Below are 55,777 nucleotides of genomic sequence, written 5' to 3'. Positions count from 1 at the left end.
GGCGGGCGCCTGCGGCGTGCGCGCGGCCCACTGCTGCACCTGTCGATCCAGCGGTTCAGGGCTGGCACCCAGCGCGGGGCCCTGCAGTTCGCTGCCCGGCGAGGCCAGGCGCAGTGCCGACAAGCGCTGCCCGGGATTGACTGATGCCTCCTGCAGGATGGCCTGCAGATCGTCGAGCAGTTGCTCGATGGTGGCCGCCTCGAACAGCTCATCGCTGTATTCCAGCTCGCAGCGCAGGCGCTGGTCGGCGCAACGCAGCAGACGCAGGGTGAGATCGAAACGGGCATGGCGCTGCGGCGGGTCAAGCACCTCGACGGTCACCCCCGGCAGGCTCAGGGTGCGGCTTTCCGGCAATTCGACCTGCACGAACATGGCCTGGAACAGCGGGCTGGAACGCGGGCGGTCGAGGGCTTCGAGGATCTTTTCATACGGCAGGGTCTGCTGGTCGAACGCCGCCGCCACGCCGTCGCGGGTGCGCAACAGGGCGCTGCGAAAGTCCGGGTCGTCCTCCAGGCGCTGGCGAATCACCAGGGTGTTGAGCAGCGGCCCGATCAGCGGCGCCAGCTCGGGGCGATCGCGTTGCGCCACCGATGTACCCAGGCACAGGTCACGCTCGCCGCTGTAGCGCGCCAGCAGGCAAGCAAAGGCGGTCAGGCCAAAGATGTACAGGGTCACGCCCTGCTCGCGGATGGCCCTGTCCACCTGCGCCGACAAGTCAGCCGGCAATTCGCGCACCCGTACCGCGCCGCTATGGCGACGCTGGTTGGCGGGCGGACGCGGATGATCGCAGGGCAAGGCCAGCGCACCGGGCGCATCGGCCAACTGGTTGCACCAGTAATCGAGTTGCTGGCGGCAGGCGTCGCTGGTCAGCCACTCGTGCTCCCAGGCGGCATAGTCGGCGTACTGGATGTCGAGCGGCGGCAACCGGGCTGGCACGCCCAGGCTCGAGGCACGGTAGCCCTCGGCCAGCTCGCGGGTCAGTTGCTGGGCCGACCACGCGTCGTAGGCGACGTGGTGGATGGTGAAGAACAGCCAGGTGCTGTCCTCGGCACCGCTGAACGCGCGCCAGCGCCATGGCACTTCGCGGCTCAGGTCGAAGGGCTCGGCCAGTTGCCTGGCGTACTCGTCGGCGCACCATTGCTGCGGGTCGGCAAGCGCCTCGCGGGGCAGCGGCTCGACCGCCGGCAGGCCCGCCGTCCAGGGCTCGCAGTGCGCCTGCAAGTGGCCTCCGGCATCGGCCACGTAGCGGGTGCGCAGGATCGTGTGCCGCTCCACCAGTTGCTGCATGGCCTGCTGCAGGCACGCCAGGTCCAGACGGCCATCGAAGCGCAGCACCGAGCAGAGGTTGTACAGCGCACGGCTGCTCAGGGCCTCGGCCGAGAGAAAACGCAGTTGCGCATGGGCCAGCGGCACCGCTGCACCCTCCCCGCCAGCGGCCGGGACGATGGGCAGGCGCCAGCTATCGATGCCCTTCTCGGCCAGGCGTTGGCGGAACTGTTGCTTCTTGTCCGCCGGCAGTGACGCCAGGCGCTGGGCGATCTCGATAAAGGCCTGTTGGTTGGTCACATTCATCTTCAGTCTTCCATCTCTGCCAGCAAACGCTGCATCTCATCCAGTGCCTGGTCGGTCGAAGGCCGCTGCGGGTTTTCGATCTGTTCGGCCAGGCCGGAAATGGTCGGATTATGGAACAGGCTGCGCAACTCGACCTTCACGCCGAAGCGGCTCTCCACCCGGGTCATCAGGCGCATCGCCAGCAGCGAATGGCCACCGAGTTCGAAGAAGCTGGTGAGCACGCCGACCTGCGGCAGATCGAGTAGCTCCTGCCACAGCTCGGCCAGTTCGCGCTCCAGCGCCGTACGCGGCGCCACGCCTTGCTCGGCCTGCGCTTGCGGCGCCGGCAGGGCCTTGCGGTCGATCTTGCCGTTGGCATTAAGGGCGAAACGCTGCACCTGGATGAAGCCGGCCGGCACCATGTAGGCGGGCAGCAGGCTTTCCAGATGACGGCGCAGCGCCACCTCGTCGACCGGGCTCGCGGCCTGCAGCCAGGCGAACAGGCTGTGGCTGCGCGCATCGAGCATGACCACCGCCTCTTCCACACCGGGGTAACGGCGCAGCAGCGATTCGATCTCCCCCGGCTCGATGCGAAAACCACGCACCTTGACCTGGAAATCGGCGCGGCCGACATAGGCCAGGTGCCCATCGCTGCGTCGACGCACCAGGTCGCCGGTGCGGTACATGCGGCTGCCAGGCTCGCTGGCGAACGGATCGGGCAGGTACGCCGCTGCGGTGATCGCCGGCGCTCGCTGGTAACCACGGGTCACCCCGCTGCCGGCGATATACAGCTCGCCGGTGCTGCCCAGCGGCACTGGCCGCAGGCATTCGTCGAGCACGTAGCAACGGGTGTTGAGCAGCGGCATGCCGATATCGGCGACGCCGGCCGGTACTTCCCGCAGCGCCTGGGTGGTCGACCAGACGGTGGTTTCCGTCGGGCCATAGGCGTTGATCAGCTTCACCCCCTTGGCCTGCAGCACACTCACCAGTTCGGCCGGCACCGCTTCGCCGCCGATCAGGCCGCGCAGGGCCGGCCAGTCGTCACGCCCGGTTTCCAGCAGAATCTGCCAGCCGGCTGGGGTGGCCTGGAATACCGTGGCACGGCGCAGCAGATCGAACAGGCGGTGGCCATCGACCACCTGCTCGCGACGCGCCAGGAGGATGGCCGCGCCCTTGAGCAGCGGCAGGAACAGCTCCGGCTTGCACATATCGAAGGCGTAGGTGGTGCTGGCCAGCCAGACATCCTCGGCCGTCAGCGGCAACTGGCGGTCAAGGCCGGCAAGCAGGTTGCTCAGGTTGCCACGGGTCACCTGTACGCCCTTCGGCGTGCCGGTGGAGCCCGAGGTGTAGATCACGTAGGCCCGCTGCAGCGGCGACACCGGTAATGCCAGGTCGTGTGCCGGCTGTTCGTCCAGCGGCAGGTGGTCGACGGCCAGGCTGTCGACACTGCCGAGTACGTCGGCGCAGGCGTGCTCGCTGAGCACCAGCTGCGGCCGCGCATGCTCGATGATGAAGCGCAGCCGTTCGCCCGGTTGCTGCGGATCCAGCGGCAAGTAGGCCGCGCCCGCCTTGTGGATCGCCAGGATGCTGGGCAGCAGCCACGGGCCACGGGTCAGGCACAGCGCGACCAGATCGTCGCAGCCGACACCCTGGGCGCGCAGCCAGTGGGCCAGGCGGTTGCTCAAGGCATTGAGCTGGGCATAGCTGTAGCGTTGCTCCTGGCAATCCACGGCCAGCGCATCCGGGGTGCGCAGGACCTGGCGCTCGAAGCGCGCGATCAGATCCTGCGTCTCGCTCAGCGCATGCGCCGGCAGGTTCCACGTGCGGCGTGTCAGGGCATGATCGGCATTTGCCAGGTCGATATCCCACAGCCGCGCCTCGGGCCGCGCCAGCATGCCGTCGAGCAGGTGACAGTACTCGTCGGCATAGCGTTGCATGGTGCTGGCGACGAACAGCTCGGTGTTGTACTCCAGCACGCAGTGCCAGGCGCTGCCGTGCTGCTCGATATGCAGGCCGATGTCCACCAGGGCGCTGTCGCTCTCGACATTCAGGCGCTGCGCCGGCAGGCCGGCAAAACTCTGGCCGACCGCCGCTACGTCATCGCGCTGGATCAGGTTGAACAGCGCCTGGAACAGCGGCGTATGGCTGAGATCGCGGCGTACCTGCAAAGCCTCCACCAGCCGCTCGAAGGGCACGTCGCCGTGCTGCTGCGCGGTCAGGTGGGTGGCTTGCAACGCCTGCCAGAACGATGCCACGGATTGCAGTGGGTCGATCTGGCTACGCAGCACCTGGGTGCTGGCGAAATAGCCGATGAGGTTGTCGGTGTGCGCCTGCTGACGCTGCGCCACCGGCAGGCCGATCCACAGCTCGCGCTGCCCCGAATGCCTGGCCAGCAGCACTTTCCATGCTGCCAGCAGGGGCGCGAAGGCGGTCAGGCCATGACGCTGCGCGGTGCTGCGCAGGCGTTCGACCAACTCGATGGGCAGCTCGAAACGCAGGCGCCGCCCGTGGTAGCCCTGCTCGGCAGGACGTGGCAGGTCGGTGGGCAGGTCCAGCACCGGCGGTTCGCCGGCCAGGGCCTGCCGCCAGTAGTCCAGCTGCGCTTCAATGCGTGCCTGCCCGGCAGGCGTCTGCCAACTGGCGGCGACATCGCTGAACTGCAGCGGCAGCGGCGCCAACGCCGCCTGGGTTGCGCTCAGCTCGGCCTGGTAAAGACGTTGCAGCTCATCGAAGAAGATCTCCAGCGAGCGGGCGTCGGCGATGATGTGGTGCAAGGTGGCCTGCAGCACGCTCTGCCCTTCGCCCTGATACAACCGCACCCGCCACAGCGGCGTTGCACTCAGGTCGAAGGCGCGCTGCGCTTCCTCGCTCAAGGTGCGGGCGAAGGCCGGCGACTGCACATCCTGCTGCAAGGGTTCGACGCTGAGCAGCCTGCCGTGCAACTGCACGACCTGCTGCTGCGCGCCCGCTTGCGTCTCGCTGAACACGCAACGCAGGCTGTGCTGGCGCTCCACCAATTGTGCCAAGGCGCGTTCCAGGACTTCGGCTTGCAGCGTACCGCGCAGGTGCATGGCCAGTGACAGGTGGTAGGCCTGGGTGTCGCCCTGCAAGCGGTCGAGGAACCACAGCCGCTGCTGGGTGAAGTGCAGCGGCGCCGGCGCCTCGCCGAATGGCCGCAGGATGCTCTCGCCTGCGCCCTCGGCAGTGGCCAGGCTGGCCGCCAGTTCACCCAGGGTCGGGCACTCGAACACGCTGCGCAGCGGCAGTTGCCGCTCGTAGCGCTCGGCGATGCGCGCCACCAGCCGTGCCGCCAGCAGCGAATGGCCGCCGAGGGCGAAGAAATTGTCGCCGGCGCCAACCGCGTTGCAACCGAGCAGCTCGCACCACAGTTCGGCCAGTGGCGCCTCCCAGGGTTTGCTCAGCTCGCCGTCGCGCTGACCTTCATGTTGGGTTGGCGCCGGCAGCGCCTTGCGCTCGACCTTGCCACTGGGGCTCAACGGCAAGCTGTCCAGGCGCACGAACTGGCTCGGAAGCATGTAATCCGGCAGGTGCTGCGCCAGTTGCACGCGTAGCGCGGCGTCGCCCAAGTCAGCATCCGCCGCCTGCGTGACCGAGTAGTAAGCCACCAGGCGCGCGCTGTCGCCGCTGCCGAGCAGCACCACGGCCGCTTCCCGCACCCCGGTGAGCCGCGCCAGCAAGGCCTCGATCTCGCCCAGCTCGATACGGAAGCCACGCAGCTTGACCTGGAAATCCAGGCGCCCCTGGTAGTCCAGGCTGCCTTTGGCGTTGCGTCGCACACGGTCGCCGGTGCGGTACATGCGTGCCCCCGGCACGAAAGGATCGGGCAGGAAGCTCGCCGCGCTCAGGGCAGGCGCGGCAAAATAGCCACGCCCCAGGTTGGCACCCGCCAGGAACAGCTCGCCGGAAACGCCCGGCGCCACGGGTTGCAAGTCGGCGTCCAGCACATAGGCGGCGGTATTGACCAGCGGCCGGCCGATCGGCACCTCCGCCCCGCCGCTCTCGCCCTGACGCGGCTCGAAGGTGCTGTAGACGGTGGCCTCGGTCGGCCCATAACCGTTGATCACCTGGGCACCACGCTGCTCCATGGCCTCGGCCAGCGCGCACGGCAGGGCCTCGCCACCGGAAATGGCGCGCACGCCCTGCCAACTGCGCCCGGTGTGCGCCACCAACATGCGCCAGGTGGCGGGGGTGGCCTGCATTACCGTCGGCTGGCCGGCCTCGATCAGGCGGTCGAGGACGTGCGGGTCGCGTGCCTGCTCACGGTCGGCGAGCAGGATGCTGGCCCCGCGACTCAGCGGCAGCAGCAGCTCGACGATGGCGATATCGAAGGTCGCTGTGGTCAGCGCCAGCACCCTGTCCTGCGCCGTCAATGGCAGCACCTGCTGCACGCCGAGCATGAGGTTCATCACGTTGCCACGGGCGATGGCCACGCCCTTGGGCTGGCCGGTGGAACCGGAGGTATAGAGCACGTAGGCGAGTTGGGCAGGATGCACGCTCGGCGAGCGGTAGGGCTCGGGGGTGGTCAGCGCATCGATATCCAGCAGTTCGACGGCACTGCCCCACTCTGCCAGCTCCGCCAGGGCCTCGGCATTGGTCAGGCACAACCGCGGCTGCGCATGGGCAAGGATGTAACGGCCACGCTCGGCCGGGGTGTCCTCGGCCAGCGGCACGTAGGCGGCGCCAGCCTTGAGAATGGCCAGCATGGCCATGGGCAGCCGCGCATCGCGCGGCAGGCGCAGGGCCACACGATCCTCGGCGCCGACGCCACGGGCCTGCAAGGCAGCGGCCAGGCGTTCGGCCGCATGGTTCAGGTCGGCATAGCTCAGGCGCTGTTCGCCGGCCTGCACGGCGATGGCTTCGGGCTGCCCGGCGACCTGCCGTGCAAAGGCCTGCAGGATGTCTTCCCGACCCTCCACGGCCTCACCGTGCAAGCGCGCCAGCGCGCGCTGCTCGGGCTGCCAGGCGAGTTCGCCCAGTACCTGCTGCGGTTGTTCGAGCACGGCATCGAGCAGCGCCAGATACTGCTCGAGCATCGCCTGCGCGGTCTGCTCGCCGAACAGCTCGCTGCTGTACTGCAGGCTCAGGGCGATGCCGTGTTCGCTGTCGCGCACGTCCAGATGCAGGTCGCACAGGGCGCTGTCCGGGCGATTGTCGAGCGGCTCGGCGATCAGCTCGGTCAGCTCGAAACGCTCCAGGGCATGGCCCGGGAAGTAGTTGAACATGGCCTGGAACAACGGGTTGTAGCTGACCTGGCGGGCCACGCCGAGCTGTTCGATCAGGTAATCGAAGGGCAGGTCCTGATGTGACTGCGCCGCCACGGACAACGCCTGCAATTCGCGCATCAGTTGCAGCAGGCTGGCCGTGCCGGAGAGCTTCTGGCGATAGACCAGGGTATTGACGAAGCAGCCCACCAACGGCTGCAACGCCGCGTGATGGCGGTTGGCGGCCGGCACCCCGACGAGGATGTCGTGCTCGCCGCTGCGGCTGCGCAGCAGCAGCTGGAAGGCGCAGAGCATGGGGATGAAGTTGCTCCAGCCGTGGCTCGCGCTGAATGCCCGCAGGCGCGCCGCCAGCGCATCCGGCAGGCGTTGCTCGACGCGCCCGCCGGCCTGGCTGGCATGGGCCGGCCGGGGGAAGTCGGCGGCCAGCTCGAGCACCGGCAATTCGCCGGACAACTGCTCGCGCCAGTAGGCCAGCTCGTCCTGGCAGGCGGCGCTGTCCATCCACTGGCGTTGCCACAGGGCGTAGTCGGCGTACTGCATCGGCGCCTCGGCCAACGCCGGTTTACGCCCCTGGCGCAGCTCGCGGTAATGGCTGCAAAGCCCGTCGATGATCAGTTGCAGCGACCAGCCATCGGCGGCGATATGGTGGCAATTGAGCGCCAGCACGTGCGCCTGCGGCCCGAGGCGATACAGGCAGGCACGCAGCAGCGGCGCGCTGTCCAGGGCAAACGGAGTCATCGCGTCCTGGCGCAGCAGGTCGTGCAACTGCGCCTCGCTGGCCACCTCGATCAGCGGCAAGGCCAGCTCGGCCTTGGCGAGTATGACCTGCGACGGTTCACCGCCGTCGCTGACGAAACGGGTACGCAGGACTTCGTGCTGATCGACCAGGGCCTGCAAAGCTGCCTGCAGGTCAGCGACATGCAGGTCGCCGCTCAGGCGCACCGCACCGGCCAGGTTGTAGGCCGGGCTTTGCGGCTGCAGTTGCTGGAGGAACCACAAGCGCTGCTGGGCGAACGACAACGGTAGGGTCTGCGGACGCGGCAGGCGCATCGGCGTGGTTTTCTCGCCGGCCTGCTGTTGTTCCAGCCACTCGGCCATGGCGGCGATGGTCGGGCGCTCAAAGACCACACGCAGGGGCAGGTCCTTGCCGCTGAGCTTGCCGATCTGGCCGATCAGTTGCGTGGCCAGCAGCGAATGCCCGCCCAGCTCGAAGAAATGATCCTCAATGCCGACCCGCGCGAGCCCCAGCACGCCCTGCCAGGCTTCGGCCAACTGCGCGTGCAGCTCACTGCGTGGCGCCACGTAGCGCGCCTCGCTCTGCGCGGCGAAGTCGGGCGCCGGCAGGGCCTTGCGGTCGATCTTGCCGTTGGCGTTGAGCGGCATGCGCTCGAGCAGCATGAAAGCGCTGGGCAGCATGTAGGGCGGCAGGTTGGCGGCAACGAACTCACGCAGCGCCTCGATGGAGGGCTGCGGCTCGGCCACCAGGTAGGCGACCAGCACCTTGGCGCGCTGCTGGTCGTCACGGGCCAGCAGCACCGCTTCACGCACGCCGGGGTAACGGGTCAGGCAGGCTTCGATCTCGTCCAGCTCGATACGGTGGCCGCGAATCTTCACCTGGTGGTCGGTACGACCGACGTACTCCAGCTCGCCATTGGCCAGGAAACGCGCCAGATCGCCGGTGCGATACAGACGGCTGCCGTCGTTGGCGATGGGATCGGGCAAAAACACCGCCGCCGTGCGTGCGGGGTCGGCCATATAGCCACGGCCAACCCCCACGCCGGCGACGAAGATTTCACCCACCGCACCGCGCGGCACCGGTTGCAATTCGGTATCGAGCAGGTACAGACGGTTGTTCAGGGTGGCGCGACCAATCGGCACACTGCTGCGCGCCTGGGCCAGGCGCTCGGTGAGCGGATGGAAGGCCACGTCGTCGGAGCATTCGGCCGGCCCGTAGGCGTTCATCAGCGGGATGCCGGGGTAGCGCTCGAACCAGCGCCGTGCCAGCGCCGGTGGCAGCGCCTCGCCAGTGGCCAATACCCAGCGCAGTGCCGTGCGCTCCAGGCCCGCCTCGAGCAGGCTCTGCATCAGCGACGGCACCGCTTCGAGAATGCTCACGCCATGGCGAGCGATGGCCTCGGCCAGGGCCTCGGGGTTCTGCATCACGCAGTCGCCGAGAATCACCGTGCGCGCCCCCAGCACCAGGCCGGCGAGGGTCTGCCAGACGGAGATGTCGAAGCACTGCGGCGCGCTCTGGGCGATCACGTCATCTTCATTCAGGCCCAGGCCGGGCACCTTGCCGAGCATGTTGTTGAGCATGCCTGCGTGGGCCACCATCGCCCCCTTGGGCGTGCCGGTGGAGCCCGAGGTAAAGATGCAGTAGGCCAGCGACAGGCCATGCACGGGGATGTCCAGGTCGGCATCGCTGTAGCCGCCCAGCGCCGCTGGCTCGTAGCGGATCGCCGCCGGCGGCTGCGCCATCGGCTGCAGCGCCTGCTGTGCCAGCTCACCCTGCTCCGCGCCATGCAACAGCAGCGGCGAACGGCTCTGGGTAAGCACTTGGGCCAGGCGTTGCGGCGGATTGCGCGGGTCCAGGGGCAGCCAGCCGGCGCCAGCCTTGAGTGTGGCGAGGATCATCACCACCAGGTCGAGGCCACGCTCATCGAGCAACGCCAGCAGGTCACCGTCCTGCACGCCATTGGCGCGCAGATGACGGGCCAGTCGGTTGGCCGCCCGGTTCAACTGATCGAAGCTCAGGCTGCGCTCGCCATGCACCACGGCGATTCGCTCGGGGGTGCGACGCACTTGCTGTTGCAGGCGCTCGACGTACAACGGCTGCAGTTGCGCCGCGTCCGCCGCCAGGTCACCGCTGGCCCAGGCGCGCTGTTGGGCGATCTCCGCCGCATCGAGCATGGCGATGCGTTGCAGCGGGATATCCGCCTCGCTGGCCAGGCTGTCGCCCATGTTCAGCAGCAGCGTGCGGAAATGGCGCAGCATCTGCTCGACTTCCTCGCGCAGGAACCAGTCGGTCTGGTAGGTCAACTGCAGGTGCAGGCGCTCGCCGGGCACGATCACCACGGTCACCGGATAGTTGGTGTGGGTGCGGTTGGCCATGTCGCTTATCAGGTAGTCCAACTGGCCCTGGCGCAGGCTGGCGGAGATCGGCGCGTTCTCGAACACGAACAGGCTCTGGAACAGATCCTGGCGCTGTACCTCGCTCCAGCTCTGGATCTGCGCCAGTGACACGTTTTCATGTTCGCGCAGGCTCAGGTTCTCGGCCTGCAAGGCCTTGAGCCAGGCACCGAGGGGCTGCTGCGGTTGCCAGCTCCAGCGCAGCGGCAGGCTGTTGATGAACAGCCCTACGATGCTCTCCATGCCCTGCATGTGCACCGGGCGCCCGGCCACGGTGACGCCGAACAGCAGGTCACGATTGCCGCTGTAGCGCGCCAGTACCAAGGCCCAGGCACCCTGCACCAGGGTGTTGAGGGTGATGCCCAGACCGCTGGCGGCCTGCTGCAGGCCCTGGGTCTGCTCGACGCTGAGGTGCTCGACGCAATCCTCCACCGGCTCCGGTGCATCGATCACGCGGCCAGGGTGGCCGAAACCGAACGAGGTGGGGGTGTCGAAGCCGGCCAGGCGCTGCTGCCAGAATGACTGATGATCCTCGGGCTTGTGCTGCTCCAGCCAGCGGATGAAGTCGCGGTAAGGGCGTGGCTTGGGCAGCTCCAGACGCCGCCCCTCACGCGCGGCGCGGTAACCGTCGAGAAAGTCCATCATGATGATGGAGAAGCACCAGGCATCCATGAGGATGTGGTGATAGCTGCGCACGAACTGGTAGGTGTCCGGGGCCAGCTTGAACAGGCGCACGCGCATCAGCGGTGCCTGGGTGAAATCCAGCCCCTCGCGACGCTCCTCGGCCAGCAGATGTTCCAGACGCGCCTGCTGCTCGGCTTCGTCGATAGCCGACCAGTCCTCATAGCTGATCGGCAGTTCGACCTGCTTGTGCACCACCTGCATCGGCCGCTTCTGCTGTTTCCAGACGAAGGAGGTGCGCAGCAGCTCGTGGCGCTCCACCACCTGTGCCCAGGCCTGGCGGAACGCCTGCAGATCGAGTTGCGGCAGCACCATCACATGGCGGTACTGCAGCAGGTACATGCCCTTGCCCGGATGCATCAGGCTGTGAAACAGCAACCCCTGCTGCATGGGCGCCAGGGGATAGATGGCCTCGATATTGCGGGAAAGTGCTTTGACCTTGTCGTTCATGTCGAGGGTCTCCTTGCCATGGGCTGGGGATGTGGGGGCGCCGGGGGTGCTCATTGCAGTTGCTCGAGCAGGCCGAGGAATTCGTCGTCGGAAAGCCCCGAGTCGGCGAAGTCGGCAGCGGTGGCGCGACCAACCTCGGGGGCCAGGCAATGTTCGAGCAGGGCTTCGATACCCTGCTGGAACTGCTGCGCCAGTGCGCCGATCAGGGCTTCGTCATGCACGTGCGGGGCGTAGCGCCATTCGATGTGCAACTGGCCCTGGTCGACCAGGGCGGTCACGTCGAGCAGATGGGTACGGCGGGTGTCGGGGGCGCGCATGGCCGGGCACAGCGGCTGCGCCAGGCGCCACAGGCGCGAACCCCCCAGCCACTGGTCGACCCGTCCCAGGTAGTTGAAGGTAAGCAGCGAAGCGGCACCCAGCCCGTGCTGTGGGTCGAGGCGCAGCAGGCCGTAGCCGATGCCCTGCTCCGGTACGCGGCGCAATGCCTCCTTGGCGGCGATGATCGCCTCCTCCGGCTGTTCGGCGGCACGCACGGCCAATGGGTAACGGCTGGTGTGCCAACCCACCGAGCGCGACAGATCCGGGCCCTGCTCCCAGCCACTGCGACCGTGGCTTTCCATCTCCAGGGTGACCTGCTCACGCCCCTGCCATTGGCCGATCACGCCAGCCAGTGCCGCGACCAGCAGATCCTGCACCTGGGTGCTGTAGGCCCCATGGCAGTCGCCCAGCAACCATTCGGTTTTCTCCAGGGACAGTTTCGTTTCCAGCGTGCGGCTTTCGCCATACACGCTGACATCACGGGCGACGTCGCCCTCCTCGGCCAACTGCGCTTGCCAGTAGCCACGCTGGGCCAGCACCTCGGGGGCCTGGCGATGACGCTGCAAGGCCTCGCTCCAGCGATCGAAGCGGGTGGAAACCGCCGGCAACGAAGCCTGCGGGTCGTGGTACAGGCTTTCCAGCTCGTCGAGCAGCACCTGCCAGGACACCGCATCGACCAGCAGGTGATGCGCCGTACACAGCAGGTGCCCGCTGCCGATGAAATACACCCAGCGGATCAACGGGGCTCGATCCAGTTGCCAACCCTGCTGCCACTGCTGCAGCAGCGCGTCGTCCAGCGGCTGTTCGACCACCTGCAGCAGCGTGTCGGCCATCGCCGCCGACAGCGGCTGATAGCGTTGCTGCCAGCCCTGCCCGCTCTGCTCGAAGGTCAGCCGCAGGCTGCTGTGACGCCGCAACAAGCTCGCCAGCGCCGGGGCCAGGCGCGCCGGTTCCAGCGGCTGGTGAACGGCCAGCAACAGGGACTGGTTCCAGTACTGTGGCGTGGCCTGCTGCTGGTCGAAGAACCAGGCCTGGATCGGCGTCAGGGCAAAAGCGGCGCTTGGCTCGGCGCTATCGACCTTGGCTTGCTCGACCACACTGGCGAGGTCCACGGCCTGCTCGGCCCAGCCGCTGACCGAAGGGAACTCGAAGATCTGCTTGGGCTTGAGCTGCAGGCCCTGCTGCTTGGCACGGGCGATGATCTGCAGGCTGAGGATCGAATCGCCACCGACCGCGAAGAAGTTGTCGTCGGCTTGCAGATCGGGCTTTTCGAGAATCTCCCGGGCAATCACCAGCAGCCGCTCGACCCTGGCGCGCTGTGGCGTCTGCGCCACCCGCGCCAGCGCCCGCACGCTGGGCTCGGCGAACAGTTGCTTGGGGGTGAGGGTGATCTGTTGCTGGCGTGCACGGGCAATGATCTGCAGGCCGAGAATCGAATCGCCGCCATGGGCGAAGAAGTTGTCGTCCGGGCCGATGTTCGGGTGACCCAGCAGTTCACGCCAGATCGCCAGCAAGGCGCTTTCCAGTGCACTCAACGGCTGTTCGGTACGCCCCTCGAGATTGCGCGGTGCTTGCTCGGCCAGGTTCAACAACGCCTGACGATCGACCTTGCCATTGGCCAGCAGTGGCAGCGCCCCCAGGCAATGCCACTGCGCCGGTTGCATGTAGTCCGGCAGGCGTGCCTGCAACGCGGCCTGAATGTCCGCCAGTGCGCTCGGCCCGGCGACCAGGAAGGCCACCAGGCGGTTGCCGGTCAAGGGCGTCGGTGCGTTGAGCACGCGCACGTCATCGACCTGTGGCAGCGCACGCAATTGCGCCGCCACTTCCGAAGGCTCGACGCGGTAGCCGCGAATCTTCACCTGCTCGTCCAGGCGCCCGAGGAACAGCACCCGCCCCAGATGATCGAGGCGTGCCCGGTCACCCGTGCGGTAACCCCATGCACCGAAGCGCGCCCGATCGGCCTCGCCGGCACTCAGGTAGCCACGCGCCACGGTCGCGCCCTCGATATACAACTCGCCGCTGACGCCAGCCGGCAGCACTGCGCCATCCGGCCCGCGCACGCTGACTTGCACGTTGCCCAGGGGGCGTCCGAGCGGTGCGTCACCCTCACCTTCGACGTCGTGCGTCAGCACGCCCACCGTGGTTTCGCTGGGCCCGTAGTGGTTGACGATGCGCAGCTGCGGGCTTAGGGCGCGCACCCGCGCCAGCAGATCGGCGCCGAGGGCTTCGCCACCGAGTACCAGGCACTGGCGCGGCAACAGGCGCTGCGGCTCGCTGGCCACCAGCAGGGCGTTGAGGTGCGAGGGCACGATCTTCAGCATGTCCACCGGCTGCTGCCCGAGCAGCGCCGCCAGCTCCTCGGCATCGAAGGCCAGCGCTTCGTCCAGCAGGCGCAAGCGCCGGCCGCTGAGCAGCGCGCCGAACAAGGCGGTGTGGCCCAGGTCCGTGGCGCAACTGGCCAGGCTCGTCAGGCTGGCGTCGGCACTCAAGCGCAGCCGCGCCAGGCAGGCGCTGACATAGTGCACAAGGTTGCCCTGGGTCACCTCCACGCCCTTGGGCCGCCCGCTGGAGCCGGAGGTGTAGACCACGTAGGCCGGCACGTCCGCCGGCACGCGGGTGCGCAGCGGCGCATCGCTGAACAGCGCCTCGACCGGCACGGCCAGCCACTGCACCTGCGTCGGTAACCAGTTTGGCCGTTCGCCCTCACCCACGTAGACAGTGGGCGTTGCATCCAGGCAAATATCCTGCAGACGCGACGCGGGCCACTGCGGGTCGAGGGCCAGATAGGTCGCGCCGCACTGCCAGGCGGCGAGCATGTGCATCACCAGTTCGCGGCTGCGCGGCAGGCAAAGGGCAACCCGATCACCGCTCGCACTCAACGAACCGTGCAGGCGCTCGCCACGGGCGACCACGGCGCTGGCCAGTTCGGCATAGCTCAGTTGCCCCTGTTGATCCTCCAGGGCGATGGCCTGGGGTTTCTCAATGCAGTGTTTGGCAAAAGCGTTCCAGGCGCTCTCTTCCGCTACCGGCAGGCATTCGCCGGACAATTGCGAACGCTGCTCGAGAGGCAGCCAGTCCAATTCGGCAAACGGCACGTCCGGCTGCTCCAGGGCCGCCATGACCAGGGCAATGAACTGCGCCTGAAAACGCTCGACGCTCTCGCGCCGATACAGCGCCTTGCTGTAACGCCAGCGCCCGACGAACTCGGGCAGGTCATCGATGATCACCAGGTTCAATTCGTGGGCCGCACCACGCTGCTCGCCAATCATGCGCTCGATGTAGCGCTCGAACGGCACGTCACGCTCCTTGTTCAGCGTGAACATGTGCTGGAACACCGGTGCCCGGCCCATCTGCCGCGGCAGATCCAGGTGCTTGGCCAGGCGCGCGAAGGGATAGTGACGATGGTGCAAGGTCTGCCGGACAGTGCCCGCCACCTGCTTGGCCCACTCAGCGCTGGACAGGTCACGACGCAAACGGCAGCGCACCGGCAACGGGTTGACCAGATAGCCCGGCAGTTCAGCCTGCTCGCGCTTCAGGCGCCAGCCACTGGGCGTACCGAGAACGAAATCATCCTGCCCGGACAGCACCCCGAGAAATTGCTGGAACAGTGAGAACCAATAGACGTAGGGCGTCACGCCCAGGCCTTTGGCGACCGCACGCAGCCGCTCGCTGTTGTCCGCGCCAAAATGGAACGACAGCTCTGCGCCCTCGAAGCCCTGGGTGCTGCCACGGGCGAAGTCGATGGGCAGGTCCAGCGCCGGCGCTTCGGCCAGTTGCGCCTGCCACCAGGTCAGTTCCTCGGCCTCGATCGCCTCGCTGCGCAGGTACAACGCGCTGCCCCAGTTGCGATAGGCCTCGGGGTCGACATCAGCAAGCACGTCGCCGTCGACCAGGGCGAACAGCTCACCGAACAGCACGTCGAACGTGGTCAGGTCGGAAGCGATATGGTGGATGCCCAGCAGCAGCGTATGCTCGACACGGTCGCCCGACTGGTTGCTCAACAGCACCAGCCGGCTGACCTCACCGGCAGCCAGATCGAAGGGTTTGTCGGCCAGCTCAATGACACGTCGCTGCACACTGGCGGCATCCGCGTCCTGCCGGATTTCGCATTGCAATGAGGTGGGCTGCGGGCGGCTGTCCCACTGCAGCAACTCGTCATCACGTTCGACATAGGCACTGCACAGGTGCGGATAACGCTGCTGCACCGTCTGCCAGGCCCGCTCCAGACGATGGGGCAGATCTGCCCAGAGGTACTGCGGCCTGATACGCCCGGCCAGGGCGATGTTGTAGGCGCAACTGCCGGGTTCCATACGCTGCAGGAACCACAGGGCCCGCTCGTTATCGTTGAGCGGGCGCGCCTGGAAGTAGTCAGGGTGACGCGCCAACCAGGGCAGAATTTCCGCACTGCGCACGTGCAGCTCACGCTCCAACTCGGTACTCAGAGCCTCAGGCAAGCCCGTGAAAATCATCAGGCGGCCTTCGCTCGCGGACAGGCGGATACCGCGCAGCCAGCAGTCATGCATCAAGCGATCGAGCATGTGTCGTCCTTCATCGTGCGGATTCGAGGTCAGCCACCCTGGCAGTGGCTTCGAGGATTATTCAGCGTCAGACGGCCGAAGCGGGCTCAGCCATGGCCACCACCACCTTGCGTGCCCCCTGAAAGGTGGAGCGGCCATGGGCGACCAGCATGTTGTCGAGCATCAGCACATCGCCCGCCTGCCAGGGGAAGCTGATCTGGGTGCGCTGCAGGACATCGCGCACATGCTCCAGCGCCTCCAGCTCGATGGGCGAGCCATCACCGTAGAAGACGTTACGCGGCACGCCCTCCTCGCCGACGATCGACACCAGCGTTTCGCGCAGCGCTTCGGGGAGGTTGGAGATGTGGAACAGATGCGCCTGGTTGAACCAGACCCACTCCCCGGTGACCGGGTGCTGCGCGATGGCCTGGCAGACCTGGCGCGTACGCAGCTCGCCGTCGTCCTTCCACTCGAAGTCGATGTGGTTGAGCCGACAGAAGCGCTCGACCTCGCTGCGATCCTCGGTGCTGAACGCCTGCTGCCAGGGGAGATCCAGACCATTGCCATAGTTGCGCACGTACATCAGGCGCTTGTCGGCGAAACGCTGGCGGATGGCGGGATCGATGCGCTGATAGACCAGGCGACTGTCGGCGATGGGCGTCTCACCGCCGACCGGCGCGGTCTGGATGCAGTGAAACCAGATTTTCATCGGCCAGTTCAACGAGTAGGACTGCTCGTTGTGCAGCGGAATGACCTGGTGAGCGGGGTATTCGGTCGACGTATACACGCGGCTGTTGAGCTTGGTGCGTGGCGTGGAGGCGTAGTCGTAGGTCAGCAGTTCGTGACCGAAACAGCGGGCGAAATCCTCGAAGTCGTTAGCGTCGCGGAAGGCGAAATCGCGAAAGAGGATGCCACCGGTGGTCTGCAGGTTGCTGTCGGCGGCACGCCGGATCAGCTCTGCGTGATCACGCCAGGAGTCGCCTGGCACAGGGGCACGCAACACAAAGGGCAGCGGTACCTCGACACCCGCCTGAACCTCATCGAGTGAATGGTTTGCGCGGTTGAGCAAATCGGTAAGCATCTGCGTTCCTTTGTGCTACTGACGAGGGGCACAAAATTATCGCAAAACCGACTCATTATCAAACACGAACTAATATTATTTAAACCTAAGGTCCTGGGCACTATTTAACCATCACCCGCGCGGCCGCAGCCGCTTACCCAGGCTGGATGGATCACTTTTCCTGCAGGTTGTAATCGCGCTCGCCAATATGCGACAGCAGCAGGTAGGCCGAGCCGATCATGCCCTGCATGGTGTCGGCAAAACGACTGCGGTTGAAATACAGGAACTGATGGTTCTTCACCGCGAACAGGTTCTGCCACTGCGGCGAACGGCGGAAGGCCTCGGTGCTTGCCTGCGAACCGAGCATTTCCTCATAGGTATCGATGATGAAATCACTGTCGAAGTCGCCAATGCGCTCCAGGCTGTAAGGCACGTTCTGACGCGCCTCCTTGAAGGCCGACACGCGCCCCAGGCCGAAGTCGGCGATTACGTCATCCATGCCGGAACGGCCGATCAGCTGGAAACCGTCCGGATACACCTCCAGGGTGGTTACCGTGATACGCCCCGGTTCCTTCACCCGCTTGGCGAATTCGCCGACGATCCATTCGTATTCGTTCAGCAGCTTCTGGTAGCGCTGCTGCTTGCCTACCAGTTCGGCCAGCTCCTTGGCGTAAGTCTTGATGTCGGTCTCGCGCGCTGGCAACAGCACCACCGGGGCAATGCGGCTGAGGCGCTCTTTCAGGTCCTGGTGATAGGACAGTCCGATGATCAGGTCAGGCTTGAGCGCCGCGATGGCCTCGAGATCGGGCGACTGGTGCGAACCCACATAGCGAATACCGGAGACATCGAAGCGCTGCTGAGCGCCACGGAACAACGCGTCCGAGAACATCTTCTTGCGCCCCGTGGACCCGCACGGGGTTATGCCCAGTTCGAGCAGTTGGGTGGTCAGGCTCAGGTCATGCAGGGAGACCACGCAACGCGGTGCGACGGGCACTTCGACACGGCCGAAACGGTTCTCGAAGACACGGGTTTCGGCGGCGACAGCGCGCATCGAACTCAGGCCCAACAGTACACAGGCTATCAGGGAAAGGGCTTTGAACTTCACCAACATCTTCGTCATATCCTTAAGTGACCACGCGTCAACGGTTGCGTTGCCGCGCCAGCAAAACCAACAGATAAGGCGCACCGATAATCGCCACCACCAGACCGGCCGGCAGTTGCAACGGCGGCAGCAAGCCGCGCCCCAAAGTGTCACCCAGCAGAACCAGTACGGCCCCGAACAGGGCCGACAGCGGCAACAATGCGCCATGCCGGTCACCGCACAACTGCCGCGCCAGGTGCGGCGCGACCAGACCAACGAAGGTCATCACGCCGATATTGGCCACCGTTGCCGCCGTCAACGTGACGCTGCACAGCAACAGCAAGAGCATTATCACCGGTGCATTCAGGCCGCGACTGAGCGCCACGCTCTCTCCCAGCTGCAGGAGATTGAGCTGGCGATGACAGAACAACAGGGGCAGGCCCGCCACCAGCAGCCAGATCAGCAGGCTCTGCACCTGCGGCCAGCCACTGCGATGCAGGCTGCCGCCAAGCCACATCAGCGCCGATTCGACGCGATCAATATTGCCGTAGGTGATCAGCAGATCGGCGACGGCACCGAGCATGGCGGTCAGCCCCACACCAACCAGAATCAGGCGCAGCGGGGCAATGCCACCGCGCCAGGATAGCGCGACGATAAACAGCGCCACCGCCAGACCGCCAAGCAACGCTGCCAGAGGATAGAGCGACAGCGGCAAAGCCTGCGGCCACAGCACCAGGATCAGCAACATGGTGACGCTGGCGCCCGCCTCCACCCCGACCAATCCCGGCGCAGCCAGTGGGTTACGCGTCAGTGACTGCATCAACACGCCAGCCAGAGCCATCGCCGCGCCCCCGAGTATCGCCAGCAGGATGCGCGGCAGACGCAACTCCCACAGCACGCTGGCCGCCAGCGCCGTCTCATCATCGGCGAACAGGCTCTGCCAGAGCTGAGCCACGCCCGTCGTGTAGCTGCCTACGCTCGCCGCGTACAGCGTCAAGCCCATCAGCAACAAGAGCAGCACCAACGCCGCCAGCACATCGATGGGTCGGCCGACCCAGGGCAAGCCGGGGCATCGCCTTGGCGTAGTCAGCCAGCGACTCACTTGAGCTTCCTCAGTACCAGCGCGACGAATACCGGGCCGCCAATCAGCGCGGTGACGATGCCGGTGTTGAGTTCGTACGGGCTCACGAGGGTGCGCGCCACTATATCGGCCAGCACCAGCAGCAAGCCGCCCAGCAGCGGCGCGGCCAGCATTAGCTGCCGCAGGTCGTGGCCAACCAGCAGCCGCGCCGCATGGGGTACTACCAGCCCGACAAAACCGATGGGGCCAGCCAACGCCACCGCGCAACCGGACAGCAGCACCACGGCCGCCAAACTCAACAGCCGCATCCGCAACAGGTTGACGCCCATGCTGGAGGCCACCTGCGCGCCCAGCCGATAGGCATTCAACGCCCGCACATTGAGCAGGCAAAGCAACATGCCGGTGATCAGGTAGGGCCAGAGCCAGCTCGGCAGGTTTGCCCCACTGATACCCAGCGAGCCGGTCAGCCAGCGACGCAGGCTGTCCAGCCCCTGCTGATCGAGCAGCAGCAGAATCGCGGTGATGGCGCCGAACAGCGCGGCCATCATCGCTCCCGAAAGCGTCAGGCGCACCGGATTGGGCGTGCGCCCGGCCAGCAGCATGACGCCGATGGCGGCCACCAGAGCGCCGCTGAAGGCAAACAGGGGAATCATGGTCATGTCATTGCCGGGTAGCACCAGCAAGCCAATCACCACGAACAAGGCCGCACCACTGTTGATGCCGAGGATGCCCGGGTCGGCCAACGGATTGTCGCCCACCGCCTGCATCACCGTGCCGGCCAGCCCCAGGCAGGCGCCCACAACCATCGCCACCCACAGGCGCGGCAGGCGCGAACCGCGGATGACACTGTGATCAGAATTACTCGGGTCATACGCCAACAGCGCCTGCCAGACATCGCTCCAGGGGATCGACTTGGCCCCCACGGCCAGGTGCAGCGTCGACGCCAGGCCGATGCCGATCAAGATCGATAACCAGATCGACCAGCGCCACCCACCCGTCATCGGGCTACCTGGCTGTGGAGTGCGCGAATGCGCGCAGGCGAAGCCGGCACGCACAGAGGATCACCGGAATGTGGATCGATGAGAATATGCGCATCCAGATCGAACACCGCCTTGAGGTTGGCCGCAGTGAAGACCTCGGCAGGCGTGCCCTGGGCGTGCACCTTGCCCTGGCGCAACATCACCAGTTGATCGGCGTAGCGCGCGGCCTGGTTGAGGTCATGCAGAACCGCGACGACAGTGCGTCCCTGGTCACGCAGATCGGCGAGCAATTCGAGCAAGGCGATCTGATGAGCGATGTCGAGAAAGGTGGTGGGCTCGTCGAGCAGGATGACCGGGGTCTCCTGCGCCAGAGTCATGGCAATCCAGCAGCGCTGTAACTGCCCTCCGGACAGGCTGGTCAGGGTGCGGTCCAGCAGCATGCCGACGTCGGCCAGTGCCACGGCGCGGTCGATCGCCTGCTGATCGGCGTCACTCCACTGCTGCCACCAGCTTTGCCAGGGGTAGCGCCCCTGCATGACCAGCTCGCGCACGGTTATGCCGGCAGGCGAAGCGGTGCGTTGCGGCAACAGCGCTATTTGCCTCGCCAGATCACGTCGCGAGAGCTGAACGTGGGGCTTACCCTGCAGCAGGACGTCGCCGCTGGCCGGGCGTAGCATGCGCGCCAGCACGTTCAGCAACGTGGTCTTGCCACAACCATTGGCCCCGATCAATGCGGTAAAGCAGCCTTCGTGAATGGTCAGACTGATGTCATCGAGCACCTTCAATTCGTCGAATTGGAGATGAAGCCCCATCGCTTTCAACATGCATACACACTCGAATTCGAACCACCGCGCCAGCGCCCTCTTGGCTCAGAGCCAGCGCAGATTGCCGGGCATGCGGGTTCACCGCGAATCTCGTCCAGCTCAGGGCGGACATTGCCTTTCGGGCAGCGTCCAGGCCTTGAACATTTATGCGCATTAGCTTGCAGTAATATCTTGGTGATGACAATAACGCGTGAGCTAGTACAAATATTTCTCATTTAGATGTAGAGTTCGCGCGCTATTGCTGACTGCCACGGCGCACTGGCGTGAAGGATCACAGAAAGTCCTCCGCATTGCGCACACATAACAGAAGACCAGAGGATGTACCTTCGCCATGCGCCAGGTTACGCACCTAAGCCCCGAACGTTTCGCCCGACGCCCAGCCTTCAGCATTACCGCGCTAGCACTGGCCATGGCCAGCCTGGGCTCGGGCAGCCTGCATGCCGCTGAGACCAACCCGGCAGCCACGGCTGCGCCGTTGGAGATTGATGCCATCAACGTTACCGGGCAAAGCGTTGAACAGCCCACCGAGCATGTGGTCGGCTATGTAGCCAAACGCAACATGAGCGCTACCAAGACCGACACGCCGATCACCGAGACGCCGCAGTCGCTGTCGGTGGTGACGAGCGACGAGATCCGCGACCGCCAGGCGGAAACGTTGGCCCAGGCGCTGAGCTACACGCCAGGGTTCACCGCCAGCGCGACCTCGTTCAACCGCACTGCGGACCGTTTCCGCATGCGCGGCTTCTCCGTCGAATCCGCCACCGGCGGCTCGCTGCGCGACGGCCTGCGCCTGCAGAACAACTCCTACGACGGCATTCAGGAACCCTATGGCCTGGAGCGCGTCGAGGTCATCCGCGGCGCTGCCTCGGTGCTCTACGGCCAGCTCTCGCCCGGCGGCATGGTAAATGGCGTCAGCAAGCGCCCAACCGAAACGCCGCTTCATGAGCTGCAACTGCAGACAGGCTCCAATGACCGCAAGCAGCTCGCCGCCGATTTCAGCGGCGCACTGCCCGGTAGCGACACCCTGAGCTATCGCCTGACCCTGCTCAGCCGCAACAGCGACACCCAGCAGGATCATCTCAACGACGACAAGATCTACATCGCCCCGGCGCTGACCTGGCGCCCTGACGAAGACACATCGCTGACCCTGCTGTCCTTCTACCAGAAGACCGATACGCGTTTCCCTGCGCCCCTGCCCTATCAGTTGGTCAAAGGTGCGGGTGACGGCGCCTTCAAGATCGGCCGCCACGACTTTATCGGCGAGCCGGGCTACGACGACATGAATGGCGAGATGTCGGCCCTGGGGTACGAATTCACCCACCACTTCAACGAACACTTCACGCTTAATCACAAGCTGCGTTACTCCGAGTCCGATGTGAAGTGGAACTACCTGCAAGCTCAGACGTCCGCAGCGGCGATCCGCAATGCCGCCAACACCGGCATCCTTGCACGGCAATACAGTGATCGCCGTGAGCGTGCTCGAACCCTGGGCAGCGACACCAATATCGAATCGAAATGGCAGCTCGGCAGCGTCGAGCACACCGTTCTGGTCGGTTTCGACGGCTATGACACTTCCTACGACTCCCATAACTTCCGAGGCGCAGCCCCCAGCCTGGACCTGAGTCGCTACAACTATGGTCAGCCCGTAGTGGTCAACAAAAACCGCTCCTTAGACCGTGGTTCGCAGCTCGACATGCTGCAAAAAGGTGCCTATTTCCAGGATCAGATCAAGTTCGGCGACAAGTGGGTCCTGCAGGTGGGTGGCCGCCATGACTGGGCCGACCAGCAGCAGACAGCGCATCGCAATGGCGCCAAGGCCAGCCAAAGCGACGAAGCCACCACCTGGCGCGCTGGCCTGGTCTACCTGGCGGACAACGGCCTGGCGCCCTACATCAGCTATAGCGAGTCGTTCTTCCCGGTTTCCGTTGCGCAAGTCACCGGCCAGACCTTCACCCCCACCGAAGGCAAACAGTACGAAGTGGGTGTGCGCTATCAGCCCAAGGACAGCAATATGCTGCTCAGCGCAGCCGTCTACGAGCTGACCCAGACCAACGTGCTCAAGCAGGATCCAGCGACCGACGAGTTCCGCCAAACCGGCGAGGAACGCTCCCGCGGTCTGGAGCTGGAAGCCAAGGCGGATATCACCTCGGCACTCAGCGTGATCGCCACCTACGCCTATACCGATGCACGCACCACCAAGAGCGCGATCGCCGCCGAAGTGGGTCAACGTACCGACGAAACGCCCTACCACCAGGCAGCCCTGTGGACCCGCTACGACTTCGTCAACTGGGGCATTCCGAAACTGACCGTGGGCGCCGGCGCTCGCTACATGGGCACAACACAGGCCTCGGGTATGGATTCGGCCATGCCAGCCTATACCCTGTTCGACGCCATGGCGCGCTACCGGATCGACGAACACTGGGACGTGACCGTCAACGCCAACAACCTGACCGACAAGCGCTACGCGCAGTGCAGTTTCTCCACCTGTCTCTACGGTGACGAGCGCACCCTGCTGACCTCGGTGAACTTCAACTGGTGACCCGCCGCTCCGCGCGCCGAGCAAGCCCCTTGCTGCGGCGCGCGGCCTTATCTGCCTGACGGACAGAGGCAGTGGGCGACCCATTCTCCGCTCTGGAGAAACCAGATCCTTGATTAATTCCCACGATGCGTCAGAGAGTTCGTAACGCTTTGCCAACCCGGCATGGCGGCATCCTCGGACGCCCCCACGCTCGGGTTAAAGGTTAGAAATCCACCGACGCCGACAGCTGCAGCGTACGCGGCGTACCCAGGCCACCGGACAATCCGCTGCCGTCGCCGCCGCTGTACGAACCGATCCAGTAGGCGCGGTTGGCCACGTTTTCGACATTGGCGCGCAAGGTCACGGGCTTGGACATGACCTTGGTGGTGTAGCGGCCGCCCACGTCAAACACGGTGTAGGACGGCAGTTCCATACGATGGTCGTCGGTGACGTAGCGGCGGCCCACGTAGTTGGTGTTGGCGGTCAGGGTCAGGCCCGGCACCGTTTCCAGGTCGTATTCGGCGCCCAGTTTGGCGATGATCTTCGGTACGCCGGTCACCTGGTTGCCTTCGTTGGACTTGACCAACGCCTTGGTCAGCTCCGCCTGGGTATAGGATGCGCCGCCCATCAGGCGCAGGCCGGGTTGTACTTCACCGAAGAAACTCCATTCCACGCCACGGTTACGCTGCTCGCCATTGGTGGCGTAGATATTGGTGACAGGGTCGGTGTAGGCGCTGGGTTTTTCAATCTGAAACACAGCCAGAGTGGTGGCGAAGGTGCCCAGGTCGAACTTGGCGCCGGCCTCATACTGCTTGGTCTGGTAAGGGCTGAGGATTTCACCCGAGTTGGCGGCGCTGGTGGGTGCCGTGCCTCCTTGGGACAACCCTTCGATGTAGTTGGCATAGAGCGAAACGTCGTCGGTGACCTTGACCAGCAACGCCGTCGCCGGCGACACCTTGCTGTCGCTGTAGCGGGACGTCTTGACCCGGGCCGGCGTCAGGCCGGCGCTTTCCACGGTCTGGTTGCGCCAGCCTACGGTCCATTGCACGCGGCCATCGAGGAACGACAGGGTGTCGAGGAACGCAAAGCTTCTCAGCTTGGCTTCGCTGCGGGAGGTGACGGCGCCGTATTTGCCCAGAGGCGGTGTCGGGCCGAAGTCGAGGTTGTCGTAGTTGGTGACCACATAGTTGGGGATCATCAAGTCCTTGTAGCTCATCTCCGTTTTGTACTGGGTGGCGGCCACAGACCAGGCGTGGCCAACCGGGCCGGTGTCGAACGTGCCCTTGAGGCCGGCTTCACCGGACTTCTGCGTGCCCTGCCCGTCCGAGCGATAAGCCAGCACGTTGATGTCCCCGGTGTTGTTGATCAGCGTGTCACGGGTCATCAGGGCATTGCGGCCACCGTCGCGCTGGCCATAGGCGGCAAAGGCGGTGAGCGAGTCGTTCACGTCGACCTCGCCACGGACCAGCACGGTTTCGGTGTCGTTGATGGTGTAGGCCCAGTCCGGTGCCAGGGAGTGGTTGCCCTTCCTCGGGCTGGGCACTTTATTGACCGCCGGCGAGATGCCGATGCCGAAATAGGTGGCGCCATCCAGGCGCTCACGCTGCTTGTAAGCGTCCAGGGACAGGCGTACGCGCTCAGTACGCCAGTCCAGGCCCAGGGCGTTGAGTTGCATTTTTTGCTGCTGGTCGTCCACGCTGGTGTCGCCATCGCGGTACACGCCGTTGTAGCGGATACCGAACTGGTTCTGCTCGCCAAAACGTCGACCCACGTCAGCGTGGGCGCCGTACAGCCCCCTGGATTCGTAACTGGTGGTGATCCGCGTCAGCGGCTCGTCGGCGGCGCGCTTGGGCACCATGTTGATGCTGCCGGCGACGCTGCCATCGGGCGGCATGCCGTTGAGCAGTGCAGACGGGCCCTTGAGCACTTCGATGCGCTCGGCCAGTTCGGTCGAGCCGCGCAGGTTCGGCGCCATGCCGGCCAGGCCGTTGAAGGTGACGTCGTTGGCGCTGGTGTTGAAACCGCGGATGAAGAAGGTTTCGAGGATGGACCGCTTGGACGGCACGTTGACCGACGGGTCAGTGGCACCAATCACCGAGCCGATGTCCTTGGCCTGGTGGTTGCGTACGAATTCATCGGTGTAGCTGATGGCGTTGAACGGTGTTTCCATGAAGTCCTTGTTGCCCAGCAGCCCGATACGCCCGCCCGTGGCGACCTGCCCACCCGCGTACGCAGGTGGCAGGTCGTCGGCGGCGAGCCGCTCGCCCACGATGGTGGTTTCCGACAGCACCAGGCGGTTCTTTTCCGCTTCGGGCCGAACCTCGGTGGCCGCCTCCGGTTCAGGCGCCGCCGACACGGCCAGCGAGCCGCCGCTCAAACCGAGCAGCAAGGCCATCTGCACGGCTGAGAACGTGCGGTTCAAGGTAAACGGGAAAGTACGCGGTGTGGCCTGGGATAAATCAGGGTGGGCGCGAGTTGGGCGGCCGTGTTCCGACATGCTGGATTCCTTTCGATGCGAAGTATTGAAGTGCATTCACTAGGATTCCGTACCAGAACCCCAAACCCTCAATCTAAATGATAAATATTCGCAAGAAAAAAACCGCGGCCTGAATGGCAGCGGCTTTGGGTACACGAACGCGTGTCTGGATCAGCCTTTGTAGCCTTGCACCACCTCGTCCGCCATGCGGTTAAGGCAGGTCACACTGGCCGTGCACAGGTACCAGGTCTGGGCGTCGACAAAGATCACGCGGCCGTTGTTCCATGCCTTGGTCTTGCGCAACAGGGGGTTGTCCAGGCTCTTGAGGTCGAGGGCCGGGCGGTGCTCCATCACTGCCGTGCGGTCGATGACGTACAGAATGTCCGGGTCGGCCTGCTGAATGAACTCATTGGAAATCGGCTGGCCATGCAGCCCGGCCTCGATGTCGGGGCTGGCCGGTTTGACGCCCAGGGTGTCGAACACAAAACCGTAGCGTGATTTCACGCCGTAGGAGGTAAAGGCACCGTTGTTATGCAGCACGATCAAGGCCTTCTCGGGGCGACCGGCAGTGACTTGGCGGGTCTGTTCGACCTTGGCATCCATCTCCGCCACTTTCTGGCGGGCCAGTTCCGGCTTGTCGAGAATGCGCCCCATCAGGGTCAAATGGGCCTTGGCGGTCTCGATGAAATTGCCTTTTTTGTTGGTCAGGTCCACGTCGTCGTAAACGGTTGGCGCGATCTGGCTGAGTTCCTTATAGCTCTGGGCCTGCAGTGGAGAGATCAGGATCAGGTCGGGCTTGAGCGCATGCAGGCGCTCCAGGTTGGGCTGGATGGTCGTGCCCACATCCGCGACATTCGTGTCGTCACGGTAGCGAGTGAGGAAGCTGGCGACGTAGTCCTTGGCGATGCCGACCACCGGGGCCCCGAGTTGATCCAGGGTGTCGAGTTCGCTCATGTCGAAGGCCACTACCCGCTGCGGCAACTGAGTGACCACGGTGGTGCCCAGCGGATGCTCGATGGTGATCGGCGCGTAGGCCGCCTGCGCCGCGACCGGGGCCTTGGCCTCCGGCGCCGGTTTGTCACACCCCTGCAGCCCGGTCGCCACGGCCATCGTCAGCAGCAGCGCGCGCATTCTGTTCGTGTGATCAGTGCTCATGTCAGTTCCCTTGAAGGTGATGGGTTGAAGTAGTTGCAAACGAAGCCTTGTTGGCTGTGCAGAATCTCGAAATCCAGGTCGAACAGCTCGCGCAGGTTGGCCTCGGTCACTACCAGGTCGACCGGCCCGTGACGGTGGATGGCGCCGCCCTTCATCGCCACGATATGGTCGGAATAATTGGCCGCGAAGTTGATGTCATGCACCACCAGGATCACCGTGCGGCCTTGCTCATCACACAAGCGGCGCAAGGCGCGCATGATGTGAACAGCGTGCTTCATGTCGAGGTTATTGAGCGGTTCATCCAGCAGCAGGTAATCGGTCTGCTGGGCGATGGTCATTGCCAGGAACGCCATCTGCCGCTGCCCGCCGCTGAGCTCGTCGATGTAGCAAAGGCGCAGCGGTTGCAGTGAAAGGAACTCGATGGCTTCGTCGATCACCACCCGGTCCTGGGCGGTGAGTGCGCCTCGGCTGTAGGGGAAACGCCCGAAAGCCACCAGTTCTTCGACGGTCAGGCGCAGGTTGAAATCCGGCGACTGACGCAAGGTGGCGACGCGCCTGGCATAGTCGCGTACCGGCACGTCGGCGATGCTGCGCCCGTCCATCAGTACATCGCCACGGGTAGGCGTCAACAGACGGGCAATCAACATCAACAAGGTGGATTTGCCCGCCCCGTTGGGGCCGATCAATGAGGTCACTTGCCCCGGTGGGAACTGCACGCTGACGTCACTCAGCACATGCTTGGCGCCATAGGCTTTGTAGACGTGTTGGAGAGAGATCATGCGGTGCCTCGGTTTCGGATCATCAGCGCGAGCAGATACACACCGCACAGCAGGTTGATGAGAATGCTCACGGAGGTGTTGTAGTTGAACCATTGCTCCACCAGGTACTGAGCGATGATGAAAATGCCAATGCCAATCGCACAGCCCAGGGGCAAGGTGACCCGGTGCCGCGTGGTGCCGGCCAGGGCGTAGGCGATGTTGGCGACGAACACGCCCATGAACGCGGTCGGCCCCACCAGGCTGGTGGACACCGCCACCAGAATGGCGATCAGCGCCAGTTGCAGGCGCACGCTGCGTGGGTAGTCGACCCCCAGGGAAATCGCCTGGTCACGTCCCAGGGCCAGGACATCGAGCACCGGCAACGTGCGCTGGGCGATGAAGCACACGGCCGCCACCAACACGCCCGAATAGATCACCTGCCCCGGTTGCGCCTTGTTGAACGAGGCATAGTTGAATCCCTGGAAAATCGAGAACTCCCCGGGGCTGATCTTCAACTGGATGAATTGGGTGAAGGTGCCCATCACCATGCTCAACACCAACCCCAGCAGCAACAGCAGGTACACGTCGTGACTGCCGTTGCGCAACAGCCAACGGTGGAGGAGCCACGAATAGCCGAGCATCAACAGCACCGATAACAGCACGTTGCCGTCACGCCCAAGCAGCAGGCTCTGGGTGCCCAGCAGCAGAATCAGCAACGCCTGGAACAACAGGTAGATCGCCTCGTAGCCCATGATCGCCGGCGTGAGGATGCGGTTGCCGGCGATGGTCTGGAATATCACCGACGAATACGCAATGCACACGCCGGCAATGCCGATTGCGGCCAGGCGGGTAAGCCGCTTGGGAATGACGTAATCGAAATCCAGGCCCGAGCCCAGCAACAGGAACCCAAGGGCCAGCAACAAGACCAGCAACCAAAGGCCATAACGGGTAGCCATGTGTCTCATGTGTACTTCCGGATCAGCAGCACCAGGAACACCACACCGCCAATGCAGCCGGCAGTCAGGCCGATCGGCACTTCGAAGGGGTAGATCAGCAGGCGGCCGAGGATGTCGCAAATCAACAGCAACGAGGCACCGCACAGGGCGACGATGGGCAGCGTGCGCTCCAGGTTTTCACCGTAGTGCAGGGCCACCAGGTTGGGAATCACCAGCCCGACGAAGGGAATCGCGCCCACGGTAATCACCGTGGCAGAGACGGTGACGGCCACCAGCATCAAGCCCAGCGCCGCGTTGGCGGCGTAGTTCAGGCCCAGGCTGCTGGCCATGCCCTCGCCCATGCCCAGTACGGTGAAGCGATGGGCATACAGGTAGGTCAGCACGACAATGGGCAGGATCAGGTAGATGATCTCGTAATTGCCCTGCACGATCTTCGAAAAATCGCCGAGCATCCAACCCTGCATGCTCTGCAGGATGTTGTGGCGGTAGGCGTAGAACTCGGCGACAGCGCTCAGCACGCTGCCGTACATCAGGCCGATCACCGGCACCATTACGGTGTTCTTGAACTGTATGCGCCGGATGATCGCGACATAGATCAGGCTGGCCGCAAAGCAAAAGGCCAGGGCGAACAGCATTCTGCCGGCGGCCCCGGCGCCCGGCGCGACCGTCAGAGAAATCAGAATGCCCAGCTTGGCGGCATCCAACCCACCGCTGGTACCGGGCTCGACGAAACGGTTACGCACGATCTGCTGCAGGATCACCCCGCACACGGCCAACCCGACCCCGGTGAGGATCAGCGCGGCCAGGCGTGGCAGCCGGCTGGCGGTGAGGGTCAGCCAGGCGTCGTCGGAAAAGCTCAGCAGCTCGACCCACGACACCTGCTTGACCCCCACCATCAGCGACAGGACGCACAGCACGACAAACAGGACGACTAATGCTGTACGACTCAAGAAGCGTCCTCACCCGCGATCCGCCAGCCTTTTGCCGCCCTGCGCTGGGCAAGAAAGTGGGCATACAGCCCGGGTTGGGCGCTCAATTGGGCATGGGAACCCTGTTCGCTGAGCCGGCCTTGATCGAGCACCAGGATCTGGTCGGCCATGACCACGGTCGACAGCTGGTGGGCGATAACGATCAGCGTGCGTTTGCCGCGCAGCCGCGCCAGCGCTTCGGCGATGGCGGCCTGGTTTTCGGCATCCAGGGCTGCGGTGGCTTCGTCGACCAGCAGGATCGGCGCATCCTTGATCAGCGCACGGGCGATGGAGATCCGTTGGCGTTCGCCACCGGACAAGCGTGCCCCGCCCTCGCCCACCGGTGTGTCCAGGCCCTGGGGCAGTCGCTCGATGATTTCCAGTACGCCGGCTTGTCGCGCCGCTTCCATTACTTCGGCATCGCCGGCCGCGGGTTTGCCGATACGGATGTTGTCGGCAATGCTGCCCTGGAACAGGTAGGCATCCTGGAAGATCTGGCTGATCTGGCCGGCCAGTTGCTCACCGGACATCTGGCGCACATCCACGCCGCCGACGCTCACGTGGCCCTGGGTCACATCGAAGAAGCGTGCGATCAAGCGCACCAATGTGGTCTTGCCCGAGCCGGACGCACCCACCAGTGCGGTCATGCTGCCCGGTTCGATGCGCAGGCTGACCTCGCGCAGCACGTCGGGCTGGCCCTCGGCATAGGCGAAGCTGACGTTGCACAGTTCGACACTGCTATCGACAGGCGCCTCGGGGGCCTGTGGTTGCGGCAGCGGCTTGACTGCAAAAATCTCGCGCACCGCGCCCAACTGGCCACGGGCACCGCGCAGCACTTCGCTGTAGCCGGCCACTTCCAGCAGCGGGTCGATAAAGCGGCTGACCAGCAATAGCGTAATCATCACGGCGATGACCGAGCCTGCCTCCAGGCCGGCGCCCAGCAGGTCGCCCAGCCACAGGGTAGCAGCCACCAGCAGCGCAGCAAAACCGGCCTGCACCGCCCACGCATTGAACACCACCGACATCGCCGATACGTGGATCAGATGCCTGGCAGCCTGCTGCTGGCGACCGATGGCCTGTTCGAGAAACCGGGTACCGCCGTCCTCGCCATTGAAGGCACGCAGTACCGACTGCGCCTGGGCGAACTCGACCATGCGCTGACTGGTCAGGGCGGCGTTGTGCTGGAAGTCGTGGTCGGCTCGCTGCCCCAACCGTGCCGTCAACACGAACACGCCCTGCAGCACCGGCAGGGTCGCCAGGGCAACCAGGCCCATTGGCCAGTGCAGGGTGAACAGCGCGATGAGAATCACCACCGGCGTGACCACACCGGTCAACAGTGGCGTGAACACGTGTGCGGGCAACTGCGCCATTTCCATCATGCCCGAGGTCGCCAGATGGCTGAGCCGCGCCGTGTTGTGCGCACTGAACCAGCCGACGGGCAACTGCGCCACATGGTCGCCAAGGCGGTGGCGCCCGCGCTGGAGCACGGCGATGCCGACGCGGATGCCGGCTTTTTCCACGCTGCGTCGCAGCGCCCAGCACACCACCACACCGACGACCAGCGCGATCAGCCATTGCGCGGCGATGTGGGTATCCCCCGCCAACAAGTGGGTGAGGATCGGCACCAGCATGACAATCGTCACCCCGCAGAGCAGGCCATAGACCAGCGCCATCGCCAGGTAGCGGCGCAGCACCGAAGCGTCTTCGCCGAGCAGTTGAATAAAGGTTTTCAGCATGACGACACCGCCTGTTCCCTGGCTTGTTCATAACCGCCCAACGCCCACAGCCTGGCGTAGCGACCTTTGCGCGCGAGCAACTCGGCGTGGGTGCCTTGCTCGCAGAGGGTGCCGTTGTCGATCAGGATGATCTGGTCGGCGTGCATCACCGTGTCGAGCCGGTGAGCGATCACCATGAGCGTGCGCCCCTGGGCGAATCGCGACAGGGCTTGTTGCAGCTTGACCTCATTCTCGGCATCGGCTGCCGCCGTGGCTTCATCCAGTACCAGCACGGGTGGGTCGAGCAACACGGCGCGGGCGATGCTGACGCGCTGCAACTCACCGCCGGAAAGCTGTGCATCTTCACCGATCACCGAGTCATAGCCCCGTGGCAGGTCCAGGATGCGTTCGTGGATGTTCGCAATACGCGCGGCGGCCTCGATTTCCTGCTGGCTGGCCGAGGGACGGCCCAGGGCGATGTTGTCGCGCAGGCTGGCGTGAATCAGGCGTACTTCCTGCAAGACGAAACCGATGCGCCGGTACAACTGAGTGCTCTCGATGTGGCGCAGGTCGACCCCTCCCAGGGTGATACGCCCTTCGGTAGGGTCGAAAAAACGCAGCAGCAGGCGCGCCAGGGTCGACTTGCCGGAACCGGATGCGCCGACGATGGCGGTCACGGTGCCCGGCTTGAGGGTGAAGTTCAGGTCCTGGAGCACCGGGGCGTCGTCGTTATAGTGGTAGCTCAGGTGTTCGACGCGAATTTCAGCGTTTTCCGGCAATGGTGCTGACGTGCCTGGCAGGGTTTCGAGCACAGGGGTTTGCAGCAGGCTTTGCACGCGCTGGGCGGCGGCGGTCGCGTTGTTCAGGTCGTGGGTGATATAGCTCAGCAGCAACAGCGGCGCGCAGATGCCCGGAGCGACCAGGGCAAACGGCAGGATGTCCACCGGAGCCAGCCAGCCCTGGCTCACCCCCAACGTACCGGACGCCAGCACCACACCGAGTACCGCCACGGGTGTGATCATGGCGTGGGCGTTGGCCATCGCACTGACCAGTGGCCGGGTGAAGTCGGTAAACGCAGCGGCAAAGGCATCCACCGCACTCCGGTAACTGCCATGGGCCTTGCCCTCGGCGCCAAATGCCTTGACCACGGGAATGCCGTTGACGAACTCGATTACGGCATTGTTGATGCGCATCATGCCGGCGCCGAACGCTTGCATGTTCGCGCCACTGGCCTTGGTGGCGCGGGTGAAAAACAGGAAAAACAGCGGGAACGGCAGCAGCGAGACAATCGCCATGCGCCAGTCCATGGCAAACAGGTAGAGGATGGCGATGATCACCGCCCCAAGCGTGCGGCCGAGGGTGGTGAAAAAATGCGCCGTCAAGCTGTGCAAGGTGCCGATGTCATCCTGCATCGCCTGCTTGACCTCACCCGAAGCACGACGGGTGAACCAGCCCAGCGGCACCCTGGCCAACCGACGGGTGATGGCCTGGCGCAGGTGGCCGGTGATGTGGTTGTCGGCCAGGTGCGCGACCATCTCCCCCAGCGAAATCAAGATCATGCCCAGGAACAGGCAGGCCAGGCTGACGCCGACCACTTGCCAGACCGGGCCTTGCAGCTGGACCCAACTGGCTGCGTCGCCCATGGCCAGTCGCGCAATGTGGGCGATGCCGGCCAGGGGCACCAGGGTCAGCATGGTCCCAAGGGCGGCCAGTACTGCAGCAAGTATCAGCCGCCCGCGAATGGGGCGTAATACCTGGGATACCGAACCGATGGGTGTGTCTTTAACGCTCATGAGCTCTCCTGAATAACCACTGCCGGCCACCGTGTGGCGTACCTGGCGTCCTTTTGCGTTCGAGCGTTTTGCACAGTGCATACCGTGTATTTCGAACGATGCGACGAAACCCTCAATGGCGCTGCGGATTTAATTGTTCACAGCCCGGCCGTCGATGCGAAGGGATGGCAGGCCCGCAGGCCCGCCGCGATGTATTTTTCGACAGAGGACACCGACACGTTCAATTCGGCAGCGATGTCCCGATGGCCCATGCCATGCAGCTTGCACAGCAACAGTGCTTCGCGGGCCTTGGGCGGTTTGGCCTGCAGCGCGTCATCGATTTGCACCAGCGCCTCGGCGGCCAGCGCCCGCTCCTCTTCGGACGGCACCAGCGGTTCGGCCTGCTGCATCAGGGATTCCAGGTGGCGGGCTTCGCGGTGACGGCGACGATAGAGGTCAATCACCATGCCTTTGGCGATCTGGGTCAAGTGGCAGCGCGAGTCTTCGATCGAAGGCACGCGGCCCTTCTTGATGAGGTTGAGATAGATATCGTGGGCCAGATCCGCAGCATCCAACGAGTTGCCCAGCTTGCGCCGCAGCAGGCTGCACAACCAGCGGTGATGGTCGATGTACAGCTTTTCGAATTGCCGTTTGGACGCAAACGCTCCGTTGTTCACAACACCTCTCCTGAGACGAATCCACCCGCGATCAGATTTTGACTAATGCGAATATGTATGATTATTATTTGCGATCATACGGTGTTCATAAAGCCCCTGCAACGCAACCGGATTGCACGTCCTCTGACGCCCGGGTTCCCAGGCGTTACACCAGACCGAGGATGGGTCTGTCGGCACTTGGTGCCATCTCTACTTCTGACTGTTCAGTTTGATAAGGCGGGAAACTTCCATGATGGAACTCACTCCAGATACGTTTTCAAAACGATCTGCCACCGATTACGAAGCGCATCTCTGGCTCTTGCAGCAGCAATATCCCGAACGCATTTCAAAGCACCTGAGTGCCTGGAAACTCGACGCGACTGTCGACCCTGCACGGCTGGAGTCGGCACTCCAGGCGGTGATCGAATCAATCCCCGAGCTCAATGCCCGCTATCAGTTCAACGATGACGGCGAAGTCGACAAGGTCCAGGCGCGCGACTGGCAAGCGTGCATCGAGCGCATTCAGGTGACCGGTGACGCCGGCCACTACCTGCTCTCCGAACAAGCCGCGCCGTGGGACGCCGAACACCAGCCGCCATTCAAGGCGCTGATTATGCAAACGCCGGATGCGCCCATCCTGGCGCTGGTCCTTCACCCGATTCTTGACCAGACCTGCCAGGCGAACGACCTGTACCGCAAGATCATGCACACCGCTGATACGCCACTGCCGTGGCTGCACCGCCAGGCGGACATCGGCGAGAACGCCGCCCAAACCGAAACACCTGAAGTCGCGGCCGTTATCCTCGCCGAGTTCCGCGAAGCCCTGGCGGAACCGGGCATGCTGGCGACGGATGACTTCTTCGACTTTGGCGGCCACTCACTGCTGGCCACCCGCATCATCGGCAAGCTGTCGAGCAGCCACGGCATCGAAGTCCAGTTCAACGATTTCTTCAGCGCACCCTCGGCAACCGCCTTGGCGGCACGCGCCCGGGTCATCGCGAAAAACGCTGCACCAACGACCGCCATCGGCTCGTCGCAAGATGTACAAAAAGCGCCGTTTGCACTGGCCCAGGCGTCCCTGGGACGCGCTTACGCCGCCTTCGAATTCGGCACGATCTTCAACCTGCCGTTTGCCATGGAGTTTCTCGACCCGGTGGACGAAGCGCTGTTCGAGCAGGCATTCCATGACCTGCTTGAGCGCCATGCAAGCCTGCGCAGCACCTTCCACTTCGAGCGTGGCGAGGCATACCAGCAAATCGTGCCGACCTCGCAGCTAGCACAGTTCAAGTGGTTCTGGCCCAGCCGCGAAAGCCAGGGTGCCACCCTGCAAAGCGAAGCCACCTATCAGTTCGATCTGACCCGCGAGCTGCCCCTGCGGGTGCGCTTCATTCAGGACACGCAGCATCAACGGCAAACCTTGTCGCTGCTCGTCCATCACATGGCCATTGATGAATGGTCGCTCAACGTGATGATGGAAGAACTGGCCCAGGCCTACCTGGCCCGGGCCGCCGACAAAGCGCCCGTCTGGAAAAGCCCGGCACCGTCTTTCCATGAATTCGCCGTGCGCCAGCAAGCCGCCGGGATCAACCAGAAGCACCTCGACTACTGGACCGGCATGCTGCGCGATGCCACCCGTGGCCTGACGCTGCCCTCCTCCGAGGCAGCGCCGGCAGAGGTATCGACCAAGGCCCAGTGGTTCGAGATCAAGCCCACCCAAGGCACGACCGACCACCTGTACGCCTTCGCCCGGCAGAACAACGCTTCACTGTTCGGCGTGGTCTATTCGGCAATCGTGCTCTCCCTGCACAAGCTCGGCGATTTGAAAGACCTGGTCGTGGGCACGTCGGCTTCCGGTCGCACGGATCCTGCGTATTACGACACGGTCGGCTACTTCACCACCATGGTCGCGCACCGCGTGCAATTCGACGGCCGGCAAGCCGTCGGCGCCCTGATTGAAAACGTCAGTCGCTTGATCAACGACTCGATGGCCTACGCCGATGTGCCGATGGAGCAGATTCAGCAGGCCCTGGGCATGACCCCGGCGGATGGACTGCTGTTCGACGTGTACATCCAGATTCACGCCAACAACGCCTTGAACGGCGCCCTGCGCACACCGGATAACGGCGCGATCCGCTACCGCCAGATCGACCCGGACAAGAACCAGTCGATGTTCGGTATTCAGTTCGAGATCATGGAAAACACGCTGGACGGCAAGCGCGTATTGCGCCTGGTGGTGACCTACCGTTCGGACCGTTACAGTGCACAACAGATGGCTCGCATGAGCGCCACGATTGAGCAGATGTTCGCGCTGTTTGCGACACCTGGTGCCGACAGCCTCACCCTGGACCACATCCGCGTCTGACCTTCAACAGGGCCTTGGTAACACCAGGGCCCTGTCTTTCACGCACTACACCTCATGCATGCCATAACGCTGGAACGACGAGCGTTTGGGCAGGCGGTAGTGCGGGCGGCCGAGCAGTTGATTGGCAATGCTCGCGTTACGAATCGCGGCAACGCCCAGGTCCGGCGAGCCCACGCCATGCTGGAAGATCTCGGCGTTCTGCACAAAGATACGCCCTGCCCCGTCATCACAGCGACGCGCAGTGAAGTCATCCTCCACAAGGCAGTCACCGTGCTCATCGGTCTCCAGCACCGTCCCCTTGAGCCGCTCGAACCACTGCGGCCAGGCATGCCCGTAGCCCGTCGCGGCCACAATCGCGTCGGCCTCCAGGCTGCCGGCCTGATCCAGCTCACGGTGCCGATAGGCAATACGCAGCGTACCGGCGACGTCCTCGACCGTCTCGACTTCACAGTTCGACAGCAACGTCAGGCCAGGGTCACTGCCGCCGATGGAGCGTTCATAGATCAAGTCGTAGATAGCGGCGATCGTGGAAAAACTGATGCCCTTGTACAACAGGCCCTGCTTGGCCACGACCTCGCGACGGCGTTCACGCGGAAGGCTGTGGAAGTACTCCATGTAGGACGGCGTAAAGCATTCCTGCCCCAGCTTGGAGTATTCCATGGGGTGGAAACCGGCTGAACGGGTGATCCAGCGGATCGAAGCGCCTGCGGCGATCCGCTCGGGGGTCAGCTCGTTGAACAACGCGAGCACACACTCGGCGGCGCTCTGGCCGGAGCCAATCACGGTGACACGCCGACATTGCGACAACTGCGCCTGGCGCTTGCCAAACTCCGCCGAATGCAGGATCGGTGCCGTACTTTTCACCTGAGCCCACTGCGGCACTATCGGCGTAGTGCCGATGCCTACCGCCAGGTTTCGACTGGAATAGCAGCGTTTGAAGCCTGACACGGACTGGCTTTCAATCAGGAACTTGCCGGCTCCCGCGTCGTAAGTCACATCACAGATATCCTCGCCGAAGTGGCACGTCGGCAACTGCTGCGAAGCCCAACGGCAATAGTGGTCGTACTCGCGGCGCGGCACCTGGAAGTTATCGTAGTAATAGAACTGGTACAGGCGATCGTGCTGGTGCAGGTAATTCAGGTAGCTCAGCTCGTGGGTCGGGTCGGCCATCGTCACCAGGTCCGCCAGAAACGGCACCTGCAACGTGGTGCCCGGTAAGAGCAACCCTTCATGCCAGCGAAATTCGGCTTTGCGATCCAGGAAAAGACTGGTCACGTCGCAATGTTTGGACAATAAAGCGGCCAACCCGAGGTTAAAGGGCCCGATGCCAACACCGGCGATATCTACAGTGGGTAAATCCGTCATCCAATCTGTCTCCCTGGGTAGTGCTGTGTGGTTATGCGCAGGCGAGCAATCGCTCGACATCGTGTGCGTTACGGCAACGCAGTAATTGTCCGGGGGAAAGCGTCACCGCCAGTTCCTCCTGGAACCGCGCAGCGATGGCTTTCAAATGCTGGGGCCGCAGGCCCAGACTGATGAAGTCGACCGAGGCATTGGCGCCGTCCTGCGGGGGCCTGCCCAACACACTCAGGTAGATCGCCAAGACCTTGCTGCACGGGGTTTCAACGACCTCTTCGGCTGGCTCCAGCAACAAACTGCACGCGCGCGGGCGATCAGGCTTGCCGTTTTGCGACAACGGCAGCGCCTCCACCGCCAGCAATCGCGTGGGCACGTGGGATTGCGGCAAGTGCTCGCGGGCGAACTGGCGCAACGCGGCGGCGGTCAAGGGGGCGGCGTCTTCGACACTCACGTACAGCGCACCGATGTTGACCTCGCCCTGGCGCTGTTCGCCGTAGTCCACCACCAGCACGTGCCTGACCGCAGGATGCTTGATCAGCTCGTTCTCGATGTCGGGCAGCGACACGCGCACGCCGCGCACCTTTACGTAGCCATTCACGCGGCTGTCGAACATCAACGTGCCGTCACGGCGATAGCGCCCGCAGTCACCGCTACGAAATGCACGTACGGCCTGGCCGTGCTCATCGGTCACGCTGATGAATTCGGTGTGTGCCAGCGCGCCGTCTTCCAGGTAGCCCAGGGCCAGGTTGACGCCTGCCGTATGAATGCGGCCGACAACGCCTGCCGGGCAATGCGCTCCCTGGGCGTCGAGCACCAGATAGCGGTTGCCCGGCAACGGGCGCCCGTAGGGAATTTGCAGCTGATCATCGGCAGTGATGTCGTGCCAGATGCTCCAGATCGTGGTTTCTGTCGGCCCCCCCAGGGAAATCAGGCGCGCCGATGGCAGCAGCCCGCGCAACTCGGCGATCACGCCCGGCTTGATGTAGTCGCCGCCCTGGGCGATCAGGCGCAGGCTGGCCAAGTCATGGTCACCACGGCACGCCAGCAGCATTTCGAGGATGGCCGGCACGGAACACCACAGCGTCACACCATGCCTGGCGATCAACTGATTCCAGCGCAGCGCATCCTTTTCCTCGCCGACGCCAGGCAGTACCAGCGTGGCGCCGGCCGTCAGGCAGCCGAGCACATCGAATACCGACATGTCGTGGTGCAGCGGGGTTACCGACATGAACACGTCGCTCTCGCTCACGCGCCAGTGTGACAAGGTGCTGCCGATGACATTGGCCGTGGCGCGGTTGCACAGCACCACGCACTTGGGTTTGCCGGTGGTGCCCGAGGTGTAGAGGTAGTACGCCGGCGCTTCGCTCATCGAGCGATCATCCAGTATTGGCGCACTGGCTTGTGGCCCGGTCAGCAACTCGTTCGGCGTGGCGTGGGCCTGCTCGACCGTCTCGCCCGAGCTGATGATCACCAGATCGGGGCGGCAGTTTTCCAACAGATACTGCCGGCGCTCGTCCGGCGCCGCAGCGTCGATAGGCACCCAGATCACGCCCGTCAGTGCACAGGCCAAGGTCAGCGTGGTGTGCTCCGGGCTGCGTGGCAGGCAAATGGCGACCACTTGGCCGGGGCCGATGCCACGGGCCTTGAACGCCGCAATGACACGCGACACATCCGCACCCAGTTCGGCGTAGCTGATCTGCCGCTCGCCGCTGATCAGGGCGATCCGCTGGTTGGCGGGGTCGAACAGGTGTCTGGCGATTTGCGCCAGGAACCCTTCGGCACGGGCCTCGGTGGTCGCGCTATTAAGGCAATAGTGAGACGTGTCGATGATCGCGCCGGCGTCCACGGCAAACTCACCGCTGGCGCTGATCTGGCTGATGGCCTTTTCCAGCGCATCCAGGATGTCGTGGACCAGCGCTGGGTCGAGGACTTCCCGCGCATAGTCGATATCCAGCACCAGCGCGCCCTCGGCGTTAGCCCAGAAACGAATATCCATGGCCACCTGAGGCGTCTGGGTCAGGCCGCCTTGCAACTGCATGGGACTGTCCGCCGCCGACACCGGCCAGGAAAAACCATTGGTAATCACCACCGGCAGCACAGGGCCTGGGCCGTGGGATTCGAACAGCAACCGGGCAAGGTCCACGCCCGAATAGGCCAAGTGTTGCAGCCCTTCCAGCACGTCCACTTGCAGCTTCGCCGCACGCTCCGTAAAGGTGCCGGGCGCCTCGTTTCGGTTGATCGCGATAAAGCTGGAACGGTTGGCAAATGCACCGCCCGTTTGCGGCGCAACGGGAACCGCCACACACAAGCCGCCTTCATCGAGCCAGTGGGACAGCACCTCCATCACCAGCGCCATCAGGGCGGAGTTCTTGAATAGCCGCTGCCGGGCGCCCAATTTGCAGAAACCGTTGAATACCGCCTTGGGCACTTGTCGGCTTTGGCGCGCGTAGCGCGAGGCCCGCACTTGATCGAGCGGCACGCGCCATGGCAGGCGTGGTGCGCCCGTCACGTCGGCGAGCTTGGTCTTCCAGTAAACCGCGTCGGCCTTGCGTTGATTGGCCTGATCCACCGGGGCAGGCGCAGCCTCGGCAGCGGGCTCATCGCCGGTCAGTCCGTCGAACAGCTCGACCAACAACGCCGCAATGGAGCGGCCGTCGAGGATCAACGCATCCAGGCGCACGAACACGGTCAACTGGTCGTCGGGCAGGTGGAAGAGCGTGACATTCCACGGCGCACGGTCCAGCTCGAAGATGGCGTGGGCGTAGGCCTCGCGGCGTTCATCGATGTACGCCGACGCGGCTTGCGCCGACATCGATGTAAGGTTGACTTCGTCTAGATTGATGCGGGCTTCATCGCTGACGTAACTGACCAACTTGAGCGCATCCACCCGTGTGCGCAGGCTGTCATGGCGCTGCACCATCGCTGCCAGGCGACTGCGCAGCAGCGTCGGGTCCATGGCCCCGTGGTATTCACGAAACTCCTGCATGGCCACGCCGCCAAGAGGCACCTGGGTGCCACGCCCCAATAGGTACGCCTGCTGCAGGGCTGACAGTGGTTTTTCGAGTGTGCGCGAAACACCGACATTGAGCGCTTGATCCAACGCGCGCGAATCGGCCGCCACTTCCTGCGTGATCGCCACAAAGCGCTCAAAGAACGTCGTTACCCACGGCAATGGCAACGCATCAAGACGGATATCCCAGTTGATCAGGATGCCGCCATCGGCGCAGGCGATCTGTGCATCAAGCGCCACTTGAGGCCCTTGGGAGATGACCCAATTCATCGGGCCCAATACACGCTGCACGCGCGGCGAAAGCAAGTCCCCACCGGGCATGTCCAGCGCGGCAGTAAAGACCACCGGCGCCAGCTGTGGCGAGCCGTGATGGCGGGACAGGTCGCGCATCACATTCACCCCCGGATAGGCGCAATGCTCAAGCAGGCCGACCATTTTTTTCGCCAGTTGCGCACACAGCGCAGCCGGCGTGGCGGCGGACTCGAGGTCCACATCCAGAATCAACACATTGGCAAAGTCCCCCACCACGCGCTCGACATGATCCACCAGCGGTTGGCGCCAGAACGTCGGTACATTGAGCCGAAAGCTACGGTCGCCGGTCTGCTCCCCGAGCACCGCCGCAAACAGCCCCATCATCAAGGTCGACAGGGTGATCCTGCGTTCCCGTGCCACGTGTTCCAAGGCCTGACGCTCGACAGGGCCCAGCCAGGTATGGAGTCGGTGGCTTTGCGCGTGCTCCGGCGGGTGTTCAAGCAATGGCAAGGTGGGGGCCGGGGCAACGTGCGCCAGGCGTTCACGCCACCAGGCACGGTCGCGATCCCGGGCGGCCTTGAGCGCCGGGTCGACACGCACCTTGTCGTACCAGTCGAAGAAGGATGGCGTGTTCGCCAGCGTGTCATCGGGCTGCTCGTAAAGCGAGGCCAGGTCTTCCATCAGCGTGCGGAAACTGGAGGGATCGATGGCGATCATGTCGGTATCGACATGCAGGCGAAACCTATCGTCGGCCATCAGGCTCACTGCAAACCGGGCGCCCGGCTCATGGCGCAGGTCCAGTTGCTGATGTGTCCACGTCTCCCGTTTGGCCAGCAGGTGGCGGGTGGCCTGCAGTTCGGTCATGGCACGCAGGTCTTCGACTTCCAACCGCGGCGATTGGTCCATGGATGCGATGGATTGCAGCCCTTGCGTATCCACGCGCATTCGCAGCATCGGATGCAGCAGGCTGGCCCGCTCTAGCGCTTGGCGTAACCGGTCCAGTTCAATGCACTGGCCATCGAACTCGGCGTAAAGATGAGCCGAAACTCTCCCTAAAAAGGCATGAGCAGTACGCCCGATCCAACAGGCGGCCTGCATCGAAGTTAACTCTCTCATGGTCCACTCATGTGATTGACAAATCTAAATGATTAGCGTCACCTATTAGAAACGATAATGATTATATTTCAAGGTGTAATTTTTTGACCACAAGCCACGGAGGCTTTCTGCACATGAGAACGGGCACCCTTAGGACGAGCGACATGGATGAGGTGCAACAGCTTGACGAAACGCGGAGTTTTTCATTCACCTCCGGCGATCGTGAGCTAGCGGTCAGCGGCATGTTGCAACGTATCGAAACGCCGGCCATCGCCGGCGAAAACGCCAGCAGCCTGTTTCAAAAAACCGTCTCGCACGCCTTTGAACAAGCGCGTAAGGCGGGCCAGGCGAACCCGATGATCGTCGGCGCCATCCCCTTCGATCCCGCTGAAGCGTCCTGCCTCTACATCCCCGAACACGCCGAGTGGCGCGCCCGCAGCGGTGCCGTGCACACCGGTGCGGCCTCGATGCCGGAACTGCTTGAACAAAAAAACATACCGGACGAGCAAGGCTTCAAGCGCACGGTCGAACACGCCATCGTCAACTTCCGCCACAGCGACGTGCGCAAGGCCGTGCTCTCGGTGCAGCGTGAATTGCTGTTTGCCCAGGATGTGGACGTGAGCGCCATGCAGAACAATCTGCGTGCCCAGAACCCCAGCGGTTACCACTTCCGCGTGCCCATGCCGGACGGCGCCACACTGATCGGCGTCAGCCCCGAATTGCTGGTGTACAAGGACGGTCTGGATTTCGTCTCCAATCCCCTCGCCGGCTCGGCCAAGCGTATGGCTGACCCCGAAGCCGACCGGCGCAACGCCGACTGGCTGGCCGCCTCGGAAAAAGACCATTACGAACACCGCCTGGTGACCGAAGACATCGCCTCCCGGCTCGGCCCATTGTGCACACGGCTGGACGTGCCACAGCGCCCTAGCCTGATCAGCACGCCTGCGCTTTGGCACCTCTCCACCCGTATCGAAGGCGCCCTGGCCGACCCCGGCATTTCGGCTTTGCAGTTGGCGTGCCGCCTGCACCCAACCCCTGCGGTGTGTGGCTTCCCTACCGAGCGCGCCCGGCACCTGATCCGCTTCGTCGAGCACGTCGAGCGAGGCCTGTTCACCGGCATGGTCGGCTGGTGCGACGCCCAGGGTAACGGCGAATGGGTCGTGACCATCCGCTGCGGCACCATCAAGCGCAACAAGGTCCGCCTGTTCGCCGGCGCCGGCATCGTCGAAGCCTCAAGCCCCGACTCCGAATGGACAGAAGTCCAGACCAAGCTCGGCACCATGCTGCGCGCATGCGGCCTGGCCCACTAATTTCCCCATTTTCAGCAGTGACCCTCATGACCCTAGAATTCACGCACTGGCCCCTCGAAAGAGCACAACGCTATCGGGAAAACGGCTACTGGATCGATCAACCCCTCACCCACCTGCTCCAGGCAAGCAGCCAGGCACAGCCCCAGGCTTGCGCGATCATTTGCGGCGAGCGTCGCTTCAGTTATGGCGAGCTGGATCAACTGTCCTCCAACCTCGCCTCGCGCCTGGCCGCCAGCGGGCTTGGCCACGGCGACACCGCGCTGGTGCAACTGCCCAACATCGCCGAGTTCTACATCGTGCTGTTCGCGCTGCTCAAGGCCGGCATCGTGCCGCTCAACGCGCTCTATAGCCATCGCAAACTGGAGCTTAAAAGCTACGCCAGGCAAATCACGCCGAAGCTGTTGATCGCCTCCCGTGAGCATGAAGTGTTTCGTGATGACGGCTACCTCGCCGACCTCAACGAAGTCGGCGCAAGCCCTGAGGTCACGCTGTTCCTCGGCGAGCAGCACGCCCCCAACAACCTGGCTGCCTGGATCGAAAGCCCGAGTGACAGCCCCGTGGATTTCTCCCCCAGCGCACCGGATGAAGTGGCCCTCTTCCAATTGTCCGGCGGCAGCACCGGTACACCCAAGCTCATCCCACGCACCCACAATGACTACCACTACAACGCCCGTACCAGTGCCGAGGTGTGCGGCCTGACCGCACAAACACGCTTCCTGTGCGCCCTGCCGGCAGCGCATAACTTCCTGCTCAGTTCGCCGGGCGCCCTGGGCGTGCTGTACGCAGGCGGTACCCTCATCATGGCGCCAAGCCCGGAACCGCAGACCTGCTTCGCAATGATCCAGCGCCACGCAGTCAACACCGTCGCCCTGGTGCCCAGTGCCGTCGCGTTGTGGTTGCAGGCCGCGCCGCAGCACACCGAACAACTGCAATCGCTTGAATTCCTGCAGGTCGGCGGCGCCGTGTTCGCCGACTCGCTGGCCCGCCAGGTGCCCGGGGTGCTCGGCTGCAAACTGCAGCAGGTGTTTGGCATGGCCGAGGGCCTGATCAACTACACCCGCCTGGATGACACCGACGAGCAAATCTTTACCACCCAAGGCCGCCCGATCAGCCCGGGGGACGAAATCAAAATCGTCGATGAACAGGGTGTGCCCGTAGCGCCCGGCGAGCCCGGCCTGTTGGCCACCCGCGGCCCCTACACCTTCTGCGGCTACTACAAGAGCCCCGAACAGAACGCCCAGGCCTTCGATAACGAGGGTTACTACTACTCCGGTGACCTGGTGCAAATGACACCCGGCGGTGACCTGCGCGTCGTCGGCCGGGTCAAGGACCAGATCAACCGGGGTGGCGAAAAAGTCGCTTCCGAAGAGATCGAAAACCTCATCGTGTTGCACCCCGACGTCACCCACGCCGGTCTGGTCGCCATGCCCGACGCCGCACTGGGGGAAAAGAGCTGCGCCTTCGTCGTCTCGTGCAATCCCAACCTCAAGCCGCCCGCCCTGCGTCGCCACCTGATGGAACTGGGCATCGCCGAGTACAAACTGCCCGACCGCATCCGGCTGATCGATACCATGCCGCTCACCGCCGTGGGCAAGATCGACAAGAAGCAGCTGCGCCAACTGCTGACGGCGGAAACCACCCGCGCCTGGCTGAAAACCCGCGTATTGCAATTGATCGAAGACGGCGAAGCACTGGACCCCGAGGAAAACCTGATTTTCTACGGCCTCGACTCCCTGCAAGTGATGAAACTCGCCGCCGAACTCAAGGCGCGTGGAATCGCCGTCACCTTTGAAGAGCTGGCCGACTCGCCCACGCTCGCCAGTTGGTGGTCGCTGGTGGACACGCGGCAAAAAGCGGCCTGAACGGGCCGCTTCGCCCAGTCGATTTAAAAGGAGTTAGAGATGACTTTATCCACGGCCGACCAAAGCAGGCTTGAGCACTTCTGGCAGCACTGCGTGACCCACCAGTACTTCAACATCGGCTACCCCGAATCCGCCGATTTCGATTACTCCCAGTTGCACCGTTTCCTGCAGTTTTCGATCAACAATTGCGGGGACTGGAACGAGTACAGCAACTATGTACTGAACTCGTTCGACTTTGAAAAGGACGTGATGACGTACTTCTCCGAGCTGTTCGACATTGCGCTCGAAGACAGCTGGGGCTACGTCACCAATGGCGGCACCGAAGGCAATATGTTCGGCTGCTACCTGGCCCGCGAACTGTTCCCTGACGGCACCCTGTATTACTCCAGGGACACCCACTACTCGGTGGCCAAGATCGTCAAGCTGCTGCGCATCAAATGCCGCGCCGTCGAATCCCTGCCCAACGGCGAGATCGACTACGACGACCTGATGCTCAAGATCGCCGCCGACCAGGAGCGTCACCCGATCATCTTCGCCAATATCGGCACGACGATGCGTGGCGCGGTGGACAACATCGCGATCATCCAGCAACGGCTGCAACTGGCGGGCATTGCCCGGCGTGACTACTACCTGCATGCCGACGCGGCGCTGAGCGGGATGATCCTGCCCTTCGTTGACCACCCGCAACCCTTCACGTTTGCCGACGGCATCGATTCGATCTGCGTGTCCGGGCACAAGATGATTGGTTCGCCGATCCCGTGCGGCATCGTGGTCGCCAAGCGCAAGAACGTGGCGCGCATCTGCGTGGAAGTCGACTACATCCTGGCCCATGACAAAACCATCAGCGGCTCACGCAATGGCCATACGCCGCTGATGATGTGGGCGGCACTGCGCAGCCACTCGTTCGCCGACTGGCGCCAGCGTGTCCGCCACTGCCTGGACCAGGCGCAATATGCCGTGGATCGCTTCCAGGCAGCCGGCATCGATGCATGGCGCAACGAGAACTCCATCACCGTGGTGTTTCCCTGCCCGTCGGAAAGCATCGCGAAAAAGTATTGCCTGGCCATCTCCGGTGGCACTGCGCACTTGATCACCACGCCCCATCATCACGACAACTGCATGATCGATGCCTTGATTGATGAGGTCATCGCCGAGCGTGACACCGATGCCTGGGGCACTGGCGCCGCCCGTGCGCGTCAAGGCGCCCATGAACAGCCCCCCGCCTCTGCCCGGCTGGCGTGCCCACGCTTCGACGTCATCTGAAACCGAACCCTTTATTAGAGACAAACACTATGTCGTCACTGAAAACACCCGAGGCGTGCGAAAGCCTCACCGACATCCGCGCGGGCATCGACTTTTTCGATCGTCAGATCCTGGAGTCACTGCAACAACGCTTGGGTTACGTGAAGGCCGCCGTGCGCTTCAAGGCCAACGAACAAGCGATCCCCGCGCCGGAACGGGTGGCGGCGATGCTGCAGGACCGCCGGGAGTGGGCGGTCGACACTGGATTCGATGTGGATTTTGTGGAAAAACTCTACGAGCACATCATTTATTGGAACATCCAACAGCAAATTTCACATTGGCGAGCGCTTTATCCGCAGCAAAGTACGGAAAACGCCGGCTAAGGCGTCGAAAAGCGCGTGCATTCAGGTCCATCCGCCAGGGTGGACTTGACCCCCACGTATCACACATTTCCATGGCCAGTTTGAGGCGGGTTGCACACTGCTCCAACATGCAACGCCGCCTCTACCGCCTGTTATATCGCGAAAATAGCTTCAATTTCGATATTCAGTTCCGGGGAAAACAATTTGGAAACCTCGACCAGGGAGCTGGCAGGGAGATGCCCATCATAGTGCTGCGCCAGCACCTTGCGCAGTTCGCCGGCCTGGCTGAAGTCGGTGATGAAGATAGTCACTTTCAAGAGTGCAGACATATCGGTGCCCTCCTCGACTGCAACCGTTTTAATCTGCTGCAAAATAGCATTGGCCTGTTTTTCAAGACTTTGCCCTTGAGCATCAGTGCCGAATGCAGTAAAGCCTGACAGATAGAGCGTGTGGCCATTTTTCACTGAATGCGAATAGGGCCCCACTGCGGGAGGAAGTGCCGGGTAATTTTTACGTTCGATATTAGCGCTTGGCATATGAGTGAGTCCGAATTTTAGTGCATGGGTGATTGTGAGTTTATGAATTAAAGTACGTGGTCAGGTGATTTTCAAGTTGGCCATGTTCTCAAAGTCCGGCAAAAGACAATAGTCACGTTTCTGCACGATTACTGCCTGATCCTCTACGCGTGGAATTTTCCAACACGTTGCGCTTTCTGCATGTGTCATAATTTCGTATGACAATGTGTAAATATGGGTCTTACCCCACTGTGCCTGCAAAGGAGGCCCTAATTGGCGGAGAACTATCGTTTTGCAGCTGAAGATGGCCGAGTGGCGCTCAGGGAGATGATTCGTGGGCTTCTCCCTGAGGAGGGCCGCTTCCCAACCCCTATCGAGGGTTTTACGCTGCACCGCTATGACCATTCAGACACGGCAAAACCCCACTTCTACAAGCCGATACTTATTGTCGCAGTACAGGGGAGGAAGTGGGTCCGCATGGGTATCAATGATATTTCATTCGGGGAGTACACATGTTTTATCGCCGGCGTGAACATGCCCGTCTCCAGTTGTCTCCTGGAAGCGACTTCCGAGATGCCCTACCTGTCAGTTTCCCTGGATCTGGACAGGCCTTTGATAGCTGCATTAGCTGCTAAAATTCCACCGCCGACTGAATATAATCACGACATTGCAATTGGCGCAGCGGTACAAGAACTCAGCCCGGAATTGCTTGATGCTTTTTTAAGAATGCTTGAATTACTCGATAAGCCAGAGCACGCCAAGGCATTAGGAGCGCTAATATCGCAAGAAATTCACTACCGACTGCTCACGACACCCTTTGGACATCAACTTCGACTTTTGAATACAGTCGGTTCTCAAAACAATAAAATTGATCAGGCGATCATGTGGCTGCGGGATAATTACCGGGAAACGTTGCAGGTAGATAAATTGGCCGGGACATTGAATATGGCGCCTTCCACTTTATATAAATATTTTAAAAAAATAACGACACTCAGCCCTTTGCAATATCAGAAGCGTCTGCGTTTGGATGAGGCGCAACGCCTGATGCTGGTTGAAGATTGCGATGTTACAGAAGCGGCCTTGATGGTCGGCTATGAAAGTGCCAATCAATTTGGTCGAGAATATAAACGGCTGTTTGGCGAGCCGCCCAGAAAGAATGTTGTCAACATCAAGACCGGTAGGCAGTAGCCGCTCGGAGCCGCGATTTTGATGCCCCTGCGGATCAGATCAGGTTGAACCTCTGTCACTCAGGCGGACTCCCAAACCTGAATCCAGGAGAAACATATGAGCCAAACAGCTTTGGTCGTCGGCGCCAGCGGCATCGTCGGCAGCGCCATCACTCAGTTATTAATCGACAACAACTGGCAGGTCGCCGCGTTGTCCAGGCACCCATCGCAAGCGCCAGGCGTGATCCCCGTAGCGGCAGACCTTCAGGATTCCGCTTCGCTGGAACAGGCGCTCGCGGGTTTGAAGCCCACGCATGTGTTCATTACGACATGGTCACGGCAAGCCACGGAAGCCGAGAACATTCGTGTCAATGCGGCCATGGTTCGCAACGTGCTGGCCGCTATTCGCCCAGCCAGGAGCGTTGAACACGTAGCGCTGGTCACGGGGCTGAAACACTACCTCGGCCCATTCGAAGCCTATGGTAACGGCAGCCTTCCGCAAACGCCGTTCCGCGAGGATCAGGGTCGTCTGGACATCGAAAATTTCTACTACGCCCAGGAAGACGAACTCTTCGCCGCAGCTGAAAAGGACGGTTTTACCTGGAGTGTTCATCGCCCGCATACGGTCACCGGGGTTGCCGTAGGCAACGCGATGAACATGGCAACCACCCTCGCTGTCTATGCCTCGATCTGCAAACAGACCCATCGCCCTTTTGTATTTCCCGGATCAACAGTGCAGTGGGACAGCCTCACCGACATGACGGATGCACGGCAGTTGGCCAAACAACAATTGTGGGCGGCCACTACGCCGGCTGCGGCCAATCAGGCATTCAACGTCACAAATGGCGATGTATTTCGTTGGAAATGGATGTGGAGCCGAATTGCCGAATACTTCGACGTGCCTGCCGCCGATTATCCCGCTTCACCCTCCCCCCTTGCCACGCAGATGGCTGACGACCAAGCCGTATGGACGCAAATGGTCGCGCAATTCGGGCTGAAGGAATCCGATATCGGTCGACTGATATCCCCATGGCATACCGATGCGGACCTGGGGCGGCCCATCGAAGTGGTCACGGACATGTCGAAAAGCCGTGCCATGGGCTTCACCGCCTATCAGGCGAGCGATCAGGCATTTTTCGACGTGTTCGACAAACTACGCGAGACACGCTTGATACCCTAGGCCGTTCCTGAGACGCCAGGCCGATTGATGCCTCTCACGGCAGGCATCAATCGGCCAGAAGTGCCCAGCGTTCGTGATCGCACCAGACTCCGCCGATCTGGAGGTATTTCGCAGAAAACCCCTCTTTCGTAAACCCGAGACGTTTGACCAGCGCTATTGATCGTACATTTTCAGGTTGAATATTGGCTTCGATACGGTGAAGCCCTAACTCCCCAAAGGCATACAGCGTTGTCAACTCCACCGCCTGGGACATTCTTCCAGTCCCGGCAAACGAAGCCATGCCCCAGTAACTGAGATAGGCGTTTTGAAATCCTTTATAGAAGATCTGGCTTAGATGGGTGACTCCCACAATGTGCCCGGATTCTCTATCGCGGGCCACCAGCCCAACGCTTGCGCCCGTGATGTGTGCCGAATACCACTCCTCGAACCCCGAAGCGGTCGTGAACGGCTGTACCCAGCGGCCATGATATTCAAGGCTTTCCCGATTCGCGTGGAGAAGCTCGTCCCTATCTTTGCGCGTTACCTGGGCAAGCCTGACGTTTGACATTTCCATAGCTGCACCTCTTCTTACCTTTTGCCCTGGGCTACAGCTCCAATGAGAGTCGAAAACATCTCTTCTGCCTCGGCAACGGAGCAATGTCCACGTGTAACGGCGCATGTCAGCGCGTCTCCCGCCGCAACCAATGCCGCGCAGGCCAATGCCAGCGATTCCAGGCGAACGCTTGAATGAGGCCGTAGGACTTCCACGAACATCTCGATCACCGCGTCAACCAACTCTTGGTACACGCCAGCTTTCTCACCGCTTCCTGCAAGCGCCGCGCCGACAGCATGAAATTCGTCACCCTGATCGGTTCCGCAGGCCAGATAGGCTTTAGCCAAAGCCAATACGGTGTCTTTCGCCGGTCGATTTTCCTGAGCCATAAGCGTGCGAAACGCGGTAATGCGTTCGGTATCTATCCAACGATAGAGGTCAATCAAAAGACCGGTTCTGGTCTCGAAATGCTCGTAGGTCACCGGTTTTGAAACGCCCGCGCGCACTGCCAGGTGGCCTAGCGTGAGGCGATCCGCACCTTCCTCCCGAACGATCACACGCGCCGTCTCAAGCAGTTGCTGACGCCGCTCGGGCTTCGGCAGACGACCTGAGATCCTCTTGTCGGCGACGATTTTTGTGTTTTTCACTTGCATACCTACAACCTACCATCTGTAAAGTAAGTGGAGCACAGGTGTTGTGACGTTACAAGCGTCTGGAAGACTGCAAGGTAGGGGCTGAGGCCTTGGTCAGCGTGTAGACGTTTTTTCGAGCACAGAATTTGGCCAGGTTGCCTCTGCAATACGCATGAAATTATTGCCGTAGATCGCTTGGATATCCGCATCTGAATAACCCAAGCGCGCCAATTTCTGTGCGACCTCACCCAGGGTCTCGGGCTGCAACTGAACATGTCCGTTCATCTGGCCATAGTGCTCAATCGGCCACCAGTCGTTCTCGTCTTCACCTTCCGGCAAATCTTTGTGCTCGGGGTACAACTCGGTATCCAAACCTATGCCGATATGGCTTGTCCCGATGCGCTCTGCCAGATAGTCGATTTGTCGAACGTAAGCGTCTACGGAGGCCGATGGGTCGCCCAGGAATATGCCCAGGCCTGTAAGTCCGATGACGCCACCTTGAGCCGCACACGCGAATATTTGTTCGTCATCGATTGTTCGCGGGTGATCAAAAACCGCTTTAACGTTGGTGTGGGAGAAAATCGCGGGGCGCTGTGACATTTCCATAATCTCAAGACTTGAGCGTTTGCTGGCGTGCGAACAGTCAATAACAATTCCCGCTGTATTAATACCCTGAACGACCTTGCGTCCCAGGGTGGTCAATCCGCTACCTGCGCCATGGCAGCCGCCAGCACAACTGTTGTCGCGGTTGTAGGCAAGCAACATTTGGCGAACCCCGAGGCTTGCGAACAGTGCCACCATCGCAGGGTCCTGCCGCAGCATATTGGAACCTTCGAGGTCAAAGGAGACCGCGAGCTTTCGAGACGTGTGCGCATGGTAGATATCGTCAACGCTGGCGACCAGGACAAAGTCTTCAGGGTGTTGAGCGAGCCAGCTCCTGAAACCCGCAAGCGTTCGCATCACGGTTTCAAACGGGGTCATGTCCATGCCCACGTTGATCGAGACATGATGAAAGCCGGCTTCTCGGTACCTGTTCAGGCGCGACATATCCTGTCCGGGAATCAATGGCAGGCACGCATGGGCCTCCCATTGAATCGCCGGGGCCTTACTGACTCCTGATGGGTCAAGCTTCATCATTTAAACCCCGTCCAATCGGTTCGCTGTCCACTCGTGCGCCAATGATGCCATGGCGCACTTCGCAATCTGAGCATCCTGCACGCCTAAGCCTGTGAGGTCTGCAACGGTAATCTGCCTGTCGTCCTGCCGTCCGATGGCGTGACCGCTCAATACGCTGCCGAGTGCTACAAGCCTGCCCTTGTCGATCAGGCCGGATTTGAGGGCCGCTGAAATTTCACCGAATTGGCAGCATTGCTCTATTGAGTCCACGACAATGACATCTGCACGTGCAACCAGGCGCACATCCAGCTCCTGCTTGCCAAGGCTGTCTGCGCCAATAGCGGTGATGTGTGTTCCAGGGTTGACCCATTCATTCGCTATGATTGTTTCGCGAGAAGGTGTTGCCGTGATGATTAGATTGGAGTTGGTCGCAACGTCCTTTGCATCCTGGGTGGCAGTAACATCAAAACCCAGCGCCTCGGCAAATTCCCGGTAGTGTTCCAGGCCTTGCCGGTTACGACCGTAAACCGTCAAGCGTCGACATGCAGTGACGGGCATCAGGTGTTCCAGTTGCATGCGTGCCTGCTCGCCAGTACCGACCACGCCAATGCCTCTCACATCGGAAGGCGCCATAGCCCTTGCCACGATCTGCCCCGCCAGCGCCGTACGCATCGAGGTCAGCCAGCCGCCATCGCGAAGCAACGCGATGGGTTGCCCCGTCAAGGCCGAGAAAACCAGCGTCAATCCATCATTACTGGAAAAACCCTTGGCGGGATTGTCGTAGAAACCTGCCGAGACCCTGACTGAAAACACCTCGTCTCCTGACACCCAGGCCGACTTCACGCAGCAGTCACCGTTGCTGGCCGGGAACTGAAAGCTCTGAACCGCAGGTTGCTGCACAAGCCCGTTCGCATGGGCAATGAACCCCTCTGCTATCAGCGCAGCAGCGTCTCTGGGGTGCAAGGCGCTCATGATTTGCGCTTGGGTATAGATATGCATCGATTGCTCCATCGCTATTAAAGACGGGCGTTGCACTTAACCGGCTGGTCAGCGGCGACTCGCCGCCGTCAGCGGGGATATGACGCTACAATCAGGCATTTGAGTGAACGCGGGCTTAACCCTAGCATAAAAATACATTTAGTATTCCGCATACATTTTGTATTTTTCGAGGCAAAACTTTACCGTGAATAAACGTCTGGATAATTACATCAGCATCGCCCAGGCGATTGCCAAGCTCCTGGACCCGCACGCCGAGGTCATTATTCATGACCTGGCTTCAGGAAAGATTGCACATATCTTCAATGCGTTCTCTCAGCGGCGGGTCGGCGACAGTTCACTGACGGATATCAACGATGGGGCATCATTCGATGACGATGTTTCGGGCCCTTATAGAAAGGTGAATTTTGATCGCCGGCAGCTAAAGTCGGTTACAGCGGTGCTCCGAGATCCTGACGGCATCCAGATCGGGCTCTTGTGCGTGAATTTCGACATCACTGTCATGAGCGGGATGGCAGAAATCGCCGCATCATTTTTGGGTCTTGAAAATACAGTCGAGAAGCCTGCGGCATTGTTCGCCACAGATTTTCAAGAGTTGGCGCACTCTATTATGGATGAGTTTTTGAGGGCCCGTAGGGTGACGCTGGCGTCGCTGACGTCAGAAGAAATGGTGGCGCTGATTGGTGAAATGGATAAAGGCGGCGTCTTCGCGCTGCGCAATGCAACCCATTACATCTGCGAACTGTTAACGCTATCCCGGGCTACCGTCTACAAGTATTTACGACGTTCCAGAGCAGCCACTGGCGCTCAACAAAACTGATGACTTGAAGGTGAACCAGGCAATTCATCGGTCCCCTCCTCCACCCGTAAGCGCGAGCTGGCCCGCGAAGAGTCTCGGAGCGCCGCGTGAGACTGCGCCGCGGCGTTATCGTTGACGTTCTTCGCGAGCCAGTTCGCGCCTACAAAGGGGTTGCGTTGGTCACCGCAGGTTCTTGTCCAGGAACGCCCGTATCACTGGAATGATCTCCTTGGCATGGGTTTCCAGCGCAAAGTGCCCGGTGTCATAAAAACGAATATCCGCCTTGGGCATATCGCGCTTCCACGCCTCGGCACCGGCCGGCACGAAAAATGGGTCGTTCTTTCCCCAGACCGCGAGCAGCGGTGGCTGGTACTGGCGGAAGTACGCCTGGAAGGCCGGGTACATCGCTACGTTCGAGGCGTAGTCCAGCAACAGGTCGAGCTGGATGTCGGCATTGCCCGGCCGGGATACTTGCAGCCCTTCCAGCGTGTAGCCATCGGGTGAAACCGCGCTTTGGTCGGCCACGCCTTCCAGATACTGCCACTTGATCGAGGCGGGGGTTGGGAAGTCGCTCAGCGCCTCACGGTTTTGTTGGGTCGGAGCCTGCCAGTAGCGTTGGATAGGAGCCCATCCTTTGCCCAGGCCTTCTTCGTACGCGTTGCCATTTTGGGAGATGATCGCGGTCACCCGCTCCGGATGGGCGCTGGCCATGCGCCAGCCCACGGGCGCGCCGTAGTCGTGGACCATCAGCGCGTATTTATCGAGTTTGAGCTGTTCGGTGAACTGGCCGATGGTCTTGGCCAGTTGGCTGAAGGTGTAGGCGTATTCGCCGCGCGCGGGGGCTTGGGTGAAGCCGAAGGCCGGCAGGTCTGGCGCGATGACGTGATAGCGGTCGGCAAGCTCGGGCATGAGTTCGCGGAACATGAAGGATGAACCGGCGAAGCCATGCAGCAGCAACACGGTCGGCGCGCTGGGGTCGCCGGCCTCGCGGTAGAACACTTTGACGTCACCGACCTGCTCATAGCGGTAATGCACTGTGTTGTCGGCATGGACAGCGCTGCTCATCAGCAAGGAGGCAGCGAGCCCGGCAGCGGCCAGGGAGGCGTTGGATGGAGTCATGATGTGGCTTCCTGTGTAACCGTTAAAGTTGGTATTTGAAGGTTATCCCCGGATTTGGTAACCTGTCAAACATAATTTATTGGTTACAGGCTGCCCCATGAATCCAAACAGCACTGCCTCAGGCGCACTTTTTCTGGCTGACAACCTTGCCCTCGATTTCATTAACTCCGAGTACGGGGTGGGTGATCAGCGCCATGACTGCTTCGTCGATGATCACAGCGTCATGAGTTGGCTGACGCAAGCGGGGCTGTTGTCCGAGCACGTTGAGCGGCAGGCTCCGAGTGGGCTGCTGGCGCTCGCGCGCACGCTTCGCGCGAGTTCAAGGGCGGTGGTGAATGCCGCAATGACAGGCGTTCCCGTCGATCCTGCGCTGATCAACCAGGTGCTTGAAGCGGGGCAGCCGGTGAGCCGGCTGGAATGGGAACAGGAGAAGAAGGCATTTCGAGCGGCCACTTATCCTAGGGACAACAGTCCGGCCAGCCTGCTTGGGCCGGTGGCCGAGGCGCTGGTGGCCTTGGTCACTCACGATAAGTTTGAATACGTGCGGCAGTGCGAGGCCCACGACTGCGTGCTGCTGTTCCATGACCTGAGCAAATCACACCGCCGCCGCTGGTGCAGCATGGCGACCTGCGGCAACCGGATGAAGGTGGCGGCGTTTCGTTCCAGGAATAAACCTTGATCGTTCTTGCCGCCCGTATCCGGCGAAGGCGGTGCGCGCGCCATGAATGGTCGCGCACCTTTTCTTATTGATGAGTGTCCGCTTCCTCAGCCGGATAAAACTCACCCTCCTTGCCGATTTCTTTCAGGCGTTCGCGCACAATGGCCTCAATGCTGGCGACGGCGGCTTGATCGTCAGGGTTGACCAACTGCAAGCACAGGCGTCGGATATTCTGATCGTGGGTGCCCTCGCTCATCATTTCGTGGGTGAAGGCCTGTTCGCCACGCCACAGGCACAGCTGGGTATGCGTCCCGCCGAGCC

35 protein-coding genes are annotated in these 55,777 nt (G+C 62.7%); 10 read left to right on the top strand and 25 right to left on the bottom strand.

Going from position 1 to position 55,777, the window contains the following annotated elements; all coding sequences use genetic code 11:
- The 8 genes from BFP89_RS25290 to BFP89_RS25255 all read right to left on the bottom strand — a co-directional run.
- Positions 1–1,572: condensation domain-containing protein (locus tag BFP89_RS25290; RefSeq protein WP_256097386.1), on the bottom strand; the 1,572-nt coding region annotated here is incomplete at its 3' end.
- 2 nt (positions 1,573–1,574) lie between these two features.
- On the bottom strand, positions 1,575–11,054 hold the full coding sequence (locus BFP89_RS25285; protein ID WP_141689136.1) for a non-ribosomal peptide synthetase: 9,480 nt from the start codon (positions 11,052–11,054) through the stop codon (positions 1,575–1,577).
- Between the two features lie 50 nt (positions 11,055–11,104).
- Entirely contained in the window at positions 11,105–15,910 is a 4,806-nt protein-coding gene (locus BFP89_RS25280) for a non-ribosomal peptide synthetase (RefSeq protein WP_065888173.1), read from the bottom strand.
- A gap of 67 nt (positions 15,911–15,977) precedes the next feature.
- Complete coding sequence (locus tag BFP89_RS25275) at positions 15,978–16,970, bottom strand: TauD/TfdA family dioxygenase (protein ID WP_141689135.1); 993 nt, start codon at positions 16,968–16,970, stop codon at positions 15,978–15,980.
- Between the two features lie 151 nt (positions 16,971–17,121).
- Positions 17,122–18,060: an ABC transporter substrate-binding protein gene (locus BFP89_RS25270; RefSeq protein WP_176718442.1), complete on the bottom strand. Its 939-nt coding sequence runs from the start codon at positions 18,058–18,060 to the stop codon at positions 17,122–17,124.
- 28 nt (positions 18,061–18,088) lie between these two features.
- Positions 18,089–19,132, bottom strand: a complete 1,044-nt coding sequence (locus BFP89_RS25265; protein ID WP_065888171.1) for a FecCD family ABC transporter permease — start codon at positions 19,130–19,132, stop codon at positions 18,089–18,091.
- Positions 19,129–20,112: a FecCD family ABC transporter permease gene (locus BFP89_RS25260; RefSeq protein WP_065888170.1), complete on the bottom strand. Its 984-nt coding sequence runs from the start codon at positions 20,110–20,112 to the stop codon at positions 19,129–19,131. Before BFP89_RS25260 ends, BFP89_RS25265 begins: the two co-directional genes overlap by 4 nt.
- Complete coding sequence (locus BFP89_RS25255; protein ID WP_240998953.1) at positions 20,109–20,903, bottom strand: ABC transporter ATP-binding protein; 795 nt, start codon at positions 20,901–20,903, stop codon at positions 20,109–20,111. The genes BFP89_RS25260 and BFP89_RS25255 overlap by 4 nt, the downstream gene beginning before the upstream one ends.
- 421 nt (positions 20,904–21,324) lie before the next feature.
- On the opposite strand from BFP89_RS25255, the gene BFP89_RS25250 reads away from it, so the two are divergent.
- Complete coding sequence (locus BFP89_RS25250) at positions 21,325–23,454, top strand: TonB-dependent siderophore receptor (RefSeq protein ID WP_065888168.1); 2,130 nt, start codon at positions 21,325–21,327, stop codon at positions 23,452–23,454.
- Between the two features lie 202 nt (positions 23,455–23,656).
- Here BFP89_RS25250 and BFP89_RS25245 read toward each other — a convergent pair whose 3' ends face one another.
- From BFP89_RS25245 to BFP89_RS25210, 8 genes are all read right to left on the bottom strand, one after another.
- Positions 23,657–25,930, bottom strand: coding sequence for a TonB-dependent receptor (locus BFP89_RS25245; RefSeq protein ID WP_065888167.1), 2,274 nt, complete (start codon positions 25,928–25,930; stop codon positions 23,657–23,659).
- Between the two features lie 150 nt (positions 25,931–26,080).
- The gene (locus BFP89_RS25240) at positions 26,081–27,064 is read right to left on the bottom strand and encodes a siderophore ABC transporter substrate-binding protein (protein WP_065888166.1); all 984 of its coding nucleotides are present in this window, start codon (positions 27,062–27,064) and stop codon (positions 26,081–26,083) included.
- The gene (locus BFP89_RS25235; RefSeq protein ID WP_065888165.1) at positions 27,061–27,843 is read right to left on the bottom strand and encodes an iron ABC transporter ATP-binding protein; all 783 of its coding nucleotides are present in this window, start codon (positions 27,841–27,843) and stop codon (positions 27,061–27,063) included. The genes BFP89_RS25240 and BFP89_RS25235 overlap by 4 nt, the downstream gene beginning before the upstream one ends.
- Positions 27,840–28,787 (bottom strand): iron chelate uptake ABC transporter family permease subunit, encoded by a 948-nt coding sequence (locus BFP89_RS25230; protein ID WP_065888164.1) that lies wholly within the window; start codon positions 28,785–28,787, stop codon positions 27,840–27,842. Before BFP89_RS25230 ends, BFP89_RS25235 begins: the two co-directional genes overlap by 4 nt.
- Positions 28,784–29,728 (bottom strand): ABC transporter permease, encoded by a 945-nt coding sequence (locus BFP89_RS25225; RefSeq protein ID WP_083208151.1) that lies wholly within the window; start codon positions 29,726–29,728, stop codon positions 28,784–28,786. Before BFP89_RS25225 ends, BFP89_RS25230 begins: the two co-directional genes overlap by 4 nt.
- Entirely contained in the window at positions 29,725–31,482 is a 1,758-nt protein-coding gene (locus BFP89_RS25220; RefSeq protein ID WP_065888163.1) for an ABC transporter ATP-binding protein, read from the bottom strand. The genes BFP89_RS25225 and BFP89_RS25220 overlap by 4 nt, the downstream gene beginning before the upstream one ends.
- Positions 31,476–33,254: an ABC transporter ATP-binding protein gene (locus tag BFP89_RS25215; protein WP_065888162.1), complete on the bottom strand. Its 1,779-nt coding sequence runs from the start codon at positions 33,252–33,254 to the stop codon at positions 31,476–31,478. The genes BFP89_RS25220 and BFP89_RS25215 overlap by 7 nt, the downstream gene beginning before the upstream one ends.
- Positions 33,255–33,391: 137 nt before the next feature.
- Positions 33,392–33,910, bottom strand: coding sequence for a sigma-70 family RNA polymerase sigma factor (locus tag BFP89_RS25210; protein ID WP_065888161.1), 519 nt, complete (start codon positions 33,908–33,910; stop codon positions 33,392–33,394).
- 229 nt (positions 33,911–34,139) lie between these two features.
- Here BFP89_RS25210 and BFP89_RS25205 point away from each other — a divergent pair, with 229 nt between their 5' ends.
- Entirely contained in the window at positions 34,140–36,251 is a 2,112-nt protein-coding gene (locus BFP89_RS25205; RefSeq protein WP_065888160.1) for a condensation domain-containing protein, read from the top strand.
- Positions 36,252–36,296: 45 nt separating this feature from the next.
- Here BFP89_RS25205 and basC read toward each other — a convergent pair whose 3' ends face one another.
- Positions 36,297–37,616 carry a putative histamine N-monooxygenase gene (basC, locus tag BFP89_RS25200; protein WP_065888159.1) on the bottom strand — a complete coding sequence of 440 codons (1,320 nt, stop codon included), beginning with the start codon at positions 37,614–37,616 and terminating at the stop codon, positions 36,297–36,299.
- Positions 37,617–37,647: 31 nt separating this feature from the next.
- Positions 37,648–41,988: an amino acid adenylation domain-containing protein gene (locus tag BFP89_RS25195; protein WP_065888158.1), complete on the bottom strand. Its 4,341-nt coding sequence runs from the start codon at positions 41,986–41,988 to the stop codon at positions 37,648–37,650.
- Between the two features lie 113 nt (positions 41,989–42,101).
- On the opposite strand from BFP89_RS25195, the gene BFP89_RS25190 reads away from it, so the two are divergent.
- Genes BFP89_RS25190 through BFP89_RS25175 form a run of 4 tightly spaced genes read left to right on the top strand, consistent with a single transcriptional unit; the run spans position 42,102 to position 46,764 of the window.
- Positions 42,102–43,277, top strand: coding sequence for an isochorismate synthase (locus BFP89_RS25190; RefSeq protein ID WP_065888157.1), 1,176 nt, complete (start codon positions 42,102–42,104; stop codon positions 43,275–43,277).
- Between the two features lie 26 nt (positions 43,278–43,303).
- Complete coding sequence (locus BFP89_RS25185; protein ID WP_065888156.1) at positions 43,304–45,139, top strand: (2,3-dihydroxybenzoyl)adenylate synthase; 1,836 nt, start codon at positions 43,304–43,306, stop codon at positions 45,137–45,139.
- A 39-nt stretch (positions 45,140–45,178) separates the two neighbouring features.
- The gene (locus BFP89_RS25180; RefSeq protein ID WP_065888155.1) at positions 45,179–46,402 is read left to right on the top strand and encodes a histidine decarboxylase; all 1,224 of its coding nucleotides are present in this window, start codon (positions 45,179–45,181) and stop codon (positions 46,400–46,402) included.
- Positions 46,403–46,431: 29 nt separating this feature from the next.
- The gene (locus BFP89_RS25175) at positions 46,432–46,764 is read left to right on the top strand and encodes an isochorismate lyase (RefSeq protein ID WP_065888154.1); all 333 of its coding nucleotides are present in this window, start codon (positions 46,432–46,434) and stop codon (positions 46,762–46,764) included.
- Positions 46,765–46,895: 131 nt separating this feature from the next.
- Here the strand turns inward: BFP89_RS25175 and BFP89_RS25170 are convergent, their stop codons facing one another.
- A complete protein-coding gene (locus BFP89_RS25170) occupies positions 46,896–47,279 on the bottom strand; it encodes a RidA family protein (RefSeq protein ID WP_065888153.1) in 384 nt (127 codons plus the stop codon).
- 252 nt (positions 47,280–47,531) lie between these two features.
- Between BFP89_RS25170 and BFP89_RS25165 the strand changes: the two genes are divergently transcribed.
- A complete protein-coding gene (locus tag BFP89_RS25165) occupies positions 47,532–48,446 on the top strand; it encodes an AraC family transcriptional regulator (protein ID WP_218061324.1) in 915 nt (304 codons plus the stop codon).
- A 96-nt stretch (positions 48,447–48,542) separates the two neighbouring features.
- Positions 48,543–49,604, top strand: a complete 1,062-nt coding sequence (locus tag BFP89_RS25160; RefSeq protein WP_065888152.1) for an SDR family oxidoreductase — start codon at positions 48,543–48,545, stop codon at positions 49,602–49,604.
- A gap of 46 nt (positions 49,605–49,650) precedes the next feature.
- Here the strand turns inward: BFP89_RS25160 and BFP89_RS25155 are convergent, their stop codons facing one another.
- From BFP89_RS25155 to BFP89_RS25140, 4 genes are all read right to left on the bottom strand, one after another.
- On the bottom strand, positions 49,651–50,157 hold the full coding sequence (locus BFP89_RS25155) for a GNAT family N-acetyltransferase (protein WP_206362356.1): 507 nt from the start codon (positions 50,155–50,157) through the stop codon (positions 49,651–49,653).
- Positions 50,158–50,171: 14 nt separating this feature from the next.
- On the bottom strand, positions 50,172–50,789 hold the full coding sequence (locus tag BFP89_RS25150; RefSeq protein ID WP_083208150.1) for a TetR/AcrR family transcriptional regulator: 618 nt from the start codon (positions 50,787–50,789) through the stop codon (positions 50,172–50,174).
- 93 nt (positions 50,790–50,882) lie between these two features.
- Positions 50,883–51,905 carry a membrane dipeptidase gene (locus BFP89_RS25145; RefSeq protein WP_256097385.1) on the bottom strand — a complete coding sequence of 341 codons (1,023 nt, stop codon included), beginning with the start codon at positions 51,903–51,905 and terminating at the stop codon, positions 50,883–50,885.
- A complete protein-coding gene (locus BFP89_RS25140; RefSeq protein WP_065888151.1) occupies positions 51,906–52,883 on the bottom strand; it encodes an ornithine cyclodeaminase family protein in 978 nt (325 codons plus the stop codon).
- A gap of 184 nt (positions 52,884–53,067) precedes the next feature.
- Between BFP89_RS25140 and BFP89_RS25135 the strand changes: the two genes are divergently transcribed.
- Positions 53,068–53,700: a helix-turn-helix transcriptional regulator gene (locus BFP89_RS25135; RefSeq protein WP_141689134.1), complete on the top strand. Its 633-nt coding sequence runs from the start codon at positions 53,068–53,070 to the stop codon at positions 53,698–53,700.
- 159 nt (positions 53,701–53,859) lie between these two features.
- Here the strand turns inward: BFP89_RS25135 and BFP89_RS25130 are convergent, their stop codons facing one another.
- The gene (locus tag BFP89_RS25130; RefSeq protein WP_065888150.1) at positions 53,860–54,798 is read right to left on the bottom strand and encodes an alpha/beta fold hydrolase; all 939 of its coding nucleotides are present in this window, start codon (positions 54,796–54,798) and stop codon (positions 53,860–53,862) included.
- A 97-nt stretch (positions 54,799–54,895) separates the two neighbouring features.
- On the opposite strand from BFP89_RS25130, the gene BFP89_RS25125 reads away from it, so the two are divergent.
- Positions 54,896–55,477, top strand: a complete 582-nt coding sequence (locus tag BFP89_RS25125; protein WP_065888149.1) for a CGNR zinc finger domain-containing protein — start codon at positions 54,896–54,898, stop codon at positions 55,475–55,477.
- Between the two features lie 64 nt (positions 55,478–55,541).
- Here BFP89_RS25125 and BFP89_RS25120 read toward each other — a convergent pair.
- Positions 55,542–55,777: hypothetical protein (locus BFP89_RS25120; protein WP_065888148.1), on the bottom strand; the 236-nt coding region annotated here is incomplete at its 5' end.

The organism is Pseudomonas sp. 31 R 17 (assembly GCF_900004915.1).
Classification (GTDB): Bacteria; Pseudomonadota; Gammaproteobacteria; order Pseudomonadales; family Pseudomonadaceae; genus Aquipseudomonas; species Aquipseudomonas orientalis_A.
This window is presented reverse-complemented; position numbering and strand designations above follow the sequence as displayed.

Excerpts from the sequence above, each read along its gene's own strand:
- BFP89_RS25285 (WP_141689136.1), bottom strand. The coding sequence starts at position 11,054 with ATGAACGACAAGGTCAAAGCACTTTCCCGCAATATCGAGGCCATCTAT.
- BFP89_RS25280 (WP_065888173.1), bottom strand. The coding sequence starts at position 15,910 with ATGCTCGATCGCTTGATGCATGACTGCTGGCTGCGCGGTATCCGCCTG.
- BFP89_RS25275 (WP_141689135.1), bottom strand. The coding sequence starts at position 16,970 with ATGCTTACCGATTTGCTCAACCGCGCAAACCATTCACTCGATGAGGTT.
- BFP89_RS25270 (WP_176718442.1), bottom strand. The coding sequence starts at position 18,060 with ATGTTGGTGAAGTTCAAAGCCCTTTCCCTGATAGCCTGTGTACTGTTG.
- BFP89_RS25260 (WP_065888170.1), bottom strand. The coding sequence starts at position 20,112 with ATGACGGGTGGGTGGCGCTGGTCGATCTGGTTATCGATCTTGATCGGC.
- BFP89_RS25255 (WP_240998953.1), bottom strand. The coding sequence starts at position 20,903 with ATGGGGCTTCATCTCCAATTCGACGAATTGAAGGTGCTCGATGACATC.
- BFP89_RS25250 (WP_065888168.1), top strand. The coding sequence starts at position 21,325 with ATGGCCAGCCTGGGCTCGGGCAGCCTGCATGCCGCTGAGACCAACCCG.
- BFP89_RS25245 (WP_065888167.1), bottom strand. The coding sequence starts at position 25,930 with ATGTCGGAACACGGCCGCCCAACTCGCGCCCACCCTGATTTATCCCAG.
- BFP89_RS25240 (WP_065888166.1), bottom strand. The coding sequence starts at position 27,064 with ATGAGCACTGATCACACGAACAGAATGCGCGCGCTGCTGCTGACGATG.
- BFP89_RS25235 (WP_065888165.1), bottom strand. The coding sequence starts at position 27,843 with ATGATCTCTCTCCAACACGTCTACAAAGCCTATGGCGCCAAGCATGTG.
- BFP89_RS25230 (WP_065888164.1), bottom strand. The coding sequence starts at position 28,787 with ATGAGACACATGGCTACCCGTTATGGCCTTTGGTTGCTGGTCTTGTTG.
- BFP89_RS25220 (WP_065888163.1), bottom strand. The coding sequence starts at position 31,482 with ATGCTGAAAACCTTTATTCAACTGCTCGGCGAAGACGCTTCGGTGCTG.
- BFP89_RS25215 (WP_065888162.1), bottom strand. The coding sequence starts at position 33,254 with ATGAGCGTTAAAGACACACCCATCGGTTCGGTATCCCAGGTATTACGC.
- BFP89_RS25205 (WP_065888160.1), top strand. The coding sequence starts at position 34,140 with ATGATGGAACTCACTCCAGATACGTTTTCAAAACGATCTGCCACCGAT.
- basC (WP_065888159.1), bottom strand. The coding sequence starts at position 37,616 with ATGACGGATTTACCCACTGTAGATATCGCCGGTGTTGGCATCGGGCCC.
- BFP89_RS25195 (WP_065888158.1), bottom strand. The coding sequence starts at position 41,988 with ATGAGAGAGTTAACTTCGATGCAGGCCGCCTGTTGGATCGGGCGTACT.
- BFP89_RS25190 (WP_065888157.1), top strand. The coding sequence starts at position 42,102 with ATGAGAACGGGCACCCTTAGGACGAGCGACATGGATGAGGTGCAACAG.
- BFP89_RS25185 (WP_065888156.1), top strand. The coding sequence starts at position 43,304 with ATGACCCTAGAATTCACGCACTGGCCCCTCGAAAGAGCACAACGCTAT.
- BFP89_RS25180 (WP_065888155.1), top strand. The coding sequence starts at position 45,179 with ATGACTTTATCCACGGCCGACCAAAGCAGGCTTGAGCACTTCTGGCAG.
- BFP89_RS25175 (WP_065888154.1), top strand. The coding sequence starts at position 46,432 with ATGTCGTCACTGAAAACACCCGAGGCGTGCGAAAGCCTCACCGACATC.
- BFP89_RS25170 (WP_065888153.1), bottom strand. The coding sequence starts at position 47,279 with ATGCCAAGCGCTAATATCGAACGTAAAAATTACCCGGCACTTCCTCCC.
- BFP89_RS25160 (WP_065888152.1), top strand. The coding sequence starts at position 48,543 with ATGAGCCAAACAGCTTTGGTCGTCGGCGCCAGCGGCATCGTCGGCAGC.
- BFP89_RS25155 (WP_206362356.1), bottom strand. The coding sequence starts at position 50,157 with ATGGAAATGTCAAACGTCAGGCTTGCCCAGGTAACGCGCAAAGATAGG.
- BFP89_RS25150 (WP_083208150.1), bottom strand. The coding sequence starts at position 50,789 with ATGCAAGTGAAAAACACAAAAATCGTCGCCGACAAGAGGATCTCAGGT.
- BFP89_RS25145 (WP_256097385.1), bottom strand. The coding sequence starts at position 51,905 with ATGATGAAGCTTGACCCATCAGGAGTCAGTAAGGCCCCGGCGATTCAA.
- BFP89_RS25140 (WP_065888151.1), bottom strand. The coding sequence starts at position 52,883 with ATGCATATCTATACCCAAGCGCAAATCATGAGCGCCTTGCACCCCAGA.
- BFP89_RS25130 (WP_065888150.1), bottom strand. The coding sequence starts at position 54,798 with ATGACTCCATCCAACGCCTCCCTGGCCGCTGCCGGGCTCGCTGCCTCC.
- BFP89_RS25125 (WP_065888149.1), top strand. The coding sequence starts at position 54,896 with ATGAATCCAAACAGCACTGCCTCAGGCGCACTTTTTCTGGCTGACAAC.